This window comes from Nocardia sp. NPDC004260 (assembly GCF_053603155.1).
Genome location: NZ_JBSGEZ010000010.1, coordinates 1 through 57,671, shown reverse-complemented (window position 1 = coordinate 57,671; position 57,671 = coordinate 1). Strand labels below are relative to the sequence as shown.

At 69.6% G+C, this 57,671-nt stretch carries 49 protein-coding genes (1 of these 49 running past the window's edge); 26 read left to right on the top strand and 23 right to left on the bottom strand.

Annotation, left to right across the window (positions count from 1 at the left end; translation table 11 throughout):
* A protein-coding gene (locus ACWEO7_RS08600) for a VWA domain-containing protein (RefSeq protein ID WP_452421954.1) crosses the window boundary here: on the top strand, nt 1-723 show its 3' portion. 435 nt of this gene lie to the left of the window's left edge; the window shows 723 of its 1,158 coding nt (coding positions 436-1,158); its start codon lies off the left edge, out of view; the stop codon is at nt 721-723.
* 343 nt (nt 724-1,066) lie between these two features.
* On the opposite strand, the gene ACWEO7_RS08595 is transcribed toward ACWEO7_RS08600, so the two are convergent.
* The gene (locus ACWEO7_RS08595; RefSeq protein WP_452421952.1) at nt 1,067-1,843 is read right to left on the bottom strand and encodes a helix-turn-helix domain-containing protein; all 777 of its coding nucleotides are present in this window, start codon (nt 1,841-1,843) and stop codon (nt 1,067-1,069) included.
* 118 nt (nt 1,844-1,961) lie between these two features.
* On the opposite strand from ACWEO7_RS08595, the gene ACWEO7_RS08590 reads away from it, so the two are divergent.
* A complete protein-coding gene (locus ACWEO7_RS08590) occupies nt 1,962-2,411 on the top strand; it encodes an SRPBCC family protein (RefSeq protein ID WP_452421950.1) in 450 nt (149 codons plus the stop codon).
* Nucleotides 2,412-2,416: 5 nt separating this feature from the next.
* On the opposite strand, the gene ACWEO7_RS08585 is transcribed toward ACWEO7_RS08590, so the two are convergent.
* The 4 genes from ACWEO7_RS08585 to ACWEO7_RS08570 all read right to left on the bottom strand — a co-directional run bounded on the left by ACWEO7_RS08585 (nt 2,417) and on the right by ACWEO7_RS08570 (nt 6,478).
* A complete protein-coding gene (locus tag ACWEO7_RS08585) occupies nt 2,417-3,673 on the bottom strand; it encodes an MFS transporter (protein ID WP_452421949.1) in 1,257 nt (418 codons plus the stop codon).
* A gap of 464 nt (nt 3,674-4,137) precedes the next feature.
* Nucleotides 4,138-4,968, bottom strand: a complete 831-nt coding sequence (locus ACWEO7_RS08580; RefSeq protein ID WP_452421947.1) for a phosphatase PAP2 family protein — start codon at nt 4,966-4,968, stop codon at nt 4,138-4,140.
* Nucleotides 4,969-5,762: 794 nt separating this feature from the next.
* Entirely contained in the window at nt 5,763-6,107 is a 345-nt protein-coding gene (locus ACWEO7_RS08575) for a hypothetical protein (RefSeq protein WP_452421945.1), read from the bottom strand.
* Nucleotides 6,107-6,478 (bottom strand): hypothetical protein, encoded by a 372-nt coding sequence (locus tag ACWEO7_RS08570; protein ID WP_452421943.1) that lies wholly within the window; start codon nt 6,476-6,478, stop codon nt 6,107-6,109. Before ACWEO7_RS08570 ends, ACWEO7_RS08575 begins: the two co-directional genes overlap by 1 nt.
* A 227-nt stretch (nt 6,479-6,705) precedes the next feature.
* On the opposite strand from ACWEO7_RS08570, the gene ACWEO7_RS08565 reads away from it, so the two are divergent.
* From ACWEO7_RS08565 to ACWEO7_RS08555, 3 genes are read left to right on the top strand one after another with little or no spacing between them, the layout of a single operon-like run.
* A complete protein-coding gene (locus ACWEO7_RS08565) occupies nt 6,706-7,596 on the top strand; it encodes a helix-turn-helix domain-containing protein (RefSeq protein WP_452421941.1) in 891 nt (296 codons plus the stop codon).
* Nucleotides 7,593-7,781, top strand: a complete 189-nt coding sequence (locus ACWEO7_RS08560; RefSeq protein WP_355077227.1) for a DUF397 domain-containing protein — start codon at nt 7,593-7,595, stop codon at nt 7,779-7,781. The genes ACWEO7_RS08565 and ACWEO7_RS08560 overlap by 4 nt, the downstream gene beginning before the upstream one ends.
* Before the next feature lie 47 nt (nt 7,782-7,828).
* Entirely contained in the window at nt 7,829-8,038 is a 210-nt protein-coding gene (locus tag ACWEO7_RS08555; RefSeq protein WP_452421939.1) for a DUF397 domain-containing protein, read from the top strand.
* 73 nt (nt 8,039-8,111) lie between these two features.
* Here ACWEO7_RS08555 and ACWEO7_RS08550 read toward each other — a convergent pair whose 3' ends face one another.
* The 6 genes from ACWEO7_RS08550 to ACWEO7_RS08525 form a co-directional block, all read right to left on the bottom strand.
* Nucleotides 8,112-10,640 carry an ABC transporter permease gene (locus tag ACWEO7_RS08550; RefSeq protein ID WP_452421937.1) on the bottom strand — a complete coding sequence of 843 codons (2,529 nt, stop codon included), beginning with the start codon at nt 10,638-10,640 and terminating at the stop codon, nt 8,112-8,114.
* A gap of 34 nt (nt 10,641-10,674) precedes the next feature.
* A complete protein-coding gene (locus ACWEO7_RS08545) occupies nt 10,675-11,451 on the bottom strand; it encodes an ABC transporter ATP-binding protein (protein ID WP_452421935.1) in 777 nt (258 codons plus the stop codon).
* Nucleotides 11,452-11,506: 55 nt separating this feature from the next.
* A complete protein-coding gene (locus ACWEO7_RS08540) occupies nt 11,507-12,427 on the bottom strand; it encodes a hydroxymethylglutaryl-CoA lyase (protein ID WP_452421933.1) in 921 nt (306 codons plus the stop codon).
* 160 nt (nt 12,428-12,587) lie between these two features.
* Nucleotides 12,588-13,808, bottom strand: coding sequence for a CaiB/BaiF CoA transferase family protein (locus tag ACWEO7_RS08535; protein ID WP_450025518.1), 1,221 nt, complete (start codon nt 13,806-13,808; stop codon nt 12,588-12,590).
* 531 nt (nt 13,809-14,339) lie between these two features.
* Nucleotides 14,340-15,269, bottom strand: coding sequence for a TauD/TfdA dioxygenase family protein (locus ACWEO7_RS08530; protein ID WP_356967268.1), 930 nt, complete (start codon nt 15,267-15,269; stop codon nt 14,340-14,342).
* 363 nt (nt 15,270-15,632) lie between these two features.
* The gene (locus ACWEO7_RS08525) at nt 15,633-16,403 is read right to left on the bottom strand and encodes a deoxyribonuclease IV (protein ID WP_355077239.1); all 771 of its coding nucleotides are present in this window, start codon (nt 16,401-16,403) and stop codon (nt 15,633-15,635) included.
* Between the two features lie 124 nt (nt 16,404-16,527).
* On the opposite strand from ACWEO7_RS08525, the gene ACWEO7_RS08520 reads away from it, so the two are divergent.
* The 4 genes from ACWEO7_RS08520 (at nt 16,528) to ACWEO7_RS08505 (ending at nt 22,181) form a co-directional block, all read left to right on the top strand.
* Nucleotides 16,528-17,658 (top strand): serine/threonine-protein kinase, encoded by a 1,131-nt coding sequence (locus ACWEO7_RS08520; protein WP_452421931.1) that lies wholly within the window; start codon nt 16,528-16,530, stop codon nt 17,656-17,658.
* A gap of 125 nt (nt 17,659-17,783) precedes the next feature.
* Nucleotides 17,784-19,592 (top strand): protein kinase domain-containing protein, encoded by a 1,809-nt coding sequence (locus tag ACWEO7_RS08515; RefSeq protein ID WP_452421929.1) that lies wholly within the window; start codon nt 17,784-17,786, stop codon nt 19,590-19,592.
* Between the two features lie 3 nt (nt 19,593-19,595).
* Nucleotides 19,596-21,200: a serine/threonine-protein kinase gene (locus tag ACWEO7_RS08510; RefSeq protein ID WP_452421927.1), complete on the top strand. Its 1,605-nt coding sequence runs from the start codon at nt 19,596-19,598 to the stop codon at nt 21,198-21,200.
* A 33-nt stretch (nt 21,201-21,233) separates the two neighbouring features.
* Nucleotides 21,234-22,181, top strand: coding sequence for a MerR family transcriptional regulator (locus ACWEO7_RS08505; RefSeq protein WP_452421925.1), 948 nt, complete (start codon nt 21,234-21,236; stop codon nt 22,179-22,181).
* On the opposite strand, the gene ACWEO7_RS08500 is transcribed toward ACWEO7_RS08505, so the two are convergent.
* The gene (locus ACWEO7_RS08500; RefSeq protein ID WP_452421923.1) at nt 22,166-22,996 is read right to left on the bottom strand and encodes a GNAT family N-acetyltransferase; all 831 of its coding nucleotides are present in this window, start codon (nt 22,994-22,996) and stop codon (nt 22,166-22,168) included. The genes ACWEO7_RS08505 and ACWEO7_RS08500 overlap by 16 nt on opposite strands.
* 83 nt (nt 22,997-23,079) lie before the next feature.
* The gene (locus tag ACWEO7_RS08495; protein WP_450025686.1) at nt 23,080-23,310 is read right to left on the bottom strand and encodes a hypothetical protein; all 231 of its coding nucleotides are present in this window, start codon (nt 23,308-23,310) and stop codon (nt 23,080-23,082) included.
* Between the two features lie 349 nt (nt 23,311-23,659).
* Here ACWEO7_RS08495 and ACWEO7_RS08490 point away from each other — a divergent pair, with 349 nt between their 5' ends.
* Nucleotides 23,660-24,088 (top strand): hypothetical protein, encoded by a 429-nt coding sequence (locus tag ACWEO7_RS08490; protein ID WP_452421921.1) that lies wholly within the window; start codon nt 23,660-23,662, stop codon nt 24,086-24,088.
* A 36-nt stretch (nt 24,089-24,124) separates the two neighbouring features.
* Here ACWEO7_RS08490 and ACWEO7_RS08485 read toward each other — a convergent pair whose 3' ends face one another.
* Nucleotides 24,125-25,249, bottom strand: coding sequence for an acyl-CoA dehydrogenase family protein (locus ACWEO7_RS08485; RefSeq protein WP_452421919.1), 1,125 nt, complete (start codon nt 25,247-25,249; stop codon nt 24,125-24,127).
* Between the two features lie 9 nt (nt 25,250-25,258).
* Nucleotides 25,259-26,431: an acyl-CoA dehydrogenase family protein gene (locus ACWEO7_RS08480; protein ID WP_355077254.1), complete on the bottom strand. Its 1,173-nt coding sequence runs from the start codon at nt 26,429-26,431 to the stop codon at nt 25,259-25,261.
* Between the two features lie 204 nt (nt 26,432-26,635).
* Between ACWEO7_RS08480 and ACWEO7_RS08475 the strand changes: the two genes are divergently transcribed.
* Nucleotides 26,636-27,346, top strand: a complete 711-nt coding sequence (locus ACWEO7_RS08475; protein WP_452421917.1) for a hypothetical protein — start codon at nt 26,636-26,638, stop codon at nt 27,344-27,346.
* Nucleotides 27,347-27,554: 208 nt separating this feature from the next.
* On the opposite strand, the gene ACWEO7_RS08470 is transcribed toward ACWEO7_RS08475, so the two are convergent.
* Nucleotides 27,555-28,694: an epoxide hydrolase family protein gene (locus tag ACWEO7_RS08470; protein WP_452421915.1), complete on the bottom strand. Its 1,140-nt coding sequence runs from the start codon at nt 28,692-28,694 to the stop codon at nt 27,555-27,557.
* Nucleotides 28,695-28,791: 97 nt separating this feature from the next.
* Here ACWEO7_RS08470 and ACWEO7_RS08465 point away from each other — a divergent pair, with 97 nt between their 5' ends.
* A complete protein-coding gene (locus ACWEO7_RS08465; RefSeq protein WP_452421913.1) occupies nt 28,792-29,772 on the top strand; it encodes a helix-turn-helix transcriptional regulator in 981 nt (326 codons plus the stop codon).
* A gap of 303 nt (nt 29,773-30,075) precedes the next feature.
* Here ACWEO7_RS08465 and ACWEO7_RS08460 read toward each other — a convergent pair whose 3' ends face one another.
* Entirely contained in the window at nt 30,076-30,987 is a 912-nt protein-coding gene (locus ACWEO7_RS08460; RefSeq protein ID WP_452421911.1) for an SMP-30/gluconolactonase/LRE family protein, read from the bottom strand.
* A 108-nt stretch (nt 30,988-31,095) separates the two neighbouring features.
* Here ACWEO7_RS08460 and ACWEO7_RS08455 point away from each other — a divergent pair, with 108 nt between their 5' ends.
* Genes ACWEO7_RS08455 through ACWEO7_RS08435 form a run of 5 tightly spaced genes read left to right on the top strand, consistent with a single transcriptional unit; the run spans nt 31,096 to nt 34,964 of the window.
* Nucleotides 31,096-31,809 (top strand): alpha/beta hydrolase, encoded by a 714-nt coding sequence (locus ACWEO7_RS08455; protein WP_450025674.1) that lies wholly within the window; start codon nt 31,096-31,098, stop codon nt 31,807-31,809.
* 33 nt (nt 31,810-31,842) lie between these two features.
* On the top strand, nt 31,843-32,277 hold the full coding sequence (locus ACWEO7_RS08450) for a hypothetical protein (RefSeq protein WP_452421909.1): 435 nt from the start codon (nt 31,843-31,845) through the stop codon (nt 32,275-32,277).
* A complete protein-coding gene (locus ACWEO7_RS08445) occupies nt 32,270-33,580 on the top strand; it encodes a WXG100 family type VII secretion target (protein ID WP_452421907.1) in 1,311 nt (436 codons plus the stop codon). Before ACWEO7_RS08450 ends, ACWEO7_RS08445 begins: the two co-directional genes overlap by 8 nt.
* Nucleotides 33,562-34,398, top strand: a complete 837-nt coding sequence (locus ACWEO7_RS08440; RefSeq protein ID WP_452421905.1) for an ESX secretion-associated protein EspG — start codon at nt 33,562-33,564, stop codon at nt 34,396-34,398. The genes ACWEO7_RS08445 and ACWEO7_RS08440 overlap by 19 nt, the downstream gene beginning before the upstream one ends.
* 26 nt (nt 34,399-34,424) lie before the next feature.
* Complete coding sequence (locus ACWEO7_RS08435; RefSeq protein WP_452422052.1) at nt 34,425-34,964, top strand: gamma carbonic anhydrase family protein; 540 nt, start codon at nt 34,425-34,427, stop codon at nt 34,962-34,964.
* Here the strand turns inward: ACWEO7_RS08435 and ACWEO7_RS08430 are convergent, their stop codons facing one another.
* Both ACWEO7_RS08430 and ACWEO7_RS08425 read right to left on the bottom strand, forming a co-directional pair.
* The gene (locus ACWEO7_RS08430) at nt 34,965-35,588 is read right to left on the bottom strand and encodes a phosphoribosyltransferase (RefSeq protein WP_450021151.1); all 624 of its coding nucleotides are present in this window, start codon (nt 35,586-35,588) and stop codon (nt 34,965-34,967) included.
* Nucleotides 35,589-35,600: 12 nt separating this feature from the next.
* Complete coding sequence (locus tag ACWEO7_RS08425) at nt 35,601-36,455, bottom strand: carbon-nitrogen hydrolase family protein (protein WP_452421903.1); 855 nt, start codon at nt 36,453-36,455, stop codon at nt 35,601-35,603.
* A 62-nt stretch (nt 36,456-36,517) separates the two neighbouring features.
* Here ACWEO7_RS08425 and ACWEO7_RS08420 point away from each other — a divergent pair, with 62 nt between their 5' ends.
* Together ACWEO7_RS08420 and ACWEO7_RS08415 are read left to right on the top strand one after the other, a co-directional pair.
* Nucleotides 36,518-38,308, top strand: a complete 1,791-nt coding sequence (locus ACWEO7_RS08420; protein ID WP_450021147.1) for a DEAD/DEAH box helicase — start codon at nt 36,518-36,520, stop codon at nt 38,306-38,308.
* A gap of 116 nt (nt 38,309-38,424) precedes the next feature.
* Complete coding sequence (locus ACWEO7_RS08415; RefSeq protein WP_452421901.1) at nt 38,425-41,802, top strand: AAA domain-containing protein; 3,378 nt, start codon at nt 38,425-38,427, stop codon at nt 41,800-41,802.
* Here the strand turns inward: ACWEO7_RS08415 and ACWEO7_RS08410 are convergent.
* Nucleotides 41,772-42,950 (bottom strand): amino acid deaminase/aldolase, encoded by a 1,179-nt coding sequence (locus ACWEO7_RS08410; protein WP_452421899.1) that lies wholly within the window; start codon nt 42,948-42,950, stop codon nt 41,772-41,774. The genes ACWEO7_RS08415 and ACWEO7_RS08410 overlap by 31 nt on opposite strands.
* Before the next feature lie 43 nt (nt 42,951-42,993).
* Nucleotides 42,994-43,476 (bottom strand): TetR family transcriptional regulator, encoded by a 483-nt coding sequence (locus tag ACWEO7_RS08405; protein WP_452421897.1) that lies wholly within the window; start codon nt 43,474-43,476, stop codon nt 42,994-42,996.
* A gap of 416 nt (nt 43,477-43,892) precedes the next feature.
* Here ACWEO7_RS08405 and ACWEO7_RS08400 point away from each other — a divergent pair, with 416 nt between their 5' ends.
* Nucleotides 43,893-44,639 (top strand): tyrosine-protein phosphatase, encoded by a 747-nt coding sequence (locus ACWEO7_RS08400; RefSeq protein ID WP_452421895.1) that lies wholly within the window; start codon nt 43,893-43,895, stop codon nt 44,637-44,639.
* 7 nt (nt 44,640-44,646) lie between these two features.
* Here the strand turns inward: ACWEO7_RS08400 and ACWEO7_RS08395 are convergent, their stop codons facing one another.
* Together ACWEO7_RS08395 and ACWEO7_RS08390 are read right to left on the bottom strand one after the other, a co-directional pair.
* On the bottom strand, nt 44,647-45,882 hold the full coding sequence (locus tag ACWEO7_RS08395; protein WP_452421893.1) for a class I adenylate-forming enzyme family protein: 1,236 nt from the start codon (nt 45,880-45,882) through the stop codon (nt 44,647-44,649).
* A 92-nt stretch (nt 45,883-45,974) separates the two neighbouring features.
* Nucleotides 45,975-46,769: an enoyl-CoA hydratase/isomerase family protein gene (locus ACWEO7_RS08390; protein ID WP_452421891.1), complete on the bottom strand. Its 795-nt coding sequence runs from the start codon at nt 46,767-46,769 to the stop codon at nt 45,975-45,977.
* A gap of 38 nt (nt 46,770-46,807) precedes the next feature.
* Between ACWEO7_RS08390 and ACWEO7_RS08385 the strand changes: the two genes are divergently transcribed.
* From ACWEO7_RS08385 to ACWEO7_RS08360, 6 genes are all read left to right on the top strand, one after another.
* Nucleotides 46,808-47,833, top strand: coding sequence for a glutathione S-transferase family protein (locus ACWEO7_RS08385; protein ID WP_450021133.1), 1,026 nt, complete (start codon nt 46,808-46,810; stop codon nt 47,831-47,833).
* Between the two features lie 138 nt (nt 47,834-47,971).
* Complete coding sequence (locus ACWEO7_RS08380; RefSeq protein ID WP_450021131.1) at nt 47,972-48,703, top strand: hypothetical protein; 732 nt, start codon at nt 47,972-47,974, stop codon at nt 48,701-48,703.
* Nucleotides 48,700-49,686 (top strand): ABC transporter ATP-binding protein, encoded by a 987-nt coding sequence (locus ACWEO7_RS08375; protein ID WP_452421889.1) that lies wholly within the window; start codon nt 48,700-48,702, stop codon nt 49,684-49,686. Before ACWEO7_RS08380 ends, ACWEO7_RS08375 begins: the two co-directional genes overlap by 4 nt.
* Nucleotides 49,683-50,465, top strand: a complete 783-nt coding sequence (locus ACWEO7_RS08370; protein ID WP_452421887.1) for an ABC transporter permease — start codon at nt 49,683-49,685, stop codon at nt 50,463-50,465. The genes ACWEO7_RS08375 and ACWEO7_RS08370 overlap by 4 nt, the downstream gene beginning before the upstream one ends.
* 51 nt (nt 50,466-50,516) lie before the next feature.
* Nucleotides 50,517-54,302, top strand: coding sequence for an ABC transporter ATP-binding protein (locus ACWEO7_RS08365; protein WP_452421885.1), 3,786 nt, complete (start codon nt 50,517-50,519; stop codon nt 54,300-54,302).
* A gap of 106 nt (nt 54,303-54,408) precedes the next feature.
* On the top strand, nt 54,409-57,671 hold a 3,263-nt coding region (locus ACWEO7_RS08360; protein WP_452421883.1), incomplete at its 3' end, for a multifunctional oxoglutarate decarboxylase/oxoglutarate dehydrogenase thiamine pyrophosphate-binding subunit/dihydrolipoyllysine-residue succinyltransferase subunit.

Genomic DNA, 57,671 nt, shown 5'->3' with positions numbered 1-57,671 from the left:
GCGGCGCAGACCGTCGCCGCGGTCTCCGGTGCGCTGAACCGCGCGGCTCGGGTCACCCGGCCGAAATTGCGGGATATCGACTGGGACCGCACCATTCGCAAGAACCTCGCCACCTACCTGCCCGAGCATCGCACCGTGGTGCCCGAACGCCTGGTCGGCTACGGCCGCAAGGCCCAGGCGGTCCGGCGGGACGTGGTGCTGGCCATCGACCAGTCCGGTTCGATGGCCGCCAGCGTCGTGTACGCGTCGGTGTTCGGCGCGGTGCTCGCCTCGATGCGGTCGCTGCGCACCTCGCTGGTGGTCTTCGACACCGAGATCGTCGACCTCACCGACAAACTCGACGACCCGGTAGAGGTGCTGTTCGGCACGCAACTCGGCGGCGGCACCGACATCAACCGGGCCCTCGCCTACTGCCAGTCCTTGGTCACCCGCCCGGCCGACACGTTGTTCGTCCTGATCTCCGACCTCTACGAGGGCGGCATCCGCGACGAGATGCTGCGCCGCGTCCGCTCGCTACAGGATTCCGGCGTACAGGTCGTCGTGCTGCTCGCCCTCTCCGACGACGGCGCCCCCGCTTTCGACCACGACAACGCCGCAGCCCTCGCCGCATTGGGCATCCCGGCCTTCGCCTGCACCCCCGACAAGTTCCCGGAACTCTTGGCACTGGCCCTCGACCGCGGCGACGTCCAGTCCTGGGCCCACGCCAACGCCGCCCAGCACTGACGCGAGTCCCTCCGGGTCTGCCACGCGCGACGACTTGGTGCTGTCGTTACGACCCACAAGACCTCGAGAAGGTGTGGCACTACCTGGCCCGATTCGGCGCGACCGAACCAAGTCCGCCACGGTAGCCCCGAATCGGTGCCGAGAACACCACCGACCGTGGCGGACGGCCAGGCGCGATGGCTCTTGGCGGGTGCCGTTTCCGCCCCTGAGCAAAATGCCACCGCGTGGGTCGACGGTTCGTCGCCAGAGCTCGAGCCGATCGTTGTGTCTCCGACCCACGTCGCCCGGCCGGGAAGCGCGAGGCCTGGGAAGGTACAGCGTCGCGCCCCCTTCAGCGGCTCGGTCAGTTGGTCTCGGTGAGTAGACGGCGCAGCGCCGTCGGGGTGTGGCCGAGGTGTTCGCGGACGGTGCGGGTCAGGTGTGCCTGGTCGGCGAAACCGAGGTGCGCGGCGAGGTCGGCGAGGCCGGTTTCCCCGTCGGTGAGCCGGTCGATGGTCCGGCCGACCCGTACACGGTTGCGGTAGCGGGTCAGCGACAGCCCCATGTGCTGGGAGAACACCCGGCTCAACCGGTACGGCGAGACCTTCAGCAATGCGGCCAGAGATTGCAGGCCCACCGATTCCGGTGCGCCGTTGATGATCGCCTCGCGGGCCGCTGTAACCAGCGCCCGGTCGGTGGGCCGCGACCGAGGGATCGGCCATCCGGCGGCGAGTGCGACGAGCCGGACGAGCTCCTCGGTCAACGCGTAGTCGATGTCGCCACCTCGGACGGCAGCGAGAACACGGTGGTGCGCGAGATCGATACGGGCATCGAGGTACACCGCTCGCGGATCGACGGCCCCTTCCCAGCGGCCGGGCGCGATGGTCACCACGGTGCAGACGTCGCCGCCGACGGGATGGGCGAACCGTTCCTCTTCGCCCGGTACGCCCAGGTAGCCGACGGTCGGGTCCAGATCGGCCCGGTCGCCGTCGGACTGTCGCTGGAACCGGCCACGGCGCACGAGCACGAGGCGATGGTCGTCGCGGACCTCCGGGGCCGAGAAGTGGGTGTGGTCGGAGCGGCAGGTCACCGTGGTCACGGTGTACTCGGGCCGGGCGGCAACGGTTGTCGTGGACAGCACCTGCGGACCGTACGCCGAGGGTACGACGAAAAACGCCGCGCAAGGATCTTCAAGACCCGCGGGTGGGCCGGCGGGAATGCTGAGACGGCAACCACCGCGGCCCGACCAGGAGGACCCCATGGCATCCGTTCACAAGGAATTCGACATCGACGCCACGCCCGAGCAGGTATGGGATGCTCTCAGCGATTTCGGCGCGGTGCACGAGCGCCTCGGCCCGGGTCTCGCCAGCGACGCACGGCTCGACGCGGACACCCGTACCGTCACCTTCGCCGACGGCACCGTCGTCGTGGAACGGCTCATCGACCTCGACCCGGTGAGCCGGCGTGTCGCGTACTCCATCGTCGGAGGCAGTCTGCATTCCTCTCATCACCACGCCTCGATGCAGGCGCTGCCCGGCAAGGACGGCGGGACCCTGGTCGTATGGCACACCGATGTCCTGCCCGAGGCTCTCGCTGTGCCGATAGCCGAGTTCGTCGAGCGGGCGTCGGCTGTCATGCGCCGGACTCTGGAGACAGGGGGATCCCGGGAGCCGGGTGGCAGCGCGCGCGCAAGCGAACTCGCACCGTAAAGGGCTCATCGGGCACGCTGCGTGGCCGCGTGCCGCCGCGGACGGTCGTACGGACTCTCCGCGCCGGCCCGCGGCCGGTCGGCCAGGGTGACCACGCCCGCCGCGGCCGTGGCGACCGTAGCGAAGGCGACCAGACCGGGCCAGCCGAACCAGCCGACGGCGGCGGCGCCGAATGCGGTTCCCAGGCTGCCCCCGACGAAGTACACAGACATATAGGCACTGTTGAAGCGGGCAGGCGCGGCCGGGTCGATGGCCAGGACCGTGCTCTGGTTGGCCACTTGGGCCGCGAACAGTCCGGCATCGAAGAGCCCGAGGCAGGCCAGGGTCACCACAGTGTTCGAGAGGGCAACGCCCAGGACGACCGTCGCGACAAGCGCGAGCGCGAGCCCCACCAGGATCACCTTTCGCGGGCCGACCCGGTCGGTCCATCCGCCGGCGATCCGGGTCGCGAGGACACCGGCGAGTCCGGCGCAGGCATACAGGCCGATCCGTTCGGGTGAATACGAGTACGGAGGCTGCGACAACGCCACCGCGAGACCTGCCCAGATCGCACAGAACGCACAGAACGCACAGAACCACAGCGCTCCCCGTGCCGCCGCCCGGCGCAGCGCGGCGAAGCGGGCGAAGAGCCCGGGAATTCCGCGCACCGTATCCAGATATCCGGCATACGTGCGACCCCGCGCGGCCGGCAGGGTGGACAAGGACAGCGCCGCGACCACGACACACGGCACAACGAATACGACAAGCATTGCTCGCCAACCGATCACATCGGCGAGCCAGCCGCCGATGATGCGCCCGGCGAGGATTCCGGCAGATATGCCCGCGGTCACGACACCCAAGACCGTGGCCCGCCGACGACGCTGCGCGAAACGCCCCGCCACCGAACTCAGCTGAGCCCCGACCGCCGACCCCGCCCCGACCACGCCCATGACCAATCCAAGGGTCCAAGGCGATCCCACCACCGCGCCAGCGGCGGAGGCAACCGCCAGCGCCGAGAACTGGGCCGCCACCACGGCCCGTGGCGCGAACCGGTCGACCAACGGCACCAGCAGAACCAACCCCACCAGATAGCCGACCGGACCGCACGCCAAAGCGGTGCCGGTCGCCGCCGTAGCGGCGTGCAGGGAACCGGCAACCTCCGCGACGGCCGGTTGCAGTAGGTAGACACTCGCCGTCCCGAGCGCAGCCGCCAGTGCCATGAACCACACGACGGGCGTCCGCAACTCGGCATTCCCGGCATCCGAGATCCGTTCGCTCTCCATTGCATCCACGGTAGGAATCCCGGTGTCACGGTTCCGGCGAAAAATAGACAACACCGTCCCGTTCCCGGCCGCGGACGTATCCGCGAGAACGATTCGGTGTGGAACGTCCCGCGATCTAGACGGCCGGGCCGCGGTGACCTGGACCTACTCGTTCCAGCCCACCGCGGCCACCTTGCCACCACTGGTATCGGCCTTCGTCGGCCGGACCATGCCCGCGCTCATGCGGGAGACACGCGCCCCGATGAAGAGCGGCGCGGAAGCCGCAGCAACGGATCAGCCGGGGTAACCCCCGGGAAATCCTCCCAACAGGGCGAACACCTGGATGGCAAGCGAAGACAGCAGATCCGCGATGGTCATCGGTTCCATGGCAACTCCTTGTCCGGATGGGCGAACAGGACGGCTCTGCGATCGTACGCGCGCCGGAGCGCTTTTCCGGTCAGCGCCGCCGGGTGCGTGATGGACCGTCAGGAGCTGGTCAGCATGGGTTTCGACGGAACGGGACCCATCACGCCCCACGCCGTGGCCGCCGCGGGCACCACGAAGGGATGCAGTACGGCGGCCACCGCGAGCAACATGACAGCGACAATGGTGTCCAGCCAGTAGTGATTGGCGGTGCCCACCACCACGAGCGTGGTCAACGCCGGATGGGCCAAGGCGAGCCAGCGCCACGGTGTGCGAGTCGCGGCGACGACGGCAACACCGAGCAGCAACGCCCAACCGACGTGCAGCGAGGGCATGGCCGCGAACTGATTGGACAGACCGCCGGAATCGGCCGCGCCGTAGACGGATTGGCCGTATCGCACGGCCAGATCGACGAACCCCCGATCGGGCAGCATGCGCGGCGGCGCGAGCGGGACCAGGATGTGCACCGCGAGCGCGGCTCCCGTCAGCGCCACCATGAGGTTCCTGGTCCAGCGATAGTGCTCCGGCCGGAACATCCAGAGCCACAGCAGGACTCCGACGGCCACGGTGAAATGCGCGCTGGCGTAGTAGAAGTTGGCCGGAACCGCGAGGAATTCGCGGTTCAGGAACAACGACTGCACCGTCTGCTCGTCCAGCAGGCCGAGCCGGTCTTCGAGTCCGAGCAAGCGGTGCGCGTTGACCAGGGCACGCCCCGTGTCGTCGGCGGTGATCAGACGACCCGCGCGATAGCCGAGGTAGAGCACCGTGATGAGAAGAAGCTGCCCGACCGCATCGCCCCCGCGACCGCGCACGGCCGCGCGCACCCGTTCGACGACTCCGCCCGACGCGAGCTCGAGCCCGGCGCCCGGACCCCCGAAGTCCACAGCGACCATCGCGCGGCCTCCTTCCCCGTTGAATCAGGCCGTTTACCGAGATTTAAGTGGAGTGGTAACCTCCGTTTAAACTAGCACTACCGAACGGACAACTTCAGCAAGATGTGACGGGGCATACAGCTGCTCGTCATCAAGTCGAGTTTGCTTGCAGGACAGGCGATCTCGCGATTCCTGCTACCACCGACCGCGCCGCCCGGCACGCGAGATGCATCAGCTGACGACCGACGCGGTGTGGCCACCGACCCCAGCCGTTCGACGCGCGATGCGGCTTGCCGGGATCGGCGGGCGATGTGGTCGAACATCGTGCGACCCGCCTCGGTTTTCCAGCGCGCCTGCCTCCTCGCCAGTTGGGACCACATGCTGGACAACGAGTGGTCGGACGGCGAGCCGAATCAGCGGATTCGCCTCTCAGCACCATCTGCCGCCCAATGCGCCGGGGCCTTGCCGATCGAACGATTCACGGCTTCTCATTCCGCCGGTGTGAATCCGGCACAATCCGCCCTGCGCCCACCAGCACATCCCAGGCGGCGCGTTTGCGGGCACACCCGTGTTCCCGGTGCCGCTGCATGGCGACATGAGCTTCGGCTACCGTGAACGGCTCCGGCGGTGCCGTACAGGTCCACGCCGCAGGCCAACGGAACGCCGCCACCTTGCCCGCGGCGGGGAGGCGTCGGTGTGCGACGGAGCGTCGCGGCGAACCGGCCGGCCACAGACAGGCCAACGCGAGCGCGACGCACGATCCGCCGCCGGCAGTCGCGGCGACACCGCACACCAGATCCCACAGGCTCAAAGCATCACACCCCCTCGAGCGGCGGCGCGACCTCCTGCCCCGGCGATAGGACGGACCGATTGAGCATGTCCAGCACTTGCCGCAACGTGCGCGGCGCCACCACGGCGTCGACCGAGGGAGGGGCACCGCCGATCGGAGGAAACGGAATATTCCTTTCGGCAGCACGCTCACGCGGACTGAGCGTTTCCGGCACGATCCGGCCACGGACGACAAGCGTGTGAAACGCCGTCCGCTTCCATGCGCAAAGGTCGATGCGGCATGCGCGATGCTCCTGCATGATGCGATGGGCGAGTTCCACATCCGCGTCATCACAGATCACCGGCACGTCCACAACGGTCTCGATACCCATCACGCCCCCTCTACCGCCGCACCGGGCACAGATGGAGCCGAGCGCGTCCATTTGCCCTGCGGGCTGACGGTCTCGAGATCGAATCCCCTGTCACAGATCAAGGCTGGTCGGTCATCCACATGCTCGAGATCGAACACGACGATCACTTCCACACCGAACTCCGCCGCGAGACCGAGCGCGTACTCGATCGGACTGTCCACATCGACCGGTGGACGAACGGTGTACACGTAGTGGTATCCCAGGCCGTGCGCATGCTGCCGCACCTCGGCTGCATGCCGTGGGGCATGAATGCCGGACACGTCATTCCGTATGAAGCCCAACGATTTCGGCCTGCCCCCGATGGGCGGTTCGATTACGTTCGCGTAGGTCATTGATCTCCCTGGATCCTTGCTGTGACGATTCGTACGGCGTCCGACCGATGTGCGCTGTCTGCTGAGACGCCGCGACGAGCACAGCATGCGCGCGCCACGGATCAGCGAAATTCGGACGGTCCGAGTTGAATTCGACCGAATGCCCACAGTTCGTTCCGGCTCCGACGTACAGTCGCGTCCGCGTTCGATTTCAATTCGTTCCGCTTTTGCAGGGGGTGCACAGAACTATGACCACCGAAGACCAACCGTCGACATTGGCCCGACGGCAGCTGGGCCGCTTCCTTCGCGAGGCTCGGGAGGGACGTGGGCTATCGCTCGATAGATCGGCTCATCTCGTAGAACTCAGCAAGACGGCGCTGCAACGCGTCGAGACCGGCGGAGTGAAGAAATTCCGCATCCGCGACATAAAGGCGTTGTGCGAGCTGTACGAGGTCGAGGCCGACGACATCGACCGCGCGGTCGAACTCGCCAAACAGGCGCAAACCGCCTCGTGGTACACAGCGTTCGGCGGACTCTACAGTGACTCGACCTTCAACATGTACGTCGAGCTCGCAGCCTCGGCGCGTCAACTGGTCGCTTACCACGAGATCGTTCTCGGCTTGGTGCAGACACCCGATTACGCTCGAGCACTGATCAGCGCGTTCTACCACGACAGCAGCCCAGAAGACATCGAACGCCGGGTCGAACTGCGTATGAAGCGCCAAACGATCGTGACCCGAAAGGCCGATTCGGTGAAACTCGAACTGCTGCTGCATGAATCGGCGCTGCATCGGGTTATCGGTCATCCTCGTCTGATGGCAGCCCAACTGCACCACTTGGCCGAGATCAGCAAACTTCCGAATATCTCGCTGCGCATCTGCCCGTTCGCGAGCGGCTGCGCCGTGGGCCTCTTGCATGGTCCATTCGTCATTCTCGACTTCGGCACCGACACCAAAGGTCGGCCCGTGGAGCCGTCACTCGTCTACTTGGAAGGGGCCGGAAAGCCGGACCTGTACCTGGAGCACGCCGATGACCTGCGGCGCTACCATGGCATTGCTTCGACCATCCGGAGCACAGCACTGAACGAGACACAATCGCGTGACCTGCTCAGGCGGGTGGCAAGGAGTTACTCAGCGTGAACGCCGACCTATCTGGGGTGACGTGGTTCAAGAGCAGCCATAGCAGCGGGCAGACCGACTGTGTCGAGGTGGCATGGCTTGATGAAGACGGAGTCGGCGTCCGTGACTCGAAGAACCCAACCGGCCCGGCACTGGTGTTCACCTCCGGCGAGTGGGATGCGTTCATCAGCGCGGTTCGGCACTGAACTGAGCGCGTGACCTGCTCAGGCGGGCAGCAAGGGAGTTATGCAGGATGAACATCGACCCCTCCCGGGCGAAATGGTTCAAGAGCACCCGTAGCTCGATGGGCCAAGATTGCGTTGAGGTCGCCTTCTTGGAGCAGGGCATGGTGGGGGTTCGCGACAGCAAGAACCCCAACGGTCCCGCCCTGGTGTTCGCTCCGGGCCAGTGGGACACGTTCACCAATTCCGTTCGACTCGACGGTTCCACCGGCGCAGCCTGAGCCCGCAACAGTTTCCGCGAGGACACGCCGCAGTCCCGTGCGGCGCACAATGATTGTGCGCCGCACGGACCTGTCAGAGATCGGCGATCGCGGCCAGTGGTGGCGTGCGCGCCGCCCGCACCGCAGGCCACAGCGCGGCCAGTACTCCGACGACCGCCGAGCTGACCAGGACCAGGACCAGCTGGCTCCACGGGATAGCGATCTGGTCGAGACCCAAATCCCTGAGCGTGCGCAGGAATCCGACGCCGAGGCCCAGGCCGAGCACCATGCCGACGATCGCGCCGAACACCGCGATCAGCATCGACTCCAGATAGATGGTGCGGCGCACCTGGCCACGCTGCATACCGACCGCGCGCAGCATGCCGATCTCCCGGCGTCGCTCCACCACCGACAGCGCCAAAGTATTGACGATGCCAAGGATCGCGATCACCACCGCCAAGGCGAGTAGCCCGTAGAGAATGGCCAGCAAAGTGTTGATCTGTTTGCCTTGCGCTCCCTTGAATTCCTCGCGATCCTGCACCTGCACCACGACGAATTGCTCGGTGGCCTTCTCCAGGTCGGCGCGCATCGCGCTGGTATTCGCGCCCGGCTGCGCCTTGATCAGCACGAGGAAGTTGGTCCGGAAGTTGAGCGGGACCACCTCGTCGTAGACCGTCTGCGACACCACCATCGGGCCGAGCAGCGGGTTCTTCTTGTACACACCGGTGACGGTGAGCGGGACCTTCTTGCCGTCGACGCTGGTCGGGGTCACCTCTTCGCCGACTTTCCAGCCGCGGTCGTTCGCTTCGTCCTCGGACACGAGCACGTCCCTGGCGCCGAGAGTGCCGCTGCCGCGCACGATCTCGTAGTTCAGCACACCGGTCAGCGGACCGTCCGGCGAGGACGCGAACACCTGATCGTCGCCGAGCTTGAACGCGGCCCCCCGCATTCCGACCACCTGCGCCACGTTCGGCACCTTCGTCCGGGCGGCGTCGGCGGCACCGAACGGCACCCCGAGCAATTGCGGACCGGCCAGCACGTAGTCGGCCCGCACGCCCTTGTCGACCAGCACGCCGACGCTCTCCTTCGCCGAAGCGCCCAGCATGCCGATCGCCGAGACGAGCATCAGGCCCAGCGTGAGCGCGAAGGCCGTCGCGGCGGTGCGGCGCGGATTGCGCGACGCGTTGTTGCGCGCCATGCGGCCGATCGGCCCGAACGGGCGCACCAGCACGCCGAGCCCACCGACCACCGGTCGCGACAGCGCGGGCGCGGCGAGCAGCACCGCGAAGATCAGCCCGAGCGCGCCGACGCCGACCGTCGCGGCCGCCGTGCCACCGGTCCGCTGCGCGCCCAGCACGACGAGCACCACGCCGAGCACCGCCAGCACCGCACCGAGGATCGTGCGCAGGCGCAGCGACTCCCCGGCGGACGCGAACTCCTCGCGCATGGCCTGCACGGGCGGAATACGCGAGGCGCGGCGCGCGGGCGCGTAGGCGCTCACCATCGTCACCACGAGGCCGACGAGCAGCCCGACCACGATGGTGCGCGGCCGCACCGCCATCGATCCGGTCGGCAAGCCGAGATCGAAGGCGTTGAGCACCGCCGACAATCCGAACGCCAGCGCGACGCCGCCCGCGAGGCCGACCACGCTGCCGATCAACCCGATGACGAACGCCTCCGCCACCACCGACGTGCCGACCTGCTGCCTGCTCGCGCCGACCGCGCGCAGCAGCGCGAGTTCCCGCAAGCGTTGCGCGACGATCATCGAGAACGTGTTGTAGATGATGAACGTGCCGACGATCAGCGCGATCGCGCCGAAGGCGAGCAGGAAGTAGTTGATGAAGTTGAGCGCGTTGGAGATTTCCTTCTTCAGGTCGGCACGCACCTGATCGCTGTTCTGCACTTTGTAGCCGGGCAGTGCCTTGGCGAGGTTGTCGCGCAACTCGTCGCCGGGAATGCCGGTGGCCGCCAGGTCGACGTAGGCGACGTGCAGGCCGTCGGTGAACAGCTTGCGCGCCTGCGTGTCGTCGAACAGCACGCCGATGAAACCACCCGTGTCGGATGGAACCTCGTAGATGCCGGTGAGGGTCACGTCGATCGGAGCGGCCTGGGAGGGAATGAGGATCTTGGTGCGGTCACCGATCTTCAGTCCGGCCCGGTCGGCCCCGCCGGTGTTGAGCGCGATCTCGCCGGGCCGGGCGGGCGGGACGCCTTGCAGGAACTTCTCCGGCTCCGCGACGGCCTTCTCCGGCGGCAGGTACGACTTGCCGAACGTCGGCGCCCCGCCGGTCTGCACGGCCTTCTTTCCGGTCGGATCGAGCAGCACCACCGGGCCGTTCACGCTCGGCGCGACCGTGCGGACGCCGGGGTACTTCCCCAGCTCGTCCACCACATTGTTCGGAACGCCTTGCGCCTGGCGCTCTTTCGGGCTGACCCGGACGTCGACGCCCTTCGCCTCGTTGGCGAAGATTCCGTCGAAAGTGCTCTGCAGGGTGTCGGTGAACACGAACGAACCCGCGATGAACGCGGTGCCGAGCACCACCGACAAGAGGGTCAGCGCTAGCCGCACCTTGTGCGCGGCGAGATTGCGCAGCGCGACCTTGCGCATCGGACTTCCGGCCATTACGCCCGCCCCCGATTCTTCCGCGAAAGCCCGGTCACGCCTGCTCCAACGCTTTCATCCGGTCGAGCACGGTGTCGGCGGTCGGATCGCGCATCTCGTCGACGATGCGTCCGTCGGCGAGGAACACCACCCGGTCGGCGAATCCGGCCGCGTGCGGTTCGTGGGTGACGATGACGACCGTCTGCCCGAACTCGTCCACCGCGGCGCGCAGGATCGACAGCACCTCCTCCGAGGCGCGCGAGTCCAGGTTGCCGGTCGGCTCGTCGCCGAAGATGATCTCCGGCTTGCCCGCGAGCGCACGAGCGCAGGCCACCCGCTGCTGCTGTCCGCCGGACAGCTCGCTGGGACGGTGGGTGAGCCGATCGTTCAATCCGAGCCGCTTCAGCACCGTGTCCAGCCACTCCTGATCGGGTTTGCGCCCGGCGATGTCCAGCGGCAATGTGATGTTCTCCAGCGCCGTCAGCGTCGGCACCAGGTTGAACGCCTGGAAGACGAAACCGATGCGGTCACGGCGCAGGCGCGTCATCTGCTTGTCGGACAGCGAGGTCAGGTCGGTGTCACCGATGCGGACGGTGCCCGAGCTGGCGCTGTCCAGTCCGGCCAGGCAATGCATGAGAGTCGACTTACCCGATCCGGACGGACCCATGATCGCGGTGAACTCGCCCTTCGCGAACTCGGCCGACACCCCGTCCAATGCCCTGACCTGCGTATCGCCCGATCCGTAGACCTTGGTCAGTTCGATAGCGTGGGCCGCGACATCGGTCGATGCCGCCAGGTCGGCGGGGTCGGCGCCCAAGGCTTGCGAAGTCATGCCGTCCAGTGTTACCGGCATCGCCGCCACACGCCATCAGGGAACACCCTGTGTTTCAGGCCTCACCTACGACCCACTCGAAGGCGGACGCTTTGGATCGGGCGCCTTCGAGGGTGCGGGAGCGGTTGGGTTCGCCGAGTTCGGACAGCAGGTCCTCCGACAGGTTGACCAGGGCGGCCAGGGCGGTTGGGGTGAACCAGTCCGGCCTGGTGGCGAACAGGATGTCCTCGGAGGCGGTGTTTCCGCTGGCACCCGGCGCGAACGGGCAGCCGCCGAGGCCGCCGAGCGCTCCGTCGACCATGTCCGCGCCCGCCGCGACCGCGGCGAGGGTGTTGGCCACGCCCATACCCCAGGTGTCGTGACCGTGGAAGACGACGCGCCGGGGAGGCGTCCGGTCCCGCACCGCCGCGACCAGCGCGGACACCTCACCGGGGTGGGCTTGGCCGAGCGTGTCGGCCAGGACGATGTCGTCCGCGCCCTCGGTGCGGGGGTCGCGGGCGATGGCCAGTACCCGTTCCGGGTCGACCGGGCCGTCGAACGGGCAGGTGAACGCCGTCGCCAAGCAGAGCTGGATCGACCCGTCCACCTCATGGGCCAAGCGCACCGCGTCCGGCATGGCGGCGACGCTGGCCTCGGTGTCGCGTCCGATGTTCGCCCGATTGTGCGCGTCGGAGACCGAGAAGCAGTACTGGAAATTCCGCACTCCCGCCGCGGCGGCCTTCTCCACATGGCGCGGCGTCGCCACCCATACCCAGCAGCGGCGCAGTTCCTCCGGCGTCAACGCGGCGACCAGCTCCATGGTGTTCGCCATCGGCGCGACCAGGTCCGGGCGCGCCATCGAGCCGATCTCCAGCGCGGGCACCCCCAGCGCGAGCAGGCGGCGCACGATGTCCACCTTGCGCTGCACCGGCAGCAGCTTGCCGGTCAGCTGCAGTCCGTCGCGCAACGTGACATCGCGCAACACCGGCGCGGTCATCGCTGCTCCCGCGCCCGGTGGTGGCCGCACATCACGCCGCCCCATGGCTTCTCGCCCGCCCCGGTCGGATTCGGCTGCACCACGGGCCTGCTGGTGCCCGGCGAGCGCGGTTCTCTCGCGTCACGCCCCTTCGGACGCCTCCGGTCGTGTGGCCGCGTGCTCATCGCGCCTCCAACGCATCGATCTCGGCTTCGCTCATGCCGAGCAGGCCGGACAGCACCTCTCGGGTGTGCTCACCCAGATCGGGTCCGACGCTGCGGATGGGCAAGGACTGTTCGCCGATCACCGGGACGATGCCGGGGAAGCCGACGGCCTTGGGCTCCGGCGCGCCGACGTCCACGGTGAACGACTGGATCATGTTGCGCGCCCGGTACTGCTCGTCGGCCACGATGTCGGCCGCGGTGTAGATCGGGCCACACGGAATAGCGGCGGCGTCCAGCAGCTTCAGGGCCTCGTCGCGGGTATGCCGAACCGTCCACTCCCCGATCGCCGCGTCCAGCCGCTCGCGATTGCGCCAACGGCCCGCGTTGTCCTGGAGGTCCGGGTCGGCGGCCAGGTCCGGCCGATCGATGACCGCCATGTAGCGCTGGAAGATGGCGTCGCCGTTGCCGCCGATGATGATGCTTGTGCCGTCCGCGCACGGGTAGGCGTTGCTCGGCGCGATGCCCTCCATCCGGCCGCCGACGCGTTCGCGCTGGATGCCGTAGGCGAGATAGTCCGGCACCAGCGATTCCATCACCGACAGGATCGCCTCGTTCAGGGCCACGTCGATCACGCGCTCCCGCAACGGGACCGGCGTGTCCGACTCGGCGCGGCGCTCGCGCTGGAACAGCGCCATCACGGTGCCGAACGCGGCGTAGATACCCGCGATGGAGTCGCCGATCGAGACGCCGGTGCGCACGGGTGGGCGGTCCGGATCGCCCACCAGTTCGCGCAGTCCGCCGACCGCCTCGGCCACCGCGGCGAACCCGGGACGCTCCGACAGCGGGCCGGTCTGCCCGTAAGCGGAGATCCGGGTGATCACCAGGTCCGGATTCGCCTCGTTCAGCACCTCCGGCCCGAGACCCCACTTCTCCAGCATGCCGGGCCGGAAATTCTCCAGCAGCACGTCACAGCGCCGGATCAGGTCGAGGACGATCCCGCGCCCCGCCTCGGTGCGCAGATCCAGCGTGATCGACTTCTTGTTCCGGTTGATCGTCCGGTACAGCATCGAGGTGTCGCCGCCGTAGAGCCGCCAGTTGCGCAGCTCGTCGCCCGCTTTCGGGCGTTCCACCTTGATCACCTCGGCGCCGAAATCGCCGAGGATGCGCCCGGCGGTCGGCGCGGCGATGTAATTGCCGAGCTCCAGGACGCGCACCCCGTCCAGCGGCCGAATACTCATGGCAACCAGTATGGGCTGTGTTGGTTTTGCAGCGCCTGCGGCGCTGCGTGTTCGCGGCCCCGGGGAGTCTCGCGCCCGAGCGACCGAGACTCGCGACTGCGTCGCATGCGCTTCGGTCACTCGGCTGTGTTCGATTTGCAGCGCCTGCGGCGCTGCGTGTTCACGGCCCCGAAAAGTCTCGCGCCCGAGCGACCGAGACTCGCGACTGCGTCGCATGCGCTTCGGTCACTCGGCCGCGAGACGGGCCGCGAACGGCGCTCGTAAGACTCGCACCCGGCGGAGCTGGGTCGGTTTCGGGCGTCCCGCGATTGTCGAGGCAACCTCCGGTGCCGGGGGCAATACCCGTGATAACCCTGCGACCGCCGGGCCAGTCGACCGAATCCGCGGTTCGCGGTCAGGTCACTTACGGCATTTCGTAGCCCGACCTGCATATATGGCAGGCCGGGCTTCTCGGCGACGGCTCACCGCGACCCGAAGACACCGCATGGCCCCTCAACAGCCGGAGGCCCGGCAACCATGCGGGGTCCGCGTTCAGGACGCGAGCAGCTGGGTGTCCTCGACGATCGAGTAGTGCTCGGCGTTGCCCGCGATGATGGTGCTCGTCGAGCCGTCGACGCCGACCGGGACATCGCCGGCCAGGGTGATGCGGGTCAGTTTGCGCGGCTGGTCGTCGTAGTCGTCGATGGCATAGTGCTGGGTGGCGCGGTTGTCCCAGATGGCGACGTCGCCGGGCTCCCAGTTCCAGCGGGCGGTGTTCTCCAGGCGGGTCACCCGGTCCTGGAACAGCCGGAACAGCGCGTGCGACTCCGTGCTGGACAGCCCGACGAAATGCTTGACGAAGTGGCCGAGCAGCAACGCCCGCTCCCCCGTCTCGGGGTGCACGCGCACCACCGGGTGCTCGGTCTCGTAGTAGGTGGACTCGAACTCGGCGCGGTAGGCGGCCGTGTTGGGTCGCGGCGTCTCCTCGGCGCGGGCGTAGTCGTAGACGTTGGTGTGCACGGCGCGCAGGGATTCGGCGAGCCGCTTCAGCGGCTCCGGCAGCGACTCGTAGGCCGCGACGGTGGACGCCCAGGTGGTCGCCCCGCCGTAGGACGGCAGGTGCACCGCGCGCAGGATGGACGCCTTCGGGATGCGGTCGACGAAGGTGACGTCGGTGTGCCAGCTGTTGGCGCGGCCGTGCTCGGAATCGATCGCCAGGCTCTTCACACCATGCGAGGTGACCGTCGGGTGCGGGGTGGTCGGCGAGCCGAGCAGCTGGGCGAACTCGTACTGCCCGTCCTCGGTGAGGTGATCCTGACCGCGGAAGAAGATGACCTTGTGCTCCAGCAGCGCGCGACGGATCACGTCGACGGTGGCCGGATCCAGGTCGCCGCCGAGCCGGACGTTGTCGATCCGCGCGCCGATACGAGCGCCGAGCCTGGTCACCGAGGCCGTGGATGGGGTGGCGGGTGCGACCGTCATGAGATCACCTTCGCTGTCGAGATCGGTTACTGCTCCGGAGAGCAGACCACCCAAACGACCCCCCTGACCAGGGTTTTCGTCGCACTGATCGCAAACGGCGCGCAAGCACCACCACTTCGGCCCACCGAGCGCGAGCCCGACCCGGACACCGCCCAGCTCCATTCCGTTCTGCCGGGCGCTGCCCAAACATCATCGGGACGACCGAGCTGACCCAGCCCCGCCGGGTGCGAGTCTTACGAGCGCCGTTCGCGGCCCGTCTCGCGGCCGAGTGACCGAAGCGCATGCGACACAGTCGCGAGTCTCGGTCGCTCGGCCGCGAGACTCCCCGGGGCCGCGAACACGCAGCGCCGCAGGCGCTGCAAATCAGACACAGTGCTCGCGCAGGTACGCCAAGTCCTCCGCGAGGCCGTCCGCCGGAGTCTCCAGGACGACCGGCGCGTCCGCCGTGCGGCACACCTCGGCGAGCAATTGCGGGTCGATGGTGCCGTCGGCGAAGTTGGCGTGCCGGTCGGCGCCGGAGTCGAATTCGTCGCGCGAGGAGTTCAAGTGCACCAGGTCGATCCGGCCGGTGATCGCCTTGATCCGGTCGACGACGCCGATCAGCTCCTCGCCGCCCGCCCAGGCGTGGCAGGTGTCGAGGCAGAATCCGGCGCCGTACTCGCCGACCGCGTCCCACAGCCGGGCGATGGAATCGAAATGCCTGGCCATGGCGTGATTGCCGCCCGCGGTGTTCTCGATCAGGATCGGCACCGCGAAGCCGCCTTTGTCCTGCTGACGCTCGAACAGTTTGCGCCAATTGTCGATTCCGGTCTCCAACTCGGCGTCGGAACGCACATGCCCGCCGTGCACCACCAGACCGAACGCGCCGAGTTCGGCGGCCGCCTTCGCCTGCTGGGCCACCGCGTTGCGCGAGGGCATGCGCAGGCGGTTGTTCAGGCTGGCGACGTTGATCTGATAGGAGGAGTGCACCACGACCTCGATCGGGCTGGCGAGAATCTCCTCGGTCCGCGGATGCGGGGTGGGTTTGTCCCAGCTCTGCGGATCGACCACGAACATCTGGATGACGTCGGCGCCGAGTTTCTCCCCGAAGCCGATCGGGTCGCTGTCGAGCCGGACGTGTGCTCCAATGCGCATGCGGGTCACAGTACTGGCTGCTACCGACGACAATCGAGGGTGCGCCGCGAGGTGTTGCATCCCGATGGCTCATCGAGATACATGGGTAGTGTCCGCGCGCTCGACTCGACAAGGGGGTGTACAGGTGTTGCAGACCGGCGAAATCTTCGCGGGCTACGTCGTCAAACGCGTCCTCGGCCATGGCGGCATGGGCACGGTGTACCTGGCCCAGCATCCTCGGCTGCCCCGCCTGACGGCGTTGAAGCTGCTCAAACGCGAACTGTACGCCGACACCGACATCCGCCGCCGCTTCGAACGCGAGGCCGATCTGGTGGCACGGCTCGATCACCCGAACATCGTCACGGTGTTCGATCGCGGCGCCGAGGACCGGCAGCTGTGGATCTCGATGCAGTACGTGCCCGGCGCGGACGCCTCCTGCGCGGACGTCGACGTGCTCGCTCCGTGGCGCGCGGTGCGGATCGCGGCCGACACCGCCGCGGCGCTGGATTTCCCGCATGCGAACCAGGTGCTGCACCGCGATGTGAAACCGGCCAACATCCTGCTGGCCAAGGCGCCGATCGGTCAACCGGAACGGGTGCTGCTCACCGATTTCGGGATCGCGGGCATCCGCGGCGCGGAGAGCACGATCGGCTCGTCCGGCACGATCACCGCGACACTCGCCTTCGGTGCCCCGGAACAGCTGATCGGCAGGCCGCTGGACGACCGTGCCGATCAGTATTCGCTGGCGTGCACGCTGTTCTGGATGCTCACGGGAGCGCCGCCGTATCCCGGCGCCAACCCGGCGGCTGTGGTGAACAGCCATCTGTACGCGCCGATCCCGGTGCTCAGCCGCACACGTCCCGGACTGCCGCCCGCGCTGGATCCGGTGCTGGCGCGTGCGATGGCCAAGCGGCCAGTGGATCGTTTCAACAGTTGCGCCGAGTTCGCCGCCGCCGCGAAATCCGCCCTGGCCGAACAGCAGGCCGGGCACCCGACAGCGCCGCACGGCATTCACCCCGACGGGTATCCGACCGCGCCGACGTACCACGCGGCCGCGCCGCAGCACCTACCGAGGCCGCGGGAAACCCCTCGACCGTCCCCGAGTTTCCTGCCGCCGCGCCGCCCGGCGCATCCCGGCCTGATCGAGTTGCCGAACTTGCCCATGCGCCCGGGCTCGGCGGCGCGACCGCACCAGCAACCTCCGGACCCCCGGCCTCCGCCGGGCGGTCCGACGCATGTCGATCGCCCGCGCCGCACCACGCTCGACGAGCGATAGGTGAGGCGCGACTACTGCTATGGTTTCGATGTTTTCCGTGGTCGGGCCCATCTCCGGCCACGCGTTCTTTTGCTGTACGCCTGTTCGCCGGTGGGTCCCGGCGGGCGGCGGGAAGTGGAGCAGTCATGCTGGCCAGCGGTGACGTTTTCGCCGGCTATGTCATCGAGCGGCAACTCGGCCGCGGTGGCATGGGCTCGGTATATCTGGCGAAACATCCGCGGCTGCCGCGGATGACCGCACTGAAGCTGCTGAATCGGGAGATGTTCTTCGACAAGGAGGTGCGGGCGCGGTTCGAACGGGAGGCGGATCTGGTCGCCCAGCTCGATCACCCGAACATCGTCACGGTCTACGACCGCGGGCTCGAGGACGAGCAGCTGTGGATTTCGATGCAGTACGTCGACGGCATCGACGCCGCCTCGGTGGAACCGAAGTCGCTGCCGCCCGAACGCGCGGTGCAGATCATCAAGGAGACCGCCGACGCGCTGGACTACGCGCACGGCAACGGGGTGCTGCACCGCGACGTGAAACCAGCCAACATCCTGCTGGCCCGCTCCGGCGCCGGTCGCGGTGAGCGGGTGTATCTCACCGACTTCGGCATCGCGCGGCTGCGCGACGACACCGGTCATCTCACCCAGACCGGCACCTTCACGGCAACGCTGGCCTACGCCTCGCCCGAACAGCTCACCGGCGCGTCGCTCGACCACCGTTCCGATCAGTATTCGCTGGCCTGCTCGCTGTTCTGGTTGTTCACCGGCACCGGCCCGTTCTCCGCGACGAACCCCGCCGCGGTCATCCAAGGGCATCTGCAGGGCACGCCGCCCGCGCTGAGCAGCGTCCGGCCGGGCCTGCCCTTCGCGCTGGACGGCGTGCTGGCCAAGGCGATGGCCAAGCGACCCGACGACAGATACGGCAGCTGCGCGGAATTCGCCGCGGCCGCCAGGCAGGCGCTGACCGGTTCCAGCGCGCCGTCGATGCCGGTGGTGGGCGGTCCCCGCCCGGCCACCGGGCCGCAGCACCCCACGGCGGGGCCGCGCCCGACCACCGGGCCGCAGATCCCCACCACGGGATCGCCGTATCCGGCCGCGCAAGGTCACTACGTCAGCGGCCCGGGACACCAGGTGCACACCCCGCAAACCAGCGGGCCGAACGCGCTCGCCTCGGCGTCCCCCGCGACTCCGCCACCCACGCCGGTGGTGAACTCACGGCCGCACACCGGTCCCGCGCCCCAGCCGACGGCCGCCAACCCGTATCCCCAGCAGCAGGCCGGGTTTTCCACCTTCGCCCCGCCGCACGGCGCGCACGTGCACCACTCGGCCGCGCCGCCGCCCAAGAAGAACACCGGCCTGATCATCGGCCTGGTGGTGGGCGTGGTCGTGTTGATCGTGGTGGTGCTCGGCATCATCGGCGCCGTCTCCGATTCGGGCTCGAGCAACGCGAGCACGACGACCACATCGGCGGTGAAGCCGAATCTCGTCGACGCGACCCCGGAGTCGGTCAGCGCGGAGTTCCCGCGGATGGTGCCCGCCTCCAAGTCCGAGGAAGTCGGATACAACGGCGCCGAATGCTGGCTGGCCTCGCCGAGCTCCCCGCCGTCGCCGTCCAAGGGCGAACCGGACTTCGGTGACTGGGCCGCGCAGTGGCGCTGCTTCAAGGGCGGCAACAACGAGGATCCGTACTACCGGATCTACGTCTACAAAACCCCCGCCGATGTGCAGGCGGTGCTGAAGGGCCTGCCCTCCTCGGCCGCCAAGTCCACCGACACCAACGGCGGAAAGTCCTACACCAATTACAAGTACGTCGACGACGGCGCCAAGATGGTCACCGCGTTCACCGGCGATCCCGATCGGACCCAGTACCTCATGTACACCGACGGCTTCTCCCACACCACCGTCGACGAGCTGCTGCGCTGGTGGCGCTCGGCTCCACTGAACTGACCGATGCCGCACACCGGCGAAGTCTTCGCGGGGTACACCATCGAACGCCTGCTCGGCCGCGGCGGGATGGGATCGGTGTACCTGGCCCGGCATCCGCGGCTGCCCCGGTTGACGGCGATGAAGCTGTTGAACCCGGACCTGTTCGACGACACCGAGTCCCGCACCCGCTTCGAGCGGGAGGCGGACCTCGTCGCACGGCTGGATCACCCGAACATCGTCACGGTGTTCGATCGCGGCGTCGAGGGCGACCAGCCGTGGATCTGCATGCGCTACATCGATGGCACCGACGCCGCGGCGCTGGACGCGTGGACGTTGCCGCCGCCACGGGCGGTGCAGATCATCGCCGAAACGGCCAAAGCGCTGGACTTCGCGCACAGCCGCGGCGTGCTGCACCGCGACGTGAAACCGGCGAACATTCTGCTGGAGCGCGTCGAGGGAGACCAGGAGCGGGTCTTCCTCTCCGACTTCGGCATCGCCCGATTCCGGGACGACACCGGCCGGCTCACCCAGACCGGCACCTTCACCGCGACCCTCGCCTACGCCGCGCCGGAGCAATTGTCCGGTGCGCCGCTGGATCACCGCGCCGACCAGTATTCGCTGGCCTGCACGCTGTTCCGGTTGCTGACCGGCACGGTGCCGTTCGACGCCACCAATCCGGTCGCGGTGATCCAGGGGCATCTCAACGCACCGCCGCCCGCGATCAGCAGGCTGCGACCCGGATTGCCGGTGGCGCTGGACGGCGTGCTGGCCAAAGCGATGGCCAAGCACGCGGCCGATCGCTTCGACTCGTGCGGCGAATTCGCCGCAGCCGCGTGGCAAGCGCTGACCGCACCCGCGGCGTGGCCCCCACCGAGTCACCCTCCGCTGCACGCGGAACCACCGCTCCCCAGCGCAGGCGGGGGCCTTCGTCCACAGCGGCGTCCTCGACGGAGAGCGCGGCTGGAGGCCGTGATAGGTCTGATGCTGGCGCTGGGCTTGGCCGCTGCGCTCGCCGCGCCATCGTTCCACGACACCTCATCCGGCTCCGCTGCATCGACCACCACGGTGGCCACGCGAAACACCGATGCCACCACGCCGCCGACCACCCTGCGCCCGACGACGAGCGTCTCGGCCACCGCCGACCGTGCCACCATCGGCGCCCGCGCGGCCGAGCTGAGCGCCGCGTTCCCGGACATGCTTCCGGAGACCTCCGCCCAGCGCCTGGTCCACTCCGGAACCGGGTACAACAAGGCGGGCTGTTTCGCCCACGCGCCGGATTCCGCGACGACGCGCGACCACGAGGATCCCGATTTCGGCCCCTGGCTGGTGATGTGGAGCTGCTTCGGCGGGCCGAACAAGGCGTCTTTCGACTTCTACCTCTATGGCTCCCCGGCCGACGCGCAGGCCGCGCTAGCGGCGTTACCGGCCAACGACCGCGCGACCGCCACCAACAACAGCGGGCACAGCTACACGAATTACACCCTGCGCGACAGTCGCAATCTGCGGCCGCGAATGGTCACCGCCTTTTCCGCGGACCCGGGCAGGGCCGCCATGCTGATGTACAGCGCCGGATTCATCGCCACCGAAGCCGAGTTCATGAATTGGTGGAAATCCGCGCCGCTGAATTGAGTTTCCCCCAGGGGGAGACGCGAGGGTAGGCACATGGACGACACCCGCTTCACCATCGGAGCCGTTGCCGAACGCACCGGCCTCAGCGTCAAGACGATCCGGTTCTATGCCGACGAGGGCGTCGTCCTGCCCACCGAAATCAGCCCTTCCGGCTACCGCCTCTACGACGTCCGCGCGCTGGCGGAACTGGATCTGGTGCGGACGCTGCGCGCGCTCGGACTCGACCTGGCCACCGTCCGGCGCGTGCTCACCCACGAGCTCGCGCTGTCCGAGGTCGCCGCGGCGCACGCCGACGCACTCGACACCCAGATCCGGATCCTGCGTCAGCGACGAGCGGTTCTGCGCGCGGTGGCCGGGCAGGGCTCGACCCCACAGGAGTTGGATCTCATGCACAAGCTCGTCACCCTGTCGGCTGCCGAACGTCATCGACTGATCGAGGATTTCGTGGAGGCGACCTTCGGCGGACTGGACGCCAACCCGGAACTCGCCGAGTTGCTGCGCACCACGCTGCCGGACCTGCCCGACGATCCCGCACCCGAGCAGGTGGCCGCGTGGGTGGAACTGGCGGAACTCACCGCCGACAAGGACTTTCGGGCGGCGATCCGGCGGATGGCCGAGTACCAGGCGCGCGAACGCGCCGAGGGCGATACGACGGGTCTGCACCACGCACTCACCGAGGCCGTGCGCGACCGGGTCGGGGCGGCCGTGGCGGCGGGTGTCGCGCCCGGCTCTCCCGCGGCGGCCGAGGTGGTCGCCGACCTCGCCGCGCGTTACGCGGCCACGTTCGGCAGGCCCGACGATCGCGCGCTGCGCGAGTGGATGCTGGAACGCCTGGCGGTGGCCGATGACGAACGCGTGGAGCGGTACTGGCGGTTGCTCGCGGTGATCAACGGCTGGCCCGCGCCGCCGAGCCTGACGCCGGTGTTCGCCTGGTTCACCGCCGCCCTGCGCAGCGTCCAGGCGGGCTACTCGAAGACGTAGTGCGCGAATTCGTGGGTCGGGTGGAAGCCGATCGCCCGGTAGATTCGGTTTGCCGTGGTGTTGCCGATGTCGGCGAAGAGGCAGACCTCCAGGTTCTGGGCTCGCAGCTGCTTCGCGACGTGCGCGGTCACCGCGCTGGCGTACCCGTGTCCGCGGGCGTCCGGCGGGGTGTAGACCGGTCCGATCCGCGACCAGCCCTGGATCGGGATCTGATGCGCGGCAAGACTGACCGGTTGCCCGTCGCGTTCCCACAGCCACCACCGGCCCGCTTCGACGCGGCGCCGGATCGCGGCCTCGTCCAATCCGGACGCCATGCCGGCTTCCGCGCGCATGGCCGCGAGCCAGTCCCCGCACAGGGCGACGTCGGATTCCCGGGCGCGGCGTGGCGCTCCGGCTACGTCCGGGATCCGCAGCGCGCCGAGCCGGTGCAGCCGGGTGCGGTACGACTGCTGAAAATCTCTCCCCAGCAGTCCACACCAGTGCTGGGCGAAATCGGTCGCGTCCGCGACGACGCCCTCGACGCCCGCGCTGTCGGGGACGACCTCGGCCAGCGCGCGAGTCACCGCGGGAATGCCGTCGGGCGGTAGCGCGCCGAGATACACGTCGCGACCGCCCACGCGCATGGCCGCGCCTACCACCGCGGCATCCTCGCCGTGGACGGTAAGAAATCGCGATGGCTCAGCCGGGGCATCCATGCCCGTGACATGGTTGGCGACGCTCGTGGTGAGCACGGTGTGCCGCAGCGGATCGCGGAGCAGGAACGCCCCCGCGACCGAGCGGAACTCGGCGGCGTCGGTGGTGATCTCGATCCTCATACAGATCACGGTAGGCGCCTGAAATCTTGCGCGCCTTCGTTTTTCACGCCCGTCGCTGGGCCTTAGGCGGCCGACCGGCCGGTTTACGGTGAGTCCGCTTCGCCGCCACCCGCGCGGAGTTTGAGCAGAACCAATCCCGCGGTGCAGGCGAGAATGAGTCCGGCGACGGTGATTTCGACGTGCAGTCCGGCGATGCCGAGCACCGCCCCGACGAGTCCGCCGATGAAGATCAGCCAGGCGAGCGTCCGCGACACGATCGTGGACAGCGAGCGACCCTGCTGGTTCGACGCGGGATGCTGTGCCGTTGCCGACACGGCATCTTCTGCGGCGCGGGACGAACCACGCCGCGACGCTGTCGAGTAAGCTCCCATCATCTACTCCTCGATGACGCCGGTCAGAGAACCACAATCACGTTCTCACACAACGTGTCTCTCATCCTTAAACCGGCGTCTCACGCGTAACTTTGCTCACACACGCTACGACTCCGGGACGCCGGAAGATAGCGACACGTGCCCACGACACGCCGAAGAGACCAATTCGATATCTGAATCAGAACTGTTTTAAATGCGCCGTCCGGCGCATACCCAGCGACCACTCGCCTCGCCGGACCGACCGGCCTCGAGTAAGGTGAGTCCACTCGATACACACCGAGGAGCGTCACCGTTGGAAAGCAGCAGGGCCAAGATCGCCGGTCCGGCGATCGCCGTAGGAGCGGTTTCCATCGGGCTCGTCCTGATCGGCGCCTGTGGCGTCGGTAAGCACGACACCTACGTGCCGCCTCCGCCGCTCAAGGCAGGCGAGTACGCCGAACCCGTTGTCCACGAGAACACCACCGGCTCGACGACCCCCAGGGTCGTCATCCCGCCGTCGCCCAGCTGGCGGATCGCACCGGCCGACCAGCGGCACCCCACCCCGTTTTCGGGCTTCATGAGCAGCACCACCGCCGAGCCGTCCCCGGGAAATCCGCACGACGACAGCACACAGGCGGCGCCCCCCGAGGAGCCGAGGCCGACGGCCGCGCGAGCGCCGGCGAGCGACTCGACGGACGAAGCGCCCAACCAACTGCGGACGACGCCGCGAGACGACGAATGACGCGGTGGTGCGCGAAACGCACCACCGCGGCACTCCTTACAGTTCGGGCAACTCGTAGTCGCCGACCCGCGAGCTGAGCACCCGCAGATGCTCGAGGCCGCTACCGAGGGTGCGCTCGATCGCGGTCAGGCGGGCCACGTAATGGCTCACCGGATACTCCGCGGTGACGCCGATGCCACCGTGCATCTGGATCGCCTCCTGCCCGATGTGGCGGGCCGCGCGGCCGACCTGCAGCCGTGCGCGCGACGCGATTACCGGATCGTCGGCCCCGTCGGCCAGCGACGCCGTGGCGTACAGGCTCATGCTGCGCGCCAGTTCCAGCGAGACGTACATGTTGGCCGCTCGCTGCGTGAGCGTCTGGAACTTCGACAGCGTGACACCGAACTGCTTGCGCTGCTTGAGGTAGTCGGTGGTCAGTCGCAGCGCCTCTTCCATCGCGCCGACCGACTCCGCGCACAGGCTCGCCTGCGCGTGGGTCAGCACCGACTCGATGGCCTCGGTCGCGTCCGCCGCGCCGAGCCGCTCGGCGGGCGCGTCGGTCAGCTCGACCTGCGCGCCGCGCTGGCCGTCCACCGTGCGGTAGGACTTGCGGACCACACCCGTCGCGTCCGGCGCGACCAGGAACAGACCGACGCCACCCTCGGGCAGCGCGGCGCTGACCACGAGTTCGTCGGCGCTGTCGCCGTGCGCGACGGGGTTCTTCACGCCGGTCAGCGTGTACGAATCGCCCTGCGCCGTGGCGGTGGTCGCCAGTTCGGCGGCCGGCCAGCGCACCCCGGGCTCGGCATGGGCGAAGGCCAGCAGCTTCGCACCCGAGGCCACCTCGGGCAGGATGCGCTGCCGCTGCTCGGCGCTGCCCGCCGCGGCGACCAGGCCACCGGGGACCAGCACCGCGTCCAGGATCGGTTCCGGCGCGAGCCTGCGGCCCACCTCCTCGAGCACGACCATGGTCTCCACGGGACCGGCGCCGACGCCGCCGTCCTCCTCGGTGAAACTCAGGCCGAGGACGCCCAAATCGGCGAGCTGGCGCCACACGTCGCGGCTCCAGCCCAGTTCGGAGTCGACCACCTTCAGCCGTGATTCGGCGTCGTAGTTGCGCGCGAGCAGGTCACGGACCGTGTCGCGGAGCATGACCTGTTCATCGGTGAGATCGAAATCCATGGTTGCGCCTCACAATCCGAGGATCGTGGAGGCGATGATGGTGCGCTGCACCTCGCTGGAGCCTCCGTAGATGGTTGTCTTGCGGTAGTTCAGGTAGGAGGGGCCGCTGCGCTGCGCCCAGCCGGGCGAGGCGATGTCGTCCGCGCCCACCGGGATGGCGTCCGGTCCGGCGATGTCCAGCAGCAGCTCGGTGGCGGCCTGCTGGAGTTCCGAACCGCGCAGCTTCAGCACCGAAGAGGCCGGATTCGGCTTGCCGTCGGAGGAATTGGAGACCACCCGCAACTGGGTGAGCTCCAGCGCGAGCAGCTCGTTCTCCAGTTCGGCGATCCGCGCCGCGAACACCGGGTCCTCCAGCAGCGTGCCGTTGCCCGACTTGATCTTCGCCGCGTACTGCTTCGCCACGCCGATCTTGACCTTGGTGCGGCCTACGCCGGTGATGCCGGTGCGCTCGTTGCCGAGCAGGAACTTCGCGTAGGTCCAGCCCATGTTCTCCGCGCCGACCAGCTGATCGGCGGGTACCCGGACGTTCTCGAAGAAGACCTCGTTCACTTCGTACCCGCCGTCGATCAGCTTGATCGGGCGGATGGTCACACCGGGCGACTTCACGTCGAACAGCAGGAAGGAGATGCCCGCCTGCTTCTTCGCCGCGCTCGGGTCGGTGCGCACCAGGCAGAAGATCCAGTCCGCGTACTGGGCCAGCGTGGTCCAGATCTTCTGGCCGTTGACGATGTAGGAATCACCGTCGCGGACCGCCGTCGTGCGCAGCGACGCCAGGTCGGAGCCCGCGTCCGGCTCGGAGAAGCCCTGGCACCACCAGATGTCCAGTGCCGCGGTGGGCGGCAGGAACCGCTCCTTCAGCTCCTGCGAGCCGAAGTGGGCGATCACCGGGCCGACCATCTGCGCGTTGAACGTCAGCGGCTCCGGCACCGAGGCCAGCTGCATCTCGTCCTGCCAGATGTGGCGCTGCATCGGCGTCCAATCCTTGCCGCCCCACTCCACGGGCCAATTGGGCACCGCGAGGCCATGGTCGTTGAGGATCTTGTGCGCGGTGACGATGTCGTCGCGGGTCAGCTCACGGCCGTCCCGGACGCGCTCGCGAATGTCGGCCGGGATCTCGGTCCGATAGAACTTGCGCAGTTCGTCGCGGAAGGCGACGTCGTCGGGGGACAAGGATAGTTTCATACGCATCTCCCTGCGTGTCTCGTACGTCCGAGTCCAAACTACCCCCCGGTAATCCTCCCCTGTCGACTGGATCACAGGTGCGGGACACACTCGCCGTTCGCGACGTCGGATTCCGCACCGCTCCCCGGGACGGCGACCGTCGCGAGCTGGTACGTTGCTGCAGGTGGGCCGGGGGCCCACAGGGTTCGGTATCGAGGAGAACGAGTGAACGGCAGGACCATCGCACGCGCCGCGGCCGCCGCGGCATCCCTCGGCATCGGCGCGGTTCTCACCTTCTCCGCGCCCGCCACCGCCGAGCGGACCCAGGCGCCGGTGGACACCGGCCTGGCCCATCTGACCGACATCGCGGGGGCCGACCCGTCCGCACAGGAGGGCATCGCCGCGCTCACGCGCTACGCGGGCTTGATCGACGCCGCGCACCTGCGCGAGGTCTCCAGCGTGTTCACCCCGTTCTCCTACGCCGCGCCCACCTTCGGCTGCGGCAGCAACGGCCCGATCACCACGATCATCGCCGCCGCGACGACCGAGGGGACCGGCAACGGCCGTGACCTGAACGTGGAGCCCGGCGAGCTGCGGTTCAGCGCGACTCCTTCGCACCCCGGCGCTCCCCTGGCGTCCGGGCTCGTGGTGGCCTGGGTGAACGTGAACACCGGCGCCAGCGGCATCGACCCGCTCGACGACGTGACCGAGTACCGCCAGCCCACGCTGTCCAAGACGGTCCGCAGTGGACCCGGCACGGTGCTCGCTTCGATGTGGGGCATCATCGACTACCCGTTCGCCCACTGTGTGATGACTCCCACCGTGGGACTCTTCACGGTGCCGGACAACCCGCCTCCACCGCCCGCGGCTCCTGCGCCCAACCCCGCCCCCGCTCAGCCCGCGCCGAGCGGCTCCGGCGGCGAACCCACCCCGTAGAAACGTTTCGTCGAGACGTCGGCCGACCGTCGTGCCCGGCCCCGACCGTCCGAGGCCCGGCCGCTCGACGCGACCGCGCCGTCGCGTCGGTAATCGAACGGCCGGGATGGCCCGATGCGCCGCATGGACTCCCGCCACCGTGGAGCAACCGGCCACCGGCTGCTCCACGCATCGCCGAACAGACCGGGCGCCGGGCAGGTGCCTCTCCCTATCGGACGGCGGCGAAGAACGCGCGGATGTCGGCGACGTGCGCGTCCGGCCGTTCCATCGCGATGAAGTGGTTGCCCGTGTTGCCCTCCGGCCAGTGCACGATGGTGTTGTCGCGCTCGGCGAGCCGCCGCATCAGCGCGGAGCCGCCGCCATACGTGCCGGTCGGCACCGCTTTCTGTCCCTTCGGCCAGGTGAACCCGCCGTCGCCGAGGCCGTTGTACATCGGCCAGGACGACGAGGCCGCGGTGCCGGTGAACCAGTACAGGCTGACGTTGGTCAGCAGCTGATCGCGGCTGATCACGTCCTCCACCCGGTCGGCGAGCGGGGCGAACTCGGTGAACTTCTGCATCAGCCAGGCGAGCAGGCCCACCGGTGAATCGGTCCACGCGTGGGCGAAGGTCTGTGGGGCGGGGCGCAGCAGGACGTGGTGGTCCACGCCGCCGGTCATCCACTGCTGCATGAGCTCCCACTCGGCACGTTCGTCCGGCGTCATGGTGGGCACGTCCGCTTCGGTGGGCATGCCGATCCCGCCGTCGAGGTGCACGCCGATCACCCGGTCCGGCGCGGCGATGGCGAGTTCCGGCGCGACGTAGGCGCCGAGATCGCCACCCTGTGCGCCGAAGCGCCGGTAGCCGAGCCGATCCAGCAGGGTCAGCCACATACCGGCCACTTTCGCCGGTGTCATGCCTGGCTCGCGCGGCCCGTCGGAGAAGCCGAAGCCCGGCACCGAGGGCACCACGACGTGGAAGGCCTGCGCGAGGTCGAGTCCGTGCGCACGCGGATCGGCGAGCGGGCCGATGGTCCCCGCGAATTCGGCGAACGAGTTCGGCCAGCCATGGGTGAGGATCAGCGGCGTCGCGTCCGGTTCCGGTGAACGCACATGCAGGAAGTGCACGTCGAGCCCCTCGATGCGCGTCTTGAACTGCGGGAACTCGTTCAGCGCCGCTTCCTGTGCCCGCCAGTCGAATCCGATCCGCCAGTACTCGGCCAGCTCGCGCAGATAGTCGACCGGCACGCCGCGCTCCCAGCCCGCCCCCGGCAGCTGGGCGGCCCAACGGGTGCGAGCGAGCCGGTCGTGCAGGTCGTCCAGGTCGGACTGCGGAATCTCGATGCGGAACGGGCGAATGGCGGTGGTCATCGGTACGCCTCCTCGGCGGTCGGTGCTGCGGTACAGCGATGACGTTAAGCAGCATCTAGGACCGATCAGGTCCTAGATTTCCGGCATCATCTGATTCGTGAACGACACTCCCGCCCGACTGCTTCGCCTGCTGTCGCTGCTCCAGACGCCACGAGAATGGCCGGGCAGCGAATTGGCCGAACGCCTCGGTGTCACCGACCGCACGGTGCGCCGCGACATCGATCGGCTGCGCGAACTCGGCTATCCGGTGACCGCGACGCTCGGTGCTGCGGGCGGATACCGCCTCGCGGCCGGCACGGCGATGCCGCCGCTGCTGGTCGAGGACGACGAGGCCGTCGCCATCGCGGTCGGATTGCGGGCCGCCGCCGGGTCCGCGGTGGCCGGGATCGAGGAGGCGTCGGTCCGGGCGCTGGCCAAGGTGGAGCAGGTACTGCCCGCGAAGTTGCGACGCAGGGTGCGGGTACTCGCCGTCGCGCTTACCCCGCCCACCGCCGACGGGCCCACGGCCGACCCCGAGGTGCTCGCCACGCTCGCGGCGACCGTGACCAACCGGGAGCGGGTGCGTTTCGCGTACCGCGACGAGGCGGGCGCCGAGACCAGGCGCAACACCGAGCCGGTCGGCCTCGTGCCCGCCCGGCGGCGCTGGTATCTGGTCGGCTACGACCTCGATCGGGCCGGCTGGCGGGTCTACCGCGTCGACCGGATCGACCGTCCGCAGCCCACCGCCGCCCGCTTCACGCCGCGTCCGCTACCCGGCACCGATGCCGCCGCCTACGTCGCGGGCCGCCGCACCGACTGGGGCACACCGTCCTTCCGGGTCCGAGTGACCATCCACACCTCCGCCGACCGGGTCAAGGGGCGGCTGGGTGAAAGCCCCGGCGATGTCGTCGCGATAGACCCGGACACCTGCCGGATCGATGCCCGGCGCGACGACGCGCCGGAATGGTTGGCTCACCGGCTGCTCGCGCTAGGGGCGGACTTCGACGTCCACGAGCCTTCGGAACTCATCGCCCATCTGCGGGCCATCGCCGACCGAGCCGAGCGCGCGATCAACCCGCGGCACGGCCCTGCTACCTGAGCGTGCCGGTTCCCGCTTCCCGAGGACAGCATCACCGGCCAATCGCACAAGCAAGGCGAACCAAAAATCCTGCTGGACAGAATATTTGACCTCGCCGCAGTGTGTGGACCGCGCGTTCGGTGCCGGCTCGTGGACACGCGGTCCTCCTGGCCCTGCGGCGGGATGCCCGCGCGGCCGGATCGCCTGGCGCACCGACACGGTGCCGCCGATCGACGTGGAGATGGACGCCGCTTCACTCCCCTTTGCGTGCCGACGAACCGGGACAGCGCCGAAGCTGTGAATCCCGACGACGGCGGCTCGACCTCAGCGAGAGAGCTGAATGCGGAGGAGAGCGCCGGATTCCGTGCTCGCCGTCAATTCGTCCGGACGGCCGGGGACGGCGGCGACCGCGGTGAGCGGCTGGCCGTTGAGCACGGCGCAGGTGACGCCGGTGGTCGGATCGACGCGGATCAATTGGCCGGTGAGGGTGGTGACGTAGAGGATGCCGCTCGGATCGGCCAGAAGATCGTCGGCGAAATCCGGGAGACCGGCCAGTTGTGCGGACAGGTCGGCGACGGTGCTGCGGGACGCGGGCGCGTCGAGCGGGACGCGAACGATCCGGCCGAGCGGGCCGCCGTTGGCGGTCACGTAGAGCACGCCGTCGTGCACGATCGCGCCGTTGGCGGCCAGTCCGGCCAGCGGCGCCGCCCACTCGGTGTCGAGGGAGGCGTCGGGACGGACCTTGATCACGCCGGAGAGGGTCGCGACGTACAGGTTGCCGCTCGGGTCGAACGCCGCGCCGTTGGGCATCGTGAAGCCGGAGACGAAGACCTCCGGCTTCGGCACGGCCGCCGCCGGATCGAATCGGAGCACGCCGCCGGGACGGACGACGCTGACCGGCGCGTCACCGTAGACCACGTACAGCAGGCCGTCGGGACCGAGCCGCACCGCGCCGGGGAACTCCACCGGAACAGTCGCGGTGAGGTTGCCAGCGGGGTCGTAACGCTGCACCTCGTTGCGGTAGAGCCGCGATACCCACAGGTTGCCCTGCGCGTCGTAGCCAAGGTTCTCCGCCCAGTCGAGCACCGGCACTCGCGCCGCGACGGCCGTGACCGCCACCGCGGGGTCGCAGGCGGCGATGGACGGCGCGGCGCCTGCGCCCGGCGCGAGCACTCCGGTGCAGGCCAGCGCCACGGCGGACAAGAGGAAGGCGCCTCGACGGCGGAGAGTTCGCAACGCGGGCACCTCGGGCTCCGGTAGGTATGAGTCGCCGCGGATCTTAACCGTTTCCGGAGCGGAATCGTGCGGTCCCACCCGCGACACGATCTTTGGCACTATCGGTGGATGCCATTCTTCGACGGCGCGCGCGGCCGGATGCACTATCGGCGGTGGCCGATCGAACACCCGCGATACACCGTGGTCCTGCTGCCCGGAATCGGCCAGCACAGCGGCCACTACCACCGCTTCGCGCGCGGTCTGCGCCCCGCCGGTGAGGTATGGGCGCTGGACACCGCCGGGCACGGGTTGAGCGAGGGCGATCCGGAACGGCCGGGCACGCTCGCCGAGCTGGTGGCGGACGCGGTGCGGCTGGTCGAGCTGGCTCGTGGCGACCGGCCGCTGATCCTGATGGGCCACTCGCTCGGCGCGGTGACCGCGCTGGGCATGCTCGGGGCCGCCGTGCCGGAGTCGGCCGATGCCGCAACGAGTTCGACGGTGCTGGACCGGAACTATCCACTGCGGCCCGCCCTGCCCTCGGACGCGCTGGCGGGCCTGGTGCTGTCGGGCGTCCCGAAACGCGCGCTGGGCGGCGGTGCGCCGGGCGCGCCGGGAACGCCCCTGCCGCAGCGTCTTCCGGTGCTCGCGGTGCACGGCGTGGACGACCGGCGCGCGCCGATCGATGCGATCAGGGTCTGGACTAGCCGCCACGAATCGGTAGATTTACGGGAGTACATCGACGCCGGGCACGACCTGCTGCACGAGCCGGTGCACGCGCGGGTCACTGCCGACATCGCGGATTGGATGCAGGGTGTCGTCGTGGGGTTGGCACGACATCCGTAATCGCACTTCGGACGAGGAAGGGGGACGGCGCAGATGCCATCGCAAGAGAACGGGTTCGGCGGAGAGCCGCTCGCGGAAATCACCGCACCCGGCGTCGACATCGCCGCGCTGAACCGAGCGGTCGACGACGGCTCGCTGTGGATCGACGGCCTCGTGGTCGCCGACGGCGCGCACGAACGGTGCGCGCGCCAGTACGAGCTGCTCGCCGATCGGGTCGACGAGCAGATCCGCATCCTGAGCGCCGCCACGGCGTTGCCCGGCTTCGGCGGATTCGCCTCCGGCGACGCGCTGCGCGCCGGTTTCGAGCGCAAAGCCGACAGCGCGATCACGCGACTGAACGAATACGCGTCCGCCGCACGAGAACTCGCCCAGACCTTCCGCGCCGCGGCCGCCGTCTACCAGCAGGCCGACGAGGCGCTCGCGCAGGCGGTCGAACGGATCGACGTGACGGGAGCCGCGCATGCGTGAGATGCCGCGCGCCGGTGAGCGGGCCACCCACCGGCGCACCGATCCCGCCTACGCGCCGAACGTCGAGGTGTTCGACAACCTCACCCACGACGAGATCCACGCCAAGGTCCAGTTGCTGAACCCGGCCGTGCTCGCGGGCGGCCGGCAGGCGTGGAGCGACGCGGCGGCGCACCTGGCCGACGCGGTCTTCCAGGCGCACACCGAGATTCGCGCGGCCATCGCCGATGGCTGGCGCGGCTCCGCCGCCAAGAGCGCGGACGCGGTGGTGCGCGTATTCGAACAGAGCGGCCAAGACCTGGCCGACGTGTTCGCGGTCGTCTCGCAGCGCCTCGGACAGGCGAGCGACGCGGCGGAGGCGCTGCGCGCCGCGGTGACCGAGCCGTCCACCGGCGCACCGGATCTGGGGGCGGCACTGCTCGATCCGTCCCGAGCGACCAGCAATGTCGAGGGGCAGAAGGCGAGCGAGCACGCCCGCCAGGACGTCGTGCGCGCGATGAACGACATCTACGCAGGGGTTTTCGTGCGCACCGGCACCGACGTGCCCGCGTTCCCCGACGAATCGGATCAAGCTGCCGCCCCGGCTCCCACCGCCACGCCGACGAGCAAGATCGTCGGGACAACCCAGGACGCACCCGACGCGCAGCCCACTTCGCTCGGGACGCACGCGCCGAAGCCGATCCACACGGTGGAGCAGAGCGTCTCGGCGACGTCCACTGATTCGACACCCGCCGCCGAGACGCCCGCTACGTCCGCCGCCACTGCCGCCGTGCCGACGCCCGGAACCGCGGTCGCGGACGAGACACCGGCCCCGGCCGCGCCGCGAGTCGCACCCGCCGCCACGGCGGCGCTCTCGACGGTTGCGGCCGCCGCCGTCCTCCGCATTCCGCCCGCCACCGGGTCGCCGGGCCCGGCGACCGCACCCGCATCGGCGACGAGCGAGCCGACGACGCTGCCCGCCGTGCCCGGCGTCGGCAGCCAGGTTCCGTCCGAAGAGCAGCGCAAGCGCGACGAGCGGCGAAGGCACGACGACAGCTCCGACGCGGCGGTCACCGGTCTCGGCGCCGGAGCGATGGGTGGCCTGATGGGTGGTGCGGTGGCCGCCGTCGACACCCCGCGCGGCGGTTCGAGCGTGGCCGCGAACGCCGCGAGCGCACGCTTGGCGCCGATCGATGACGAGGACGACGAGTTCGACCTCGATGATCTCCCCACGTTCCTCGAGCCCTCCGACGACGGCGGCGAACTCATCGGGTCGCTCGATCCGACCACCCCGCCTGTGCTCGGCGAATGGACCGAGTACGAGTGAACTGGACGCTGACCCCGGATCAGTTCGCGCTGGCCTGGTCACGCACCGATGGGGATCGCATTCCCTATCCACTCGCCGTGCGCCTTTCGGCGCGCGACACCGCGGAACGCACCGCGCAGCTTCCTGCGCTCGATCGCTGGTGCGATCAGGTGCTGGACGCGGATCTGGAAGCGGCGCTACGCATCCTCGCCCAGCCGGACCTGCGCGTCGAGGTGTTCGGTCAACGTGACGCGGCGCCCGAACCGCTGTCGCGCGAGCACAGTGGACCACGCCCACCGGCGATCGACACCGGACGGGAATCCGAGGCGCGGCCGATCCGCATCCTCGGCGCCGCCGCCGGGAACATCGCGGTGGTCGCCGCGCAGCGCCCCGGTGCGACGCCCGATCGCGGCGGCGACGTGCGATTGTTCGCGGGCAGCTCGAAAACCCTGTGCCCGCGGATCGTCTCGATGCTCCCGGAGAACAATCCCGGCATGCTGCCGCGCCTGACCGCTCCCCTGTCCCAGGTCGGCGAGGACAGCCGCAACCTGGTCACCGTTCCGGTCGCGGGTCCGTCTATTCCGTCCCGGATCCGCAAGCTGCTCCGGCAGCCGCGCGAAGGCATCGGCCAGATGGTCGTCTCCGCGCGCCGCGGCATGGGCGAACCGCGCCCGTTCGGCGTGCTGTGCTGGATCGACGTGGTCGCCGACGGCCGATACGCGGTGCGCACCGGCACGGACGTCGACGTCGTCGCGGTGACCGCCGAGCGTTTGGCCGCCCAGCTGCGACCGCTCGTCGCCGCGGCCGCGCGCACCTCGACGGCCTACGCCGGGCGCTGAGCGTCTCGCCTACCCGCGACGGGACCATTTACGGTGTACGAGTACCACTCTACGAATTCGAAGGCAAACGCCCGCAGGTCGACCCGACCGCGTTCGTCGCGCCGACGGCGACCCTGATCGGCGACGTCCGGGTCGAGGCGGGCGCCTCGATCTGGTACGGCGCGGTGCTGCGCGCGGACCTGGCGCCGATCGTCATCCGGGAACGCGCCAACATCCAGGACAACGCGGTGCTGCACGTGCCGCCGGACGTGCCGATGGAGATCGGGCCCGGCGCGACGATCGCGCACAGCGTGGTGTTCCACGGCGCCGCGGTCGGCGCCGAGGCCATCGTCGGCAACGGGACCACGGTGCTGGACCTGGCCAAGATCGGGGCGGGCAGCATGATCGCCGCCCACTCGCTGGTGCCACCGGGGGCGGAGATCCCCGACGGCGTGCTCGCCGCCGGTTCCCCCGCCGAGGTGAAACGGCCGATCGAAGGCACCCAGGCGCAGATGTGGGTGCGGCTCAACCCGGCTTTCTACGCGGATCTCGCGCAGCGCCACCGCAAGGGCATCACCGAGGTCTGATCAGCACAGCAGCGCGGTGACCTCCGCGTCCTCGAGCTGGTGGAAATCGCGGTACGCGCCGCCGACGCCGCCGAGCGAGCGCGGCACCCACGGGCAGACCGCCTCGTCGGCCTCGTCGGTGACCCGGCGCATCGCCTCGGTCGAGGAGACGGGGACGGCGGCGACGACGCGCTCGGGCCGGTGCAGGCGCGCGACCCGGCAGGCGGCCACGACCGTGGCGCCGGTCGCCATACCGTCGTCGACGATCACCACCGTGCGCCCCGTCAGCGGAATCGGCCGCGACGCACCGCGCAGCACCTGCCTGCGCCGCTCCAGCTCGGCCCGCTCCCGCGCCTCGATCGAGTCGACCTTTTTGGGCGTTATCCCGGTGTGCGCCAGGACATCCTGATTGAGCACCCGGACCCCGTCCTCCCCGATGGCGCCCAGCGCCAGCTCGGGCTGCCACGGCACACCCAGCTTGCGGACCAGCAGGATGTCGAGGTCACCGCCGATCACCTCGCGCACCGCGGCGGCCACCGGAACTCCACCGCGCGGCAGCCCGAGCACCAACGGGTCCGACGCGCGTAGGTGTTCCAGATGCGCACCCAGCGCGTGACCGGCCGAGGTCCGATCGGTGTAGACCATCGATTCCGAACGCTACTCCGGTCCACGCTCGGTGATCGCGAATCGACGCAAGGCAAGACTCGGGTTCGCCGTGCGCACCTTGCTCAGGTACGCCAGGTCGATTCCGGCGGTCAAGACGCCCGGTTCGTCGCCGAGTTCGGCGAGCACCGCGCCGGCCGGGTCCACGATCATGGACGCACCCGCGCCCCGGGGAGCGGCCTGGTCGGCGGCCGCGACGTAGACGGTGTTCTCGATCGCCCGCGCCCGCACCAGCGTGGTCCACTGGTCGACCTTGCCCGGTCCCGGGATCCACTGGGCAGGCAGCAGCAGCGCCTGCGCGCCCGCCGCGGCGACCCGGCGCACGCCCTCCGGGAAGCGCAGATCGAAACAGGTCTGCATGCCGAATGTGATATCGCCGACGGTGAAGGTGGCGGGCGCCTCGATCGCGCCCGGCTCGACCACATCGGATTCGAGGTGGCCGAAGGCGTCGTAGAGGTGCACCTTCCGGTACCTGGTGACGAGGGAGCCGTCGGGCCCGAGCACGACGAGAGTGTTGCGAATGCGGTCGCCGCCTGGCGCGACCTGTTCCACCGTTCCGGCGACCAGGAACACGCCGAACTCGCGGGCGATCGCGCCGAGGCCGGTGACGAACGGGCCGGTCAGCGGCTCGGCGACGGCGACGACCCGCTCATCGAGCCGGGTCACGGCAAACATCGAGTATTCCGGTGCGACGACCACGCGCGCGCCCCGTTCGTACGCCGTGCGCACATGTTCGCGCACCGCCGCGAGGTTCTCCGCGGGGGCGGTCGAAGGGGCGAACTGGACGACCGCCACGTCCAGCTGATCCGGCGTCGCATCCCGATGCGCGGGCGAGTTGTCCAGTTGCATAGGTCTCACCGTATTGGGGCGGTGGCCGGGACGACCAGCAGGAGGCAGTAAACTCCTGCTCAATGAGCACCAATCAGGTTGACAGCGTTCCTGGCGACGACGACAGGGACATTGACGGCCCGTCCTTCGCCGATCTGGGTATCGATGACCGCATTCTGGCGGCCATCGCCGATGTCGGTTACGAATCGCCGTCGCCGATCCAGGCCGCGACGATTCCCCCGTTGCTCTCCGGCGCCGATGTCGTCGGTCTCGCGCAGACCGGCACCGGCAAGACCGCCGCGTTCGCCATCCCGATCTTGATGGGGCTCGAGGCCACCGGTCGCAGCCCCCGCGCCCTCGTGCTCGCGCCGACCCGTGAGCTCGCGATCCAGGTCGCCGAGGCGTTCGGCCGCTACGCCGCGCACATTCCCGGCCTGCACGTGCTGCCCATCTACGGCGGGCAGAGCTACGGCGTGCAGCTGTCGGGGTTGCGCCGCGGCGCGCACGTCGTGGTCGGCACGCCGGGCCGGGTGATCGATCACCTGGAGAAGGGCACGCTCGACCTGTCGCAGCTGCAGTACCTGGTGCTCGACGAGGCCGACGAGATGCTGAAGATGGGCTTCCAGGAGGACGTCGAGCGCATCCTCGCCGACACGCCCTCCGACAAGCAGGTGGCGCTGTTCTCCGCGACCATGCCCGCCGCGATCCGCAAGATCTCCAAGCAGTACCTGCACGATCCGGTGGAGATCACGGTCAAGGCGAAGACCTCGACGGCCACCAACATCACCCAGCGCTGGGTGCTGGTGTCGCACCAGCGCAAGCTGGACGCGCTCACCCGGGTGCTCGAGGTCGAGTCGTTCGAGGCGATGATCATCTTCGTCCGCACCAAGCAGGCCACCGAGGAGCTCGCCGAGAAGCTGCGCGCCAGAGGCTTTTCCGCCGCCGCGATCAACGGCGACATCGCGCAGAACCAGCGCGAGCGCACCATCGGCCAGCTGAAGTCCGGCGCGCTGGACATCCTGGTCGCCACCGACGTGGCCGCGCGCGGGCTGGACGTGGACCGCATCTCGCACGTGGTCAACTACGACATCCCGCACGACACCGAGTCCTATGTGCACCGTATCGGCCGCACCGGCCGGGCCGGGCGCAGCGGCGAGGCGCTGCTGTTCGTCGCGCCGCGCGAGCGGCATCTGCTCAAGGCGATCGAGCGGGCCACCCGCCACCCGCTCACCGAGATGCAGCTGCCGAGCGTGGAGGACGTCAACGCCCAGCGCGTCGCCAAATTCGGCGACACCATCACCGAGAACCTCACCTCGTCGAATCTCCCGCTGTTCCGCAAGCTGATCGAGGACTACGAGCGCGAGCACAACATCCCGCTGGCCGACATCGCCGCGGCGCTGGCGGTGGGCTCCTATGACGGCGACAACTTCTTCATGGAGCCCGAGCCGGAGCCGGCGGAGCGCCCGCAACGCGACCGGACTCCGCGCGAGCGTCCCGCTCGCCGCTTCGACGAGGACCGGCAGAGCGGCTCGCACCACCGTGCCACCGGAACCGAGCTGGCGACCTACCGGATCAGCGTGGGCAAGCGGCATCGCGTGGTGCCCGGCGCCATCGTCGGCGCCATCGCCAACGAAGGCGGCCTGCGCCGCAGCGACTTCGGGCACATCAGCATCCGCCCCGACCACAGCCTGGTGGAACTGCCTGCGCAGCTGCCGGAGGAAACGCTGGAAGCGTTGCGGCGCACACGAATCAGTGGCGTGCTCATTCAGCTGCAACTGGATCAGGGTGCGCCGCAGCATCGCACGTTCAGCCGCGGCCAGCGCCGGGAGCGCGAGAGCGGCAAGCGGCCGGAGCGCCGTAAGCCGCGTTCCTGAGCCGGGCAGGGTACGTCGAGGTCAGACGCGCTAGCTACAGTGTTGCGGTCCGTGTGTAATTCGGCGCACGCCGGCAGCGGGTGTCCCGCGAAGACACAGGAGGGCCGCGTTTGTTCGTGTTCGGTGATCGTGTCGTCTGCACCGCCGTCGATCTCGTCCGCGCGGCGTACTGCGAGTTCGCCCTGCTGCGCGCCCTCGACGCCGAACTCGGCACCATCCCGGCCGACCCCGGCAGCGCCGCATCGGGGTACGAGCCCGCGCGGGGAACCGATGACGTCCGTCGACGCCTGCTCGACGACTACCGCGCGCGGTTCGGCGGCGCGGTGGTCGAGATCGACCGCCCCCCGGACGAACCGGGCGAATCCGGCCGCCATGTCGCGGCGCTGATCGCCGCGCACGCCGACACGGTCGCCGCCCTGCGCTCCGGCGCGCACGTGGTGCACGGCGCGACCTTCTTCGACGGCCGATTCCATTGCTCCGCCGACTTTCTGGTGCGAGCCGAACATCGGGTCCGCTACACCGTGCACGGCATCGCGTCCACGACCGCCGATCGGGTGGCCGCCGCGCTCGAACTGGCCGCCTGCGCCGAGGCGCTCGACCATTCGGGCGCGCTCACCGCGCCGCTGGTCCGGCTGCATCTCGGCACGGAGAGCAGCGCCGGAGCGCTGAGCGAGCTGCTTCCGCTGTATCGGGCGCGCAGGAGCCGGGTGGAGCGCATCGTGGACGAGAAGCTCGGCGAACTGCTGCCCGTGCAGTGGGGCGATCCCCGTTATCTCGCCTGCGGCCGCTGCCGCACCTGCGTCGATGCCCTCTCCGCCGCGCGCGACCTGCTGCTCGTGGCCGGCATGCCGCCCGCCGCCCGCGCCCGGCTGCGCGAAGCGGGGGTGAACACCATCGATCGGCTGGCCACCACCGAGAGTTCGGTGCCCGGCGTGCCGCCGCGCACCGTTTCCGCGCTGCGCCGCCAGGCGGAAATCCAGCTGCGCCGCGAAATCTCGGGCGAGCCGACCTACGCCGTGCTCGACGCGACCGTGCTCGGGGCACTGCCCGCGCCCTCCCCCGGCGATCTCTCGCTCACCGTCTCGGGCGGCGAACGGACTCCGCTCGTCGTCGAGGTCGGCGGCCCGGACACGGTGCACCTCTCGTTGCGCGGACCGAGCGGTTCGAGCGAGCCCGGCCGCGCCGCGGCCGCCGAACGCCGCGTGCTCGAGCAGGTGCTCGATTACCTGACCCAGCGCCGCCGGATCGATCCGGACCTGCACGTCTACCACTACTCCGCGGCGGTGCGGACGGCACTGCTGCGCTGCACCGGACGGCACGGGGTCAACGAGGAACTGGTAGACGAACTGCTGCGTGAAGGCGTTCTGGTCGATCTGTATCCGATCCTCCGCGGCGCGCTGCTCATCGGCGAGTCCTCCTACCGGCTCGGCGGCCTGCGCCGATTGCTTCCCGGTGCGACCGATTCGGCTGCCGCGGAACACGATTGCCACACGGTGCTGCGGTTGCGTGACTGGCTGCTCGATCGCGCGGCCGAGCAACGCATCGCCACCCGGACCTGGACTCCGGACGCGCGGTCCACCTCAGCGGTTGCCGGCGAGCCCGCACCGCCGTCGTCCCGGCCGTCGTCGCTGGAGGCCGCGCTCGCGGAATACGCCGCCGCGCAGGGCGATCCGTTGCATCCGGCCGCGTTGATGGCCGCGACGCTCGGCTATCACCGGCGCGAGCGGCAGCCGCTGTGGTGGGCGCACGCCGACCGGCTCAGTCATCCGGTGGAGGAATGGGCGCAAGCCCCGGGAGTGCTGGTCGCCGACTGGGGCACCGTCGACACCAAGTGGCATCGCCGCCCCGACCGCCCGGGGATGCGGCGCTATCTCACCCTGACCGGACGGATCGGCACCGGTTCCAGCGGCGCCCCCGGCCCGAGCGCGCTCACCCCGGGTACCGCCGTCTACACCTTCTACGATCAACCGATGCCGGCCGGCATGGTGACCGATGCGGGGCAGCGGGCCACCGCTACCGCGACGGTGCTCGGCTGCTCGGTGGACGCCGAATTCGACGACACCGTCCGGCTGGAGGAATCGCTGCCGGAGGGCTGCGAACCCTACGACGAACTGCCTTCCGCGATCGCGCCGGGCCTGCCGGACTGGGATGAGAACGCCGAACTGGCGATCGAACTCGCGGCGCAGCAATTGCTGATGACCTTGCCGGACACGCCGCGTACGGCCGTGTTCGACATCCTCGCGCGCCGCCCGCCCCGGCTGCACGGCGACGCCCGGTTGCCCGAGGTGCACGGCGACTACGCCGCGGCGATCACCGCCGCGCTGTGCGCTGTGGATCACTCCTACGTCGCGGTGCAGGGTCCGTCGGGCACCGGGAAGATCGCGACCGCGGCCCGGGTGCTGGAGCGGCTGATCACTCGGAACAAGTGGCGGATCGGCATCCTCGCGCAAACGCCGGCCACCGTGGAGAACCTGCTCGACGCGGTGGTGCGGGCGGGTGTGCTGCCGGAGCTGGTCGCCAAGAAGGACGCGGCGACCGTCGCACCGGAGTGGGTGGTGATCGACGCCGCACGCTACCCGCGATTCCTGGACAACGCGATCAGCGGCTGCGTCCTCGGCGGCGAACCGGCCGATTTCGCGAACGAGGATCTGGTGCCCCGCGCGGGCCTCGACCTGCTCGTGATCGCCGACGCGGGCCGCTTCCCGCTGGCCGAGACGGTGGCCGTCGCGGAGTGCGCGCGCAATCTGTTGCTGCTCGGTGACCCGGTGGCGCCGACCGCGCGCGGCGCCCATCCGGCCCCGGTCGGCGAATCGGTGCTCGGCTGGCTGGCCGACGGACGCCAGACCTTGCCCACCGAACGCGGCTACTTCCTGGACCGCACCTGGCGGATGCACCCGGCGGTGTGCGAACCCGTCTCCCGCCTGTACTACGACGGCCGCCTGCGCGCCAACGAGACGGTCACCCTGGCCCGGAAACTGCACGGCGAGGACCCCGGGGTGGACACCGTCCTGGTGGACCACTACGGCAACGCCACCGAGTCGCCCGCGGAAGCGCGCGAGGTGGTGCGCCGGGTCCGCGCGCTGCTCGGCATGTCCTGGACCAGCGGCGCGACCACGCGCAGGCTGCATCCCCACGACATCTTCGTGGTCGCTCCGTACGCCGCTCAGGTGGGACGCATCCGGACGCTGCTGGCCCGCGCGAAGATCGAGGACGTCCTGGTTGGCACGCCGGATCGCTTCCGCGGCCGGGAGGCGGCGGTGGTGCTGCTGTCCATGACCACCTCCTCCCCCGCCGACGCTCCCTACGGCATGCCGTCGCTGCTGTCGCGCGGGCTGATCCACGTGCTGTGCCGAGCCATGTGGAAGGCGATCGTCATCCGCTCACCGCTGCTCACCGAATACCTGCCCGCGAACCCCGACGAACTCGCCGATCTGGGCGCGTTCCTGCGGCTGACCGGCGCGGGTCAGCCGAAGCAGGCGCCCTCGCCTCGATAGGTCGGCGCGCTGACGCGGGAGCCGTCCTCATCGACCAGATGCACGGTGCCGAACCGCTCGCACAGTTCACCGGCCTTCGCGTGCCGGAACCACACCCGGTCGCCGATCCGCAGTTCCGCGGCGCCGGACAGCGGGGTCTGCACTTCGCCCGCGCCCTCGGCGCCGATCAACTTCAACCCGCGCGGCCACACCGGTTTGGGCACCCGCGACCGCCCTGCGGGGCCGGAGGCGATGTACCCGCCCGCGAAGACGGTGGCGATGTCGGTGGCGGGACGCCGTAGCACGGGCATCGCGAAATACAGCGACGGTCTCGGCGTGAAGGACCGGTAGCCGTCGAACAACGTCGGCACGTACAGCCCGGACCCGGCGGTCACCTCGGTGACGTCCGGATCGGCGGCGCTGACCTCGATGGATCCGCTGCCGCCGCTGTTGACGATCTCGAGTTCGCCGGTCACCGACCGGACCGCGGCGAGCACCTCGGCCCTGCGCTTGCGGATCTCCGCCGCGGATGCCCGCTTCACCAGGCGCACCGCGACATTGGTGTCCGGGAGCCCCGCGATCTGCGCCTCGTACGTCATCACGCCCACCACGTCGAAGCCCCGCCGCCGGGCCTCGCCCGCAAGCGTGGCCGCTTGCTGCGGTGTGCGAATGGGAGAACGCCGCACACCCAGGTGCAGCGGGCCGATCCGCAGGGAGGCGTCCACGTCGAGGCAGACACGTGGCCGCACCCGGTCGGAGCCGACGGCGGCGCGGATCAGGTCGAGTTGCGCGGCGTCGTCGATCATCAGCGTGATGGAGCGCAGCGCGATGTCGTCGGCCGCCAGTTCGGCCAGCGCGGCGCGGTCCACGCTCGGATAGCCGAGCAGGACATCGCGCGCCCCGTGGCGCACGAGCCAGAGCGCCTCGCGCAAGGAATAGGACATGATGCCCGCGAAGCCGCCCGCCGCGGTGAGATCGGCGCCGAGGACTTCGGCGAGCACGGCGCGGCAGCGCACGGATTTGCTGGCGACCCGCACCGGCGTGCCACCGGCTCGCCGCACCAGGTCGGCGGCGTTCGCGCGCAGGGTGGACAGGTCGAGGGCGGCCAGCGGCGGGTCGAGTTCGGCGGTGGCCGCATGCAGCCCCGCGATCGGCGACGTCTCGGTCACCCGGACAACTCAACCACCAAGTTGGTCAAACGTCCAGTATCTGTCAGAGTTCCGCGGCCTTGGCGGCCAGCCCGCTGACCATCTCGTCCAGCACCACCAGCATGGTCTCGTCGTTGCAGTCGGCCAGCCAGCGCAGCACCGTGCCCTGCACGATCGACACGACATTGCAGGCGATCGCCTCCACCGGCTCCAGCCACTGCGTTCCGGACAACTCGGCACACATCTCCAGGAACGCGGTGACTTCCGCGTCCTTCTCTTGGTAGAACTCCGTGGCGATCGGCGCGGGGAAGCAGTCGGCCTTGACCGCCCAGCGGGCGCGCAGCGCCTGCAGGGTCATCTCATACGACCTGATCTGCTTTTCCGGTGTGGCCTTGACCAGCGGCCAGTAGGCGCTGACTCCCGCGTGCAGCAGCACGCGCAGCGCGCGGAGGCCTTTGTAATCGATCGTGGCCGCCGCCGCTTCGACCGCCTCGATGACGGCGGGTCGCAGCCGGATTTCTGTTATCACTTCTCCACGTACGCTCAACGACGACTCCCTCTCGGCGAAAAACCTACGCACCTGCGTCGGCGCGACTCGCTGAACAGGGCGGGCAACATCAAGGAAACACCTGGCTGCCCGGTCCAACATTCACCAATGGTAGAGCGTTTTCGGGGTTTGAGAACGGGTTCGATGGGTAATTTCAGACTGAAAGAATGTTTTGTTACCCAACCGGGACCGGTATGCGATCGGGCCGTGTCACCCGGAAATCGCGCTATGACGGTGGATCTCGGCGGCGCTCGACCACTCAGCAGACCGTTGACAACGGTACGGTCCTGGTACCGGGCAACCCAAATCCTGTGGCGAATCCCACAATGAAACCTCCCAAAACGGTCAGCTTATCGTGAGGGGGTTCGATCCACTACCGACACCCGTTCGTTCCGCGCTGCGGATAGCCTGGATCGGTGACTCTCTCGCCCCCCGCCGATCAGTATTTCCTCTCCGGCACGTTCAATTTCCGCGACACCGGCGGGCTGCGCACCGACGACGGCGCCAAGGTCCGTCCCGGCGTGCTGCTGCGCTCGGCGCAACTGAGCGGACTGGACGAGGCGGGCCACGCCGCGCTGCGGGACCTGGGCGTCAGCGCCGTCCACGACCTGCGCGGACAGCGCGAGATCGACCACATCGGCGCCGACCGGCTGCCCGCGGACATCCGGCTGAGCATCACTCCGTTCGACTCGCGCATGGCCGAGGCGCCGCCGCACGAGGCGACCGCGCGGACCGCCTACACGCACATGCTCGAGGTCTACCGGATGTTCCCGGCACTTCCCGAGGCGCACGCCGCCATCGCTTCCCTCGCCGAGTCCGTCCTGCGCGGCGACGGCGCCGTGCTGGTGCACTGCGCGGCGGGCAAGGATCGCACCGGGTGGGCCGTCGCGACGCTGCTGCGCGCGGTCGGCGTCATCGAGACCGACGTGCAGGCCGACTACCTGCTCAGCAACGGAGCCGTCCCGGCGCTGCGCGCCCTCATGACGACGAAGCTGCTGGCCGGCGAGGAACTCTCCATCGACCTGCTCGGCGTGCGGGAGGAATACCTGGACATCGCCACCGCCTCGATGCGCGAGTTGCACGGCGGCCTGGACGGCTATCTCGCGACGATCGGACTGACGCCCGACCTGCTCGGGCGGCTGCGCGAGCGAATGCTGGAGTGAGACAGGGTCACTCGACGGGCACCGGTTCTCTGCGCACCAAGCCGTCTTCATCGATCGTCACCTGATCGCCGGTGTGGAACCAGGTTCCGGTGAACCGCGCCGCGGTCGTGGTCGGGTCGTCCCAGTAGCGCGGGGTGACGTTGGGCCCGCGGCACAGCAGTTCGCCGTGTCCCGCCGTTGCCCGCGGACCCCACAGCGCCAATTCCGTTCCGCCGAAAGGAAAACCGAGTACCGCGGCGGTTTCGGACGAGTCCGTCCGCTCGGCGTCGTCCACCGCGAGGCCGATGCCGCTGGTTTCGGTCGCGCCCCACACCGACCACTGCCTGGCGGCGGGGAACACGCCGCGCAGTTCGGCCGCGAGGGCGGCCGGAGACGCGGCGCGATGACCGGCTTTGCTGATCCGCGCGATGCCCTCGGTGCGCAATCCGTCGGAGCGCAGTTCCGCGAGCCGGGGCAGCAGGCCCGCGAAGATCCGCGGCGTCGCGGAGACCATGTCGACGCGCTCGGCGGTGATGGCTTCGACCATGCCGCGGTTGTCCCGGGTGAGCACCACGGTGCCGCCGACGGCGAAGGTCGGCAACAGCTGATCGACACAGCCGCCCGCGTGCGCCAACGGCAACAGCACCAGGTTGCGCAGGCCGTCGGTCGGCAGGTCCAGCGCCGCGACCACCGAGCGCACGGCCGACAGCAGGTTCTCGTTGGTCAGTTCCACGCCCTTGGGCGTGCAGGTTCCGCTCGTGTAGCACAGCAGCGCCAGGTCGCCCAGTGCCGCGCCGTCATCGATGTAGGCGGCGCCGTCGGGCAGCTCGGTGTCGGCGCCCTTGTCGCCGAGAACGAAATCGGCACGGCTGTCAGCGATCACGCGCTCGGCCACCGACTCCGGGAGCCCGTCGTGCACCAGTACCGGTACCGCTCCGCTGAGCAGGGCTCCGAGGAATGCCTGCACCCATCGAGCGCCGGTGGGCATGTGGACGGCGACCCGGTCCCCGTATCCGATGCCGTGCTCCTGCAAGCCGCCCGCGATGCGGGAAGCGGAGTGCCACAGCTCCCGGTAGGTCAGGCGCGGGCCGCCGACCTCCACTACGGCTTCGCGGCTCCCGAACGCGTGCACCTGAAGATCGAGTAGTTCGGTGAGCGCGGGTGTGAGGTTTCCGTAGCGCAGCACCCCGTCGGCGCCCCGAGCTAGCGGGTTGTCCCAGACGTGCGGGCCGGTGAGGGGATATTCGACGAGCAACTGCGACATTCGTCCTCCGCGTGCCTCGAGTTATCAGGCACTGCGACTATATGACGCATGTCACAACTTTGCTGGAATAGGCGATGAACGTGTCCTAGCTGTCACCGGCCCGCGTAGCGCGCCTTCCCCGGACCCTGCTCGAGGAAACTGCGCACACCGCCCTGCAGATCCTCGGTGCCGAACAGCTCGCCGGACACCTCCGGCGTCACCGAATCCGCATGTGCCACACCGCCGGAACGCCAGGCCTCGATGATCTTCTTGGTCGCCGCGTTGGCCTTCGTCGGGCCATCGGCCAGCCGGTGGGTCAGTGCTCGCGCCGCGGTGTCGAGGTCTTCGTGCACGGCGTTGACCACGCCCCACTGGGCCATGGTCGCCGCGTCGTAGAGGTCGCCGGTCATCACGAACTCGCGGGCCCGTCCCGAGCCCGCGCGCTCGGCGAGACGCTGCGGGCCGCCCATCGAGGGGGTCAGCCCGACCACGATCTCCACCAGTCCGAACTTCGCCTTCGGCGCCGCGAGCAGGATGTCGCAGGCGAGGGCGATCTCGAAGGCGGCGGTCAGGGTCAACCCGTGCGCGGCGAACACCACCGGGCACGGCAGCGCCTCCAGCGGATGGATGATCTGCGCGAACAGGGTGCGCCACAACTCGGCGCCCTGCTCGGGCGTCAGGCCGTCGAAAACATGCACGTCGACGCCGCCGGAGACCACCTTGCCCTCGGCGCGCAGCAGCACCGCGCGCGGCGGCCGCGCCGACAGTTCGGCGATGTCCTCGACCAGCGCGTCCAGCATCGACCGGTCGAAGAGGTTGAGCGGCGGATGGGCGAGCGTGAGGGTCGCCACCTCCGCTCCGCCGTCGGTGACGTCTCGTTCCAGCCGGGTGGCCTTCGTTTCACTCATCCGGTCAGCGTACGAAATCGATCTGGAAGACTGTCGATGTGACCAAGTCGGCCAGCAAAACCGGTTCCTACGTCGAGCCCGGCGAGTTCAAACGCGACACGAACTACATCACCACCCGGATCACGGCCGACGGCCGCGACGGTTACCCGGTCGAGCCGGGGCGCTACCGGCTCGTCGCGGCGCGCGCCTGCCCGTGGGCCAATCGAACGCTGATCGTGCGCCGCCTGCTCGGACTCGAGCCGGTGCTCTCGCTCGGCTTGTGCGGACCCACGCACGACGAGCTGAGCTGGACCTTCGATCTGGATCCCGGTGGTGTCGATCCGGTGCTCGGCATCCCGCGGCTGCGCGACGCCTACCTGGCCAGGTTCCCGGACTACCCGCGTGGCATCACGGTGCCCGCCATCGTGGACGTGCCGACCGGCCAGGTGGTCACCAACGACTACGCGCAGATCACCCTCGACTTCTCCACCGAGTGGACCGCGTACCACCGGCCCGGCGCGCCGCAGCTGTATCCGGAGCCGCTGCGCGCGGAGATCGACGAGGTGAACCTCGCCGTGTTCCGCGACGTCAACAACGGCGTCTACCGCTGCGGGTTCGCCGGTGCGCAGGACGCCTACGACGCCGCCTACGACCGGCTCTTCGCCCGGCTGGACTGGCTCTCCGAACGCCTTGCCGCACAACGTTATCTGGTCGGTGACACGATCACCGAGGCCGACGTCCGGCTGTTCACCACGCTGGCCCGCTTCGACGCGGTCTACCACGGGCACTTCAAGTGCAACCGGTCCAAGCTCGCCGAGATGCCGGTGCTGTGGGCGTACACGCGCGACCTGTTCCAGACCCCGGGCTTCGGCGACACGATCGACTTCGGGCAGATCAAGACGCATTACTACGTGGTGCACCGGGATATCAATCCGACCGGGATCATCCCCAAGGGCCCCGACCTGGCGAACTGGCTGACCCCGCACGGCCGAGAGGCTCTCGGCGGCAGGCCGTTCGGCGACGGAACCCCGCCGCCCCCTCCGGCATCGGGCGAACGCGTGCCCGCGATACACACTTCCGCGTAAGGACGCACCCGCCCGGGTCGAAAGCGAGACAGCCGCCGGTGGAACCGATGCGGCTGGGTACTTCGTTGTCATGACGAGCTGACGGCAACCGGTGCCATACAGTTCTACCCAGCAGACCGGAAGAGGAGGATGCCGCCGATGCTCAAAGGCGCGTTCGAGAAGACGGTGGTCGAACTGCTCGACACCGGGTCCCGCCTGCAGGCCCCCGCGGTCGCCAAGTATGTGGACCGTATTCGCCGCTCCCACCCTGGTGAGAGCCCAGCACAGATCATTGACCGACTGGAGAAGCAGTACCTGCTCGCGGTGACCGGCAGCGGCAGCGCGGTCGGCGCGACCGCCGCCTTCCCCGGCGTCGGCACCGTCGCGGCCATCGCCGCGGTGAGCGCGGAGACCACCTTCTTCATGGAGGCGTCAGCGGTGTTCACCCTCGCGGTGGCCTCGGTGCACGGCATCACGCCGGAAGACCAGGAGCAACGCAGGGCGCTCGTGCTGGCGGTCGTGCTGGGTGAGAGCGGCATGCAGATCGTGCAGAAGAGCGTCGGCACCTCCGCGAAGAACTGGGGCTCGGCCTTCGCCAATCGCATCCCCGGATTGTCGAGCATGAACGATTCGCTGCTGAAGCGGTTCATCATCCGCTTCATCACCAAGCGCGCCGCGCTGATGGCGGGCAAGGTACTGCCCGCCGGCATCGGCGCGGTGATCGGCGGCGCGGGCAACCGCGCCCTCGGCAAGGCCACGATCACCAACGCGCGCAAGGCATTCGGGCCGCCGCCCACCACCTGGCCGGTCGACCGTCATTTGGTCATCGAGGCCGACCCGCTCACCGCGATCGACCCGGCGAAGCCGCGACCTCCGGCCACTCCGCGATGAGCGGGACGCGGCCGATCGCGTTCGCGGTCCGGGGGCTGACCAAGCAGTACGAGCTGGCGACCGCCGTGACGGACGTGAGCTTCACCGTGCCCTCCGGCACCATCGCCGCACTGGTGGGCCCGCGCGGCGCGGGCAAGACCACCATCCTGCGGGTGCTGCTCGGCCTGCTCGCTCCCACCTCGGGGACGGCGTCCGTCGGCGGGCCCGGTTCCCGGGGAAACACCGCGGGCTCCGCGAGCGTGATCGGCGGCGTCCTCGCGGCACGCGGACTGCATCCGGCCCGCACCGCGCGCGAACACCTGTGGATCTACGCGGCCGCGGCGAACGTCGTCGACAGCCGGGTGACCGAAGTGCTCGAGCTGGTCGGACTGGACGAACACGCCGGGACGAAGATCGGCGCCCTGTCGATCGGGCAGCAGACCAGGCTGGCCCTGGCCACCGCGTTGCTCGGTGACCCCCCGCTGCTGGTGCTGGACGAGCCGATGGATGGACTCGACCCCGCCGAACGCGGCTGGCTGCACGACTTCCTGCGCAAGCACGCCCGGCGCGGCGGCAGTGTCCTGCTGACCAGCGAGAGTCTCGGCGCGGTGCTACCCGCCGCGGACCAACTGGTCGTGCTGAGCGAGGGCGCGGTGGTGTATCAGGGCACTCCGGCGCGCTTGCGGCGCGGGCATCCGGACCGGCTGGTCGTCGCCGCGTCCACTCCCATCGCGCTGGCCACCATGCTTGCGGCACAAGGATTCACGGACGCGGTGATCCGGCCGGACGGCCGCCTCGCCGTCGCCGAGGCGAGCGAAGCGCAGATCAGGACGGCGGCCACCGCGGCGCAGGTGCGGATCGATAGCATCGTGCCCGACCCGATCCACCCCGACCGCGTGCTCGCGTCGCTGACCAGGCCCACCGCCGCGCCCGCGCCGCACTACCCGGGCCTCGCCCCGCCCGCCCAGCCACCCTCGCCGACGCCCTACGGGATCCCACGATGATCGCCATCCTGCCCACGGACCTGGTGCCGAACGTCAACTCCGAGGTGCGCAAGGTCGTCACCATGCCGCGCGGCCGGACGCTCGCCGCAGCGCCGCTCCTGGTGGCGTTGCTGGCGAGCGCCGCGTCGGCGAGCCTGGCCGGGCCGCCGGATCCGCGCGGCCAGCCCGCCACCGGCGCCGCGACGATCGGGCTCTACTTCGGCCTCGCCTTCGTCGTGCTGGCGGCGGCGGTCTTCGGCGCGCTGGCGACCGGCGCGGAGTACCAGTACCGCAGCATGGCCGTGGCCACGCTGTTCAGCCCTGACCGCGACCGGCTCGCCGCCGCGAAGTTCCTGGTCATCGGAGGCTGCGCGCTGGCCGCGGCGGTGGCGGTGGAACTGGTGTCGGCCGGCGCGCTGTTCGGCGTGGGGCGCGGCAAGGTCCCGGTCACCGGGGAGTTCTTCGCGGTGCTCGGCGGCGGGCTGCTCGCCGCGGTCTGCTGGTCGTTGATCGGCGCGAGCGCGGGCATCCTGTTGCGGTCCTCGACCAAGGCGGCGGCGCTGCTGCTCGGCTGGAGTGTGGTCGCCGAGCCGTTGATCTGGCTGGTCGCGCGCGGTCTCGGTATTCCGGGCGTGGTCACTCTGCTGCCCGTCTCCGCCACCGTCGGCACCGTTGCGGTCGGTTCCTATCCCGACAGCGACTTCCTCGCCCCTACTCCGGCCGCGGTGGTGGTCCTGCTGCTGTGGACCATCGGCCTGGGCGCCGCGAGCTGGTGGAACCTGCGCACCCGCGATCTGTGATCCGAGGACCCGCCGGGAACAACGACTTGTCGGCCGGTGTCGGTACCGTCGATGACGAACACGGTACGACGAAGGGGACGGGCGAACGACGTGGACGGGGGATGCAGTCCGGGCTGGATACGGAGGCTGTGGGCCGAATGCCTACCGCACCGCGCGGTGCTGGGCGGCCTCGCCGCCGCGGTGCTCGGCGGGGCGATCGTCGAGACAGCGGGGCCGCTGCTGACCAAGCGGGCCGTCGACGCGGCCGGGATCGGTGACACGGCGGCGATCAGCGTGGTCGCCGGGCTGATCCTGGTGGTGGCCGTGAGCCGGTCCGGGGCCGGATTCGGACGGCGCTGGCTGGCCGGGCGGCTGTCCCTGGACGTGCAGCACACCCGGCGGGTGCGGCTGCTCGGCGCACTGCAGCGGCTCGACGGCGTCGGTCAGGACACCCTGCGCACCGGCCAAGTGGTGTCGCGATCGATCACCGATCTGCAACTCGTCCAAGGACTGCTGGCCATGGTGCCGCTGTCGGGCATGGCGCTGCTGGAATTCGGGCTCGCCGCCGCGGTCATGCTCTGGCTCTCCCCGCCGCTGGCCGCCGTCGCGTTGCTGGTGGTGCCCGCGGTCGGCTTGGTGGTCTACCGCATGCGGCCCCGCCTGCACGCGGCGACCTGGTCCGCGCAGCAGCGCGCCGCCGATCTGGCCCAGCACGTCGAGGAGACGGTCACCAGGGTACGGGTGGTCAAAGGCTTCGGCCAGGAAGCGCGGATGGTCGACCTGCTGGAGCGGCACGGTCGCAAGCTGTTCGCGGAGCGGATGCGCGCCGCACGGATCGACGCGCGGTTCGCGCCGACCGTCGCGGCGATCCCGCAGCTCGGGATGGTCGCGGTCATCGCGCTCGGCGGACTGCTCGCGTTGCACGGCAGCATCGGCATCGGCACCTTCGTCGCGTTCGCCGCCTACGTCGCCGTCATGACCGGCACCGCGCGCATTCTCTCCTCTGTGATCGTCATGGCGCAGCTGACCAGGGCGGCGGCCGAGCGGGTCTTCCAAGTGATCGACACAGCCCCGGTCATCGCCGATCCCGAACGCCCGGTCGAGCTGCCGGACGGCCCGCTCGGCATCGAGATCGATGCGCTGAGTTTCGGCTTCGATCCCGATCGGCCGGTGCTGCGCGAACTGGATCTGCGCGTGCGGCCCGGCGAGACGGTGGCGGTCATCGGTCCGGCGGGCTCGGGCAAGTCGACGCTCGCTCTGCTGCTTCCGCGCTTCTACGCGCCGGACGCGGGCCGTATCCGGCTGTTCACCGACGCCACCGCGCCGCACGCGGGCGCGGTCGACGCGATCAAAGCCCCGACTTCGCGCGCCGGGACCCGAATCGGCGAGGCCGTCGACATCGCCGACGTGCGCGCCGCCATCGGCGTCGTCTTCGACGATCCGTTCCTGTTCTCCGACACCATCGCGGCCAATATCGCGCTCGGACGACCGGACGCCACCGACGAGGAGATCAGGCAGGCGGCCGTCCAGGCCGCGGCGGACGAATTCATCGCCGAGCTACCCGACGGCTACGACACGGTGGTCGGCGAGCGCGGCCTCACCCTCTCCGGCGGCCAGCGTCAGCGGATCGCGCTGGCCAGGACACTGCTGGCCCGTCCACGCATTCTGGTGCTCGACGACGCCACTTCCGCGGTGGACGCGGTGACCGAGGCGGCGATCTTCGACGCGCTGCCCGACCAGGGCGGACGGACCACGCTCATCCTCGCGCACCGGGAGTCGACGCTCGCCCACGCCGATCGCGTGATCCGGCTACCCGCGCCCGCCGGGCAACCCGATCCCGAGCCGAACGCGAGTTCGGCCCCGGGCAGGCGAGTCGGCGACGGATCCGCCGGTCGTCGCTTCGGGGCGGCGGCGGCCGACATCAGCGAGACGCCCGAGCTGCGCCGGACCATCGAGCGGCTGCCGCCTGCCACCGAGCAGCCGGACACGGACAGCGAACGCATTCGCGAGCCGGATCCGGGTTTCCGGCTCACCCGCCTGCTGCGCCCCGTCCGCGGGCTGGTGCTGACCGTGATGGCGCTGCTGGCCGTGGACGCGGCGATCGCCATCGCGTTCCCGCCGCTGGTGCGCTACGCGATCGACGGCGGCGTGCTCGGCGAGGACGCCGGAGCACTCGTCCGAGCGACACTGCTCGGCGCGGTATTGGCCGGGGCGGGGTTGGCGGTCGGCGCGGCCACCACGTTGCTCACCGCGCGCACCGGGGAACGCGTGCTGTTCGCCCTGCGGGTGCGCAGCTTCGCACACCTGCAACGACTCGGCCTGGACTACTACGAGCGCGAACTGTCCGGGCGGATCATGACGCGGATGACCACCGACGTCGACGCGCTGTCGACCTTCCTGCAGACCGGCGTGGCCACCAGCCTGGTCGGGCTGCTGACGCTGGTCGGCATCACGGTCGCGCTGCTGGTCATCGACGTATCGCTGGCTCTGGTCGTGCTGGCGACGGTGCCCGCCCTCGCGATCGCGACGGTGCTGTTCCGGCGGGTGTCCTCCGCCGCCTACACCGTGTCGCGCGAGCACGTGTCGGCGGTCAACGCCGACTTCCAGGAGAACGTCACGGGCTTGCGCGCGGTGCAGGCGAACCGGCACGAGCCGCGCGCCGCCCGCCGCTTCGCCGAGTACTCGCAGCGCTACCGCAACAGCCGGTTGCGGGCGCAGCGGGCGATCGCGCTGTACTTCGCGTTCGTCGTCGGATGGGCGGACGTGGCGCTGGCGGCGGTGGTGTTCTTCGGTGCGCGCGAGGTCGCCACCGGTGCGACCAGCGCGGGCACGCTGGTCGCGTTCGTGCTGTATCTGGAGCTGCTGTTCGTGCCGATCCTGCAGTTGTCCCAGGTCTTCGACAATTACCAGCAGGCCAGGGTCGGGCTGCGCCGGATCGGTGACCTGCTGCGCACCCCCTCCTCGATCGCCGCCGACCCGGCCGACCCGGTGACCATCGGACCCGCGCTGCGGGGTGACGTGGCGTTCGACGATGTCCGCTTCCACTACCCGGGCAGCCGCGTTCCCGCGCTGGACGGTGTCTCGCTGCGCATTCCGGCGGGTTCCAGCCTTGCTCTCGTCGGCCCGACCGGCGCGGGCAAGTCGACCGTCGTCAAGTTGCTCGCGCGGCTGTACGACGTGCGCCCGGATTCCGAGGAGCGCACGCGAGTGCCCGCCGCGGCAGCCGAAGGACACGCTCCCGGCGCGATCAGGGTCGACGGCGTCGACGTGCGCGACTATCGCCTCGCCGACTACCGCTCGCGGCTGGGCATCGTCCCCCAGGAAGCTCACCTGTTCACCGGCGACGTGGCGAGCAACATTGCATTCGGGAAACCATTCGCGACGCCCGAGGAGGTCGCCGCGGCGGCTGCGGCGGTGGGCGCGACGGAGATGATCGCGGGCCTTCCGCTCGGCATGAAACAACCCGTCGGCGAGCGCGGCCGGGGCCTGTCGGCCGGGCAGCGGCAGCTGATCGCGCTGGCCCGGGCGGAACTGGTCGCTCCGGACTTGCTGCTGCTCGACGAGGCCACCGCGACGCTCGACCCGGACACCGAGGCATCGGTGCTGGCAGCGAGCAGATCGCTGAGCCGGGACCGCACCACGGTGATCGTCGCGCACCGGCTCGGCACCGCCGCGCGCGCCGACCGGATCGCGGTGGTCGACCATGGGCGGATCGTGGAATTCGGCGAGCATACGGAGCTGCTCGCGGCAGGTGGGCCATATGCCCGGCTCTGGGCAGTGGCACAGGCGTCGGAGGGAATATTCTCGGGTGACGCCGGGTCATCACCAATAGGGTCGGGGGTGTCGGGCGGTCAGTGAATCGGCCGATTTGCTGCTGGGCCTATCCTCAGATAGGGCGCATCGGCGCGCAATCCGCTGATCCCCGTGCCGGGCACGTCACAAACGTCGCAGCGCGAAGAACGAAATGAGGCGAACACCTGCTGTGAGCAGCTCAACATCCCAGTTCGGACAGAACCAGTGGCTAGTCGACGAGATGTATCAGAAGTTCAAACAAGATCCATCATCGGTCGACGAGAGCTGGCACGAGTTCCTGGCCGACTACACGCCTGACGCGAGTGGCGACACCGGCAACAGCCAGCCCGCCCCCGCGACCGCGCAGGCTGCCGCTCCCGCACCGGCTCCGGCGGCCACCAAGCCTGCCGCCGCCACGCGCAACGACGCCAAGCCTGCCGCCGCCACCGCGGCCCCGAAAGCACCCGCACCGGCCGCTGCCAAGCCCGCACCGGCCGCTGCTAAGCCCGCACCGGCCGCCGCCAAGCCCGCCGCTGTGACAAAACGCACACCGCAGACCACCCCGGCGCCGACTTCGAACGCCGCGCCGACCTCCGGCCCGAAGCAGGCCGACACCGCCGCCGACGAGTCCAAGGTGCTGCGCGGCGCCGCCGCCGCGGTGGCGAAGAACATGTCCGCCTCGCTGACCATCCCCACCGCGACCAGCGTGCGCGCCATCCCGGCCAAGCTAATGATCGACAACCGCTTGGTCATCAACAACCACCTCGCCCGTACCAGGGGCGGCAAGATCTCCTTCACCCACCTGCTCGGGTACGCCATCGTGCAGGCGATCAAGGCGTTCCCGAACATGAACCGGCACTACGCCGAGATCGACGGCAAGCCGAACTCGGTCACCCCCGCGCACACCAACCTCGGCCTCGCCATCGACCTGCCCGGCAAGGACGGCAGCCGATCGCTGGTCGTCGCGGCCATCAAGGGCTGCGAGGCGATGACCTTCGGGCAGTTCCACACCGCCTACGAGGATATCGTCCGCCGCGCCCGCGACGGCAAGCTCACCGCGGAGGACTTCTCCGGCGTCACCATCTCGCTGACCAACCCGGGCACCATCGGCACCGTGCACTCGGTGCCCCGCCTGATGAACGGCCAGGGCGCGATCATCGGAGCAGGCGCGATGGAGTACCCCGCCGAGTTCCAGGGCATGAGCGACGAGCGCATCGCCGATCTGGGCATCGGCAAGCTGATGACGCTCACCTCCACCTACGACCACCGCATCATCCAGGGCGCGGAGTCCGGTGACTTCCTGCGCACCATCCACCAGCTGCTGATCGCCGACGAGTTCTACGACGAGATCTTCCACGGTCTCGGCGTGCCGTACGAGCCGATCCGCTGGCGCAAGGACATCCGCGAGCGCGCTGTCGACAAGAGCGCCCGCGTGCTGGAGATGATCGCCGCCTACCGCAACCGCGGCCACCTGATGGCCGACACCGATCCCCTGCGGCTGGTGAAGGACAAGTTCCGCAGCCACCCGGACCTGGACGTCACCCAGCACGGCCTGACCCTGTGGGACCTGGACCGCACGTTCAACGTGGCGGGCTTCCACGGCCAGGACCAGATGAAGCTGCGCGACGTGCTGTCCGTCCTGCGCGACGCCTACGTCCGCCACGTCGGTGTGGAGTACACCCACATCCTCGAGCCCGAGCAGTTGCAGTGGATCCAGGATCGGGTCGAGCAGAAGCACGCGAAGCCGACGGTCGCGCAGCAGAAGTACATCCTGAACCGGCTGAACGCGGCCGAGGCGTTCGAGACCTTCCTGCAGACCAAGTACGTCGGGCAGAAGCGCTTCTCGCTGGAGGGCGCAGAGGCCGTCATCCCGATGATGGACGCGGTGATCGACCAGTGCGCCGAGCACAGCCTCGACGAGGTCATCATCGGCATGCCGCACCGCGGCAGGCTCAACGTGCTGGCCAACATCGTGGGCAAGCCCTACTCGAAGATCTTCACCGAGTTCGAGGGCAACATGAACCCGGCCGCCACCCACGGGTCCGGCGACGTGAAGTACCACCTCGGCGCGCAGGGCACCTACCTGCAGATGTTCGGCGACAACGAGATCGAGGTCTCGCTCACCGCGAACCCCTCGCACCTGGAGGCGGTCGATCCGGTCCTCGAGGGCCTGGCGCGTGCCAAGCAGGACCTGCTGGACAAGGGCGACGGCCCGGAGGGCTTCTCGGTCGTGCCGCTGATGCTGCACGGTGACGCCGCGTTCGCCGGTCAGGGCGTGGTCGCCGAGACGCTGAACCTGTCGGGTCTGCGCGGCTACCGGGTCGGCGGCACCATCCACATCGTGGTGAACAACCAGATCGGCTTCACCACCGCTCCGGAGAACAGCCGCTCCACCGAGTACTCCACCGACATCGCGAAGTTCATCGGCGCGCCGATCTTCCACGTCAACGGCGACGACCCGGAGGCGTGCGACTGGGTGGCCCGCCTGGCGGTCGACTTCCGGCAGAAGTTCCGCAAGGACGTCGTCATCGACATGATCTGCTACCGCCGTCGCGGCCACAACGAGGGCGACGACCCGTCGATGACCCAGCCGTACATGTACGACGTCATCGACACCAAGCGCTCGGTCCGCAAGGCGTACACCGAGAGCCTGATCGGCCGCGGCGACATCTCGCTGAAAGAGGCCGAGGACGCGCTGCGCGACTACCAAGGCCAGCTGGAGCGGGTGTTCAACGAGGTCCGCGAGCTGGAGAAGTACTCGCCGGGGCCGAGCGAGTCGGTCGAGGGCGACCAGCCGGTGCCCGCGACCGTCGTCACCGCTGTGGACAAGTCGGTTCTGCAGCGCATCGGCGACGCGTTCCTCAACGTGCCCGACGGCTTCAACGTGCACCCGCGCGTCAAGCCGGTGCTGGAGAAGCGCCGCGAGATGGCCTACGAGGGCAAGGTCGACTGGGCCTTCGCGGAGCTGCTCGCCTTCGGCACGCTGATCGACGAGGGTCGCGCGGTGCGCCTGACCGGTCAGGACTCCCGCCGCGGCACGTTCACCCAGCGCCACGCGGTGATCATCGACCGCAAGACCGCCGAGGAGTACACCCCGCTGCACAACATCGGCAGCGAGAACCCGGGCTGGTTCGCCGTGCACGACTCGGCGCTGAGCGAATACGCCGCCGTCGGTTTCGAATACGGCTACTCGCTGGGCAACCCCAACGCGCTGGTGTTGTGGGAAGCGCAGTTCGGTGACTTCGTCAACGGCGCGCAGTCGATCATCGACGAGTTCATCTCCTCCGGTGAGGCCAAGTGGGGCCAGCTCTCCGACGTCGTGCTGCTGCTGCCGCACGGCCACGAGGGCCAGGGCCCGGACCACACCTCCGGCCGCATCGAACGCTTCCTGCAACTGTGCGCGGAAGGCTCGATGACCGTCGCGGTGCCGTCCAC

Coding starts and splice junctions, on each gene's coding strand:
- ACWEO7_RS08545 (WP_452421935.1), bottom strand. CDS start 11,451: ATGACTTCGCAAGCCTTGGGCGCCGACCCCGCCGACCTGGCGGCATCG.
- ACWEO7_RS08510 (WP_452421927.1), top strand. CDS start 19,596: ATGCCGCACACCGGCGAAGTCTTCGCGGGGTACACCATCGAACGCCTG.
- ACWEO7_RS08585 (WP_452421949.1), bottom strand. CDS start 3,673: ATGGAGAGCGAACGGATCTCGGATGCCGGGAATGCCGAGTTGCGGACG.
- ACWEO7_RS08580 (WP_452421947.1), bottom strand. CDS start 4,968: ATGGTCGCTGTGGACTTCGGGGGTCCGGGCGCCGGGCTCGAGCTCGCG.
- ACWEO7_RS08535 (WP_450025518.1), bottom strand. CDS start 13,808: ATGAGTATTCGGCCGCTGGACGGGGTGCGCGTCCTGGAGCTCGGCAAT.
- ACWEO7_RS08575 (WP_452421945.1), bottom strand. CDS start 6,107: ATGGGTATCGAGACCGTTGTGGACGTGCCGGTGATCTGTGATGACGCG.
- ACWEO7_RS08420 (WP_450021147.1), top strand. CDS start 36,518: ATGAGCACCAATCAGGTTGACAGCGTTCCTGGCGACGACGACAGGGAC.
- ACWEO7_RS08390 (WP_452421891.1), bottom strand. CDS start 46,769: ATGAGTGAAACGAAGGCCACCCGGCTGGAACGAGACGTCACCGACGGC.
- ACWEO7_RS08440 (WP_452421905.1), top strand. CDS start 33,562: ATGGACCGAGTACGAGTGAACTGGACGCTGACCCCGGATCAGTTCGCG.
- ACWEO7_RS08450 (WP_452421909.1), top strand. CDS start 31,843: ATGCCATCGCAAGAGAACGGGTTCGGCGGAGAGCCGCTCGCGGAAATC.
- ACWEO7_RS08505 (WP_452421925.1), top strand. CDS start 21,234: ATGGACGACACCCGCTTCACCATCGGAGCCGTTGCCGAACGCACCGGC.
- ACWEO7_RS08425 (WP_452421903.1), bottom strand. CDS start 36,455: ATGCAACTGGACAACTCGCCCGCGCATCGGGATGCGACGCCGGATCAG.
- ACWEO7_RS08445 (WP_452421907.1), top strand. CDS start 32,270: ATGCGTGAGATGCCGCGCGCCGGTGAGCGGGCCACCCACCGGCGCACC.
- ACWEO7_RS08565 (WP_452421941.1), top strand. CDS start 6,706: ATGACCACCGAAGACCAACCGTCGACATTGGCCCGACGGCAGCTGGGC.
- ACWEO7_RS08525 (WP_355077239.1), bottom strand. CDS start 16,403: ATGCGCATTGGAGCACACGTCCGGCTCGACAGCGACCCGATCGGCTTC.
- ACWEO7_RS08500 (WP_452421923.1), bottom strand. CDS start 22,996: ATGAGGATCGAGATCACCACCGACGCCGCCGAGTTCCGCTCGGTCGCG.
- ACWEO7_RS08380 (WP_450021131.1), top strand. CDS start 47,972: ATGCTCAAAGGCGCGTTCGAGAAGACGGTGGTCGAACTGCTCGACACC.
- ACWEO7_RS08375 (WP_452421889.1), top strand. CDS start 48,700: ATGAGCGGGACGCGGCCGATCGCGTTCGCGGTCCGGGGGCTGACCAAG.
- ACWEO7_RS08515 (WP_452421929.1), top strand. CDS start 17,784: ATGCTGGCCAGCGGTGACGTTTTCGCCGGCTATGTCATCGAGCGGCAA.
- ACWEO7_RS08530 (WP_356967268.1), bottom strand. CDS start 15,269: ATGACGGTCGCACCCGCCACCCCATCCACGGCCTCGGTGACCAGGCTC.
- ACWEO7_RS08430 (WP_450021151.1), bottom strand. CDS start 35,588: ATGGTCTACACCGATCGGACCTCGGCCGGTCACGCGCTGGGTGCGCAT.
- ACWEO7_RS08590 (WP_452421950.1), top strand. CDS start 1,962: ATGGCATCCGTTCACAAGGAATTCGACATCGACGCCACGCCCGAGCAG.
- ACWEO7_RS08370 (WP_452421887.1), top strand. CDS start 49,683: ATGATCGCCATCCTGCCCACGGACCTGGTGCCGAACGTCAACTCCGAG.
- ACWEO7_RS08395 (WP_452421893.1), bottom strand. CDS start 45,882: ATGTCGCAGTTGCTCGTCGAATATCCCCTCACCGGCCCGCACGTCTGG.
- ACWEO7_RS08555 (WP_452421939.1), top strand. CDS start 7,829: ATGAACATCGACCCCTCCCGGGCGAAATGGTTCAAGAGCACCCGTAGC.
- ACWEO7_RS08470 (WP_452421915.1), bottom strand. CDS start 28,694: ATGACCACCGCCATTCGCCCGTTCCGCATCGAGATTCCGCAGTCCGAC.
- ACWEO7_RS08485 (WP_452421919.1), bottom strand. CDS start 25,249: ATGGATTTCGATCTCACCGATGAACAGGTCATGCTCCGCGACACGGTC.
- ACWEO7_RS08455 (WP_450025674.1), top strand. CDS start 31,096: ATGCCATTCTTCGACGGCGCGCGCGGCCGGATGCACTATCGGCGGTGG.
- ACWEO7_RS08540 (WP_452421933.1), bottom strand. CDS start 12,427: ATGACCGCGCCGGTGTTGCGCGATGTCACGTTGCGCGACGGACTGCAG.
- ACWEO7_RS08480 (WP_355077254.1), bottom strand. CDS start 26,431: ATGAAACTATCCTTGTCCCCCGACGACGTCGCCTTCCGCGACGAACTG.
- ACWEO7_RS08570 (WP_452421943.1), bottom strand. CDS start 6,478: ATGACCTACGCGAACGTAATCGAACCGCCCATCGGGGGCAGGCCGAAA.
- ACWEO7_RS08550 (WP_452421937.1), bottom strand. CDS start 10,640: ATGGCCGGAAGTCCGATGCGCAAGGTCGCGCTGCGCAATCTCGCCGCG.
- ACWEO7_RS08365 (WP_452421885.1), top strand. CDS start 50,517: ATGACGAACACGGTACGACGAAGGGGACGGGCGAACGACGTGGACGGG.